This is a genomic window from Sphingomonas zeae (assembly GCF_014197135.1).
Classification (GTDB): Bacteria; Pseudomonadota; Alphaproteobacteria; order Sphingomonadales; family Sphingomonadaceae; genus Sphingomonas; species Sphingomonas zeae.
The window spans coordinates 1-47,971 of the sequence record NZ_JACIFA010000020.1 but is presented as its reverse complement, the minus strand read 5'-3'; the positions used below and the strand labels follow the sequence as shown (position 1 = coordinate 47,971).

The 47,971-nt window shown below is 66.9% G+C and carries 44 protein-coding genes and 1 tRNA gene; 15 read left to right on the top strand and 30 right to left on the bottom strand.

Going from position 1 to position 47,971, the window contains the following annotated elements; all coding sequences use genetic code 11:
* Positions 1-317: 317 nt before the first annotated feature.
* Entirely contained in the window at positions 318-1,310 is a 993-nt protein-coding gene (gene araD1, locus GGR45_RS18300; protein WP_175310400.1) for an AraD1 family protein, read from the bottom strand.
* Between the two features lie 71 nt (positions 1,311-1,381).
* Positions 1,382-2,905: an aldehyde dehydrogenase (NADP(+)) gene (locus tag GGR45_RS18295; protein WP_175310399.1), complete on the bottom strand. Its 1,524-nt coding sequence runs from the start codon at positions 2,903-2,905 to the stop codon at positions 1,382-1,384.
* Positions 2,906-3,015: 110 nt separating this feature from the next.
* On the opposite strand from GGR45_RS18295, the gene GGR45_RS18290 reads away from it, so the two are divergent.
* A complete protein-coding gene (locus GGR45_RS18290) occupies positions 3,016-3,786 on the top strand; it encodes a FadR/GntR family transcriptional regulator (protein ID WP_246358312.1) in 771 nt (256 codons plus the stop codon).
* 58 nt (positions 3,787-3,844) lie between these two features.
* Here GGR45_RS18290 and GGR45_RS18285 read toward each other — a convergent pair whose 3' ends face one another.
* The 5 genes from GGR45_RS18285 to GGR45_RS18265 form a co-directional block, all read right to left on the bottom strand.
* Complete coding sequence (locus GGR45_RS18285) at positions 3,845-4,708, bottom strand: SMP-30/gluconolactonase/LRE family protein (RefSeq protein WP_175310398.1); 864 nt, start codon at positions 4,706-4,708, stop codon at positions 3,845-3,847.
* A gap of 29 nt (positions 4,709-4,737) precedes the next feature.
* Positions 4,738-5,526 carry a D-xylose 1-dehydrogenase gene (gene xylB / locus GGR45_RS18280; protein WP_175310397.1) on the bottom strand — a complete coding sequence of 263 codons (789 nt, stop codon included), beginning with the start codon at positions 5,524-5,526 and terminating at the stop codon, positions 4,738-4,740.
* Positions 5,527-5,537: 11 nt separating this feature from the next.
* Complete coding sequence (locus GGR45_RS18275; RefSeq protein WP_175310396.1) at positions 5,538-6,683, bottom strand: fumarylacetoacetate hydrolase family protein; 1,146 nt, start codon at positions 6,681-6,683, stop codon at positions 5,538-5,540.
* 289 nt (positions 6,684-6,972) lie between these two features.
* Positions 6,973-8,766, bottom strand: coding sequence for an IlvD/Edd family dehydratase (locus GGR45_RS18270; protein WP_175310395.1), 1,794 nt, complete (start codon positions 8,764-8,766; stop codon positions 6,973-6,975).
* A gap of 13 nt (positions 8,767-8,779) precedes the next feature.
* Positions 8,780-9,874, bottom strand: a complete 1,095-nt coding sequence (locus GGR45_RS18265; protein WP_175310406.1) for an aldose epimerase family protein — start codon at positions 9,872-9,874, stop codon at positions 8,780-8,782.
* 183 nt (positions 9,875-10,057) lie between these two features.
* Here GGR45_RS18265 and GGR45_RS18260 point away from each other — a divergent pair, with 183 nt between their 5' ends.
* From GGR45_RS18260 to GGR45_RS18250, 3 genes are all read left to right on the top strand, one after another.
* Positions 10,058-11,368 carry a sugar MFS transporter gene (locus GGR45_RS18260; protein ID WP_175310394.1) on the top strand — a complete coding sequence of 437 codons (1,311 nt, stop codon included), beginning with the start codon at positions 10,058-10,060 and terminating at the stop codon, positions 11,366-11,368.
* A 132-nt stretch (positions 11,369-11,500) separates the two neighbouring features.
* The gene (locus GGR45_RS18255; protein WP_175310393.1) at positions 11,501-12,115 is read left to right on the top strand and encodes a DUF1826 domain-containing protein; all 615 of its coding nucleotides are present in this window, start codon (positions 11,501-11,503) and stop codon (positions 12,113-12,115) included.
* A complete protein-coding gene (locus GGR45_RS18250; protein ID WP_336621490.1) occupies positions 12,112-13,293 on the top strand; it encodes an acetyltransferase domain-containing protein in 1,182 nt (393 codons plus the stop codon). Before GGR45_RS18255 ends, GGR45_RS18250 begins: the two co-directional genes overlap by 4 nt.
* Here the strand turns inward: GGR45_RS18250 and GGR45_RS18245 are convergent.
* Genes GGR45_RS18245 through GGR45_RS18225 form a run of 5 tightly spaced genes read right to left on the bottom strand, consistent with a single transcriptional unit; the run spans position 13,290 to position 17,536 of the window.
* Positions 13,290-14,402, bottom strand: a complete 1,113-nt coding sequence (locus GGR45_RS18245; protein ID WP_175310392.1) for a copper resistance protein B — start codon at positions 14,400-14,402, stop codon at positions 13,290-13,292. The genes GGR45_RS18250 and GGR45_RS18245 overlap by 4 nt on opposite strands.
* A complete protein-coding gene (locus GGR45_RS18240; RefSeq protein ID WP_175310391.1) occupies positions 14,399-16,189 on the bottom strand; it encodes a copper resistance system multicopper oxidase in 1,791 nt (596 codons plus the stop codon). The genes GGR45_RS18245 and GGR45_RS18240 overlap by 4 nt, the downstream gene beginning before the upstream one ends.
* A gap of 32 nt (positions 16,190-16,221) precedes the next feature.
* The gene (locus GGR45_RS18235) at positions 16,222-16,785 is read right to left on the bottom strand and encodes an RNA polymerase sigma factor (RefSeq protein ID WP_175310390.1); all 564 of its coding nucleotides are present in this window, start codon (positions 16,783-16,785) and stop codon (positions 16,222-16,224) included.
* 8 nt (positions 16,786-16,793) lie between these two features.
* Positions 16,794-17,225, bottom strand: a complete 432-nt coding sequence (locus tag GGR45_RS18230) for a periplasmic heavy metal sensor (RefSeq protein WP_175310389.1) — start codon at positions 17,223-17,225, stop codon at positions 16,794-16,796.
* Between the two features lie 8 nt (positions 17,226-17,233).
* Positions 17,234-17,536 (bottom strand): hypothetical protein, encoded by a 303-nt coding sequence (locus tag GGR45_RS18225; protein WP_175310388.1) that lies wholly within the window; start codon positions 17,534-17,536, stop codon positions 17,234-17,236.
* A gap of 40 nt (positions 17,537-17,576) precedes the next feature.
* Between GGR45_RS18225 and GGR45_RS18220 the strand changes: the two genes are divergently transcribed.
* Positions 17,577-17,990 carry a DUF6508 domain-containing protein gene (locus GGR45_RS18220; RefSeq protein WP_175310387.1) on the top strand — a complete coding sequence of 138 codons (414 nt, stop codon included), beginning with the start codon at positions 17,577-17,579 and terminating at the stop codon, positions 17,988-17,990.
* A gap of 40 nt (positions 17,991-18,030) precedes the next feature.
* Here the strand turns inward: GGR45_RS18220 and GGR45_RS18215 are convergent.
* Together GGR45_RS18215 and cpdR are read right to left on the bottom strand one after the other, a co-directional pair.
* Positions 18,031-18,105, bottom strand: a tRNA-Val gene (locus tag GGR45_RS18215).
* 44 nt (positions 18,106-18,149) lie between these two features.
* Entirely contained in the window at positions 18,150-18,527 is a 378-nt protein-coding gene (gene cpdR, locus GGR45_RS18210) for a cell cycle two-component system response regulator CpdR (protein WP_175310404.1), read from the bottom strand.
* Positions 18,528-18,627: 100 nt separating this feature from the next.
* Between cpdR and GGR45_RS18205 the strand changes: the two genes are divergently transcribed.
* Together GGR45_RS18205 and GGR45_RS18200 are read left to right on the top strand one after the other, a co-directional pair.
* Positions 18,628-19,485 (top strand): N-formylglutamate amidohydrolase, encoded by an 858-nt coding sequence (locus GGR45_RS18205; protein WP_175310386.1) that lies wholly within the window; start codon positions 18,628-18,630, stop codon positions 19,483-19,485.
* A gap of 507 nt (positions 19,486-19,992) precedes the next feature.
* A complete protein-coding gene (locus GGR45_RS18200; RefSeq protein ID WP_175310385.1) occupies positions 19,993-20,193 on the top strand; it encodes a hypothetical protein in 201 nt (66 codons plus the stop codon).
* Positions 20,194-20,423: 230 nt separating this feature from the next.
* On the opposite strand, the gene GGR45_RS18195 is transcribed toward GGR45_RS18200, so the two are convergent.
* The 3 genes from GGR45_RS18195 to GGR45_RS18185 all read right to left on the bottom strand — a co-directional run bounded on the left by GGR45_RS18195 (position 20,424) and on the right by GGR45_RS18185 (position 23,244).
* The gene (locus GGR45_RS18195) at positions 20,424-20,966 is read right to left on the bottom strand and encodes a cytochrome b (protein ID WP_175310384.1); all 543 of its coding nucleotides are present in this window, start codon (positions 20,964-20,966) and stop codon (positions 20,424-20,426) included.
* A 4-nt stretch (positions 20,967-20,970) separates the two neighbouring features.
* Positions 20,971-21,744 (bottom strand): SapC family protein, encoded by a 774-nt coding sequence (locus GGR45_RS18190; RefSeq protein WP_175310383.1) that lies wholly within the window; start codon positions 21,742-21,744, stop codon positions 20,971-20,973.
* 75 nt (positions 21,745-21,819) lie between these two features.
* Positions 21,820-23,244 carry an FAD-binding oxidoreductase gene (locus tag GGR45_RS18185; protein ID WP_175310382.1) on the bottom strand — a complete coding sequence of 475 codons (1,425 nt, stop codon included), beginning with the start codon at positions 23,242-23,244 and terminating at the stop codon, positions 21,820-21,822.
* A 68-nt stretch (positions 23,245-23,312) separates the two neighbouring features.
* Here GGR45_RS18185 and GGR45_RS18180 point away from each other — a divergent pair, with 68 nt between their 5' ends.
* The 3 genes from GGR45_RS18180 to GGR45_RS18170 all read left to right on the top strand — a co-directional run bounded on the left by GGR45_RS18180 (position 23,313) and on the right by GGR45_RS18170 (position 25,553).
* On the top strand, positions 23,313-23,759 hold the full coding sequence (locus GGR45_RS18180; protein ID WP_175310381.1) for a hypothetical protein: 447 nt from the start codon (positions 23,313-23,315) through the stop codon (positions 23,757-23,759).
* 136 nt (positions 23,760-23,895) lie between these two features.
* Positions 23,896-25,323, top strand: a complete 1,428-nt coding sequence (locus GGR45_RS18175; protein ID WP_175310380.1) for a DEAD/DEAH box helicase — start codon at positions 23,896-23,898, stop codon at positions 25,321-25,323.
* An 8-nt stretch (positions 25,324-25,331) separates the two neighbouring features.
* Positions 25,332-25,553: a DUF1289 domain-containing protein gene (locus GGR45_RS18170; RefSeq protein WP_175310379.1), complete on the top strand. Its 222-nt coding sequence runs from the start codon at positions 25,332-25,334 to the stop codon at positions 25,551-25,553.
* Between the two features lie 77 nt (positions 25,554-25,630).
* Here the strand turns inward: GGR45_RS18170 and GGR45_RS18165 are convergent, their stop codons facing one another.
* Entirely contained in the window at positions 25,631-26,398 is a 768-nt protein-coding gene (locus tag GGR45_RS18165) for an enoyl-CoA hydratase/isomerase family protein (RefSeq protein ID WP_175310378.1), read from the bottom strand.
* Between the two features lie 372 nt (positions 26,399-26,770).
* Here GGR45_RS18165 and GGR45_RS18160 point away from each other — a divergent pair, with 372 nt between their 5' ends.
* A complete protein-coding gene (locus GGR45_RS18160; RefSeq protein WP_175310377.1) occupies positions 26,771-27,550 on the top strand; it encodes an SDR family NAD(P)-dependent oxidoreductase in 780 nt (259 codons plus the stop codon).
* Between the two features lie 138 nt (positions 27,551-27,688).
* Here GGR45_RS18160 and rarD read toward each other — a convergent pair whose 3' ends face one another.
* The 6 genes from rarD to GGR45_RS18130 all read right to left on the bottom strand — a co-directional run bounded on the left by rarD (position 27,689) and on the right by GGR45_RS18130 (position 35,888).
* The gene (rarD, locus tag GGR45_RS18155) at positions 27,689-28,582 is read right to left on the bottom strand and encodes an EamA family transporter RarD (protein ID WP_175310376.1); all 894 of its coding nucleotides are present in this window, start codon (positions 28,580-28,582) and stop codon (positions 27,689-27,691) included.
* A gap of 234 nt (positions 28,583-28,816) precedes the next feature.
* Positions 28,817-30,118, bottom strand: coding sequence for a dihydrolipoamide acetyltransferase family protein (locus GGR45_RS18150; RefSeq protein WP_175310375.1), 1,302 nt, complete (start codon positions 30,116-30,118; stop codon positions 28,817-28,819).
* A gap of 1 nt (position 30,119) precedes the next feature.
* Positions 30,120-31,127, bottom strand: a complete 1,008-nt coding sequence (locus tag GGR45_RS18145; RefSeq protein WP_175310403.1) for an alpha-ketoacid dehydrogenase subunit beta — start codon at positions 31,125-31,127, stop codon at positions 30,120-30,122.
* A 178-nt stretch (positions 31,128-31,305) separates the two neighbouring features.
* A complete protein-coding gene (locus tag GGR45_RS18140) occupies positions 31,306-32,601 on the bottom strand; it encodes a 3-methyl-2-oxobutanoate dehydrogenase (2-methylpropanoyl-transferring) subunit alpha (protein WP_175310374.1) in 1,296 nt (431 codons plus the stop codon).
* Positions 32,602-32,843: 242 nt separating this feature from the next.
* Positions 32,844-34,817, bottom strand: a complete 1,974-nt coding sequence (locus GGR45_RS18135) for a sialate O-acetylesterase (protein WP_175310373.1) — start codon at positions 34,815-34,817, stop codon at positions 32,844-32,846.
* A gap of 225 nt (positions 34,818-35,042) precedes the next feature.
* Positions 35,043-35,888 carry an endonuclease/exonuclease/phosphatase family protein gene (locus tag GGR45_RS18130; RefSeq protein ID WP_246358311.1) on the bottom strand — a complete coding sequence of 282 codons (846 nt, stop codon included), beginning with the start codon at positions 35,886-35,888 and terminating at the stop codon, positions 35,043-35,045.
* Between the two features lie 169 nt (positions 35,889-36,057).
* Between GGR45_RS18130 and GGR45_RS18125 the strand changes: the two genes are divergently transcribed.
* Entirely contained in the window at positions 36,058-38,157 is a 2,100-nt protein-coding gene (locus GGR45_RS18125; protein WP_175310372.1) for a TonB-dependent siderophore receptor, read from the top strand.
* A gap of 32 nt (positions 38,158-38,189) precedes the next feature.
* On the opposite strand, the gene GGR45_RS18120 is transcribed toward GGR45_RS18125, so the two are convergent.
* From GGR45_RS18120 to GGR45_RS18095, 6 genes are read right to left on the bottom strand one after another with little or no spacing between them, the layout of a single operon-like run.
* Complete coding sequence (locus GGR45_RS18120; protein ID WP_175310401.1) at positions 38,190-39,155, bottom strand: FAD:protein FMN transferase; 966 nt, start codon at positions 39,153-39,155, stop codon at positions 38,190-38,192.
* Positions 39,156-39,171: 16 nt separating this feature from the next.
* Positions 39,172-40,017 carry a DUF4198 domain-containing protein gene (locus GGR45_RS18115; RefSeq protein WP_175310371.1) on the bottom strand — a complete coding sequence of 282 codons (846 nt, stop codon included), beginning with the start codon at positions 40,015-40,017 and terminating at the stop codon, positions 39,172-39,174.
* A 15-nt stretch (positions 40,018-40,032) separates the two neighbouring features.
* Positions 40,033-40,515, bottom strand: coding sequence for a DUF2271 domain-containing protein (locus GGR45_RS18110; protein ID WP_175310370.1), 483 nt, complete (start codon positions 40,513-40,515; stop codon positions 40,033-40,035).
* Positions 40,516-40,529: 14 nt separating this feature from the next.
* Positions 40,530-41,168 carry a PepSY-associated TM helix domain-containing protein gene (locus tag GGR45_RS18105; RefSeq protein ID WP_175310369.1) on the bottom strand — a complete coding sequence of 213 codons (639 nt, stop codon included), beginning with the start codon at positions 41,166-41,168 and terminating at the stop codon, positions 40,530-40,532.
* Entirely contained in the window at positions 41,165-41,848 is a 684-nt protein-coding gene (locus GGR45_RS18100; protein ID WP_175310368.1) for a Fe2+-dependent dioxygenase, read from the bottom strand. The genes GGR45_RS18105 and GGR45_RS18100 overlap by 4 nt, the downstream gene beginning before the upstream one ends.
* An 18-nt stretch (positions 41,849-41,866) precedes the next feature.
* Positions 41,867-44,269 carry a TonB-dependent receptor gene (locus tag GGR45_RS18095; RefSeq protein WP_175310367.1) on the bottom strand — a complete coding sequence of 801 codons (2,403 nt, stop codon included), beginning with the start codon at positions 44,267-44,269 and terminating at the stop codon, positions 41,867-41,869.
* 220 nt (positions 44,270-44,489) lie between these two features.
* Between GGR45_RS18095 and GGR45_RS18090 the strand changes: the two genes are divergently transcribed.
* The 3 genes from GGR45_RS18090 (at position 44,490) to GGR45_RS18080 (ending at position 47,840) form a co-directional block, all read left to right on the top strand.
* On the top strand, positions 44,490-45,779 hold the full coding sequence (locus GGR45_RS18090) for a cyclic di-GMP phosphodiesterase (RefSeq protein WP_175310366.1): 1,290 nt from the start codon (positions 44,490-44,492) through the stop codon (positions 45,777-45,779).
* Between the two features lie 76 nt (positions 45,780-45,855).
* Positions 45,856-47,472 (top strand): NAD(P)/FAD-dependent oxidoreductase, encoded by a 1,617-nt coding sequence (locus GGR45_RS18085; RefSeq protein ID WP_175310365.1) that lies wholly within the window; start codon positions 45,856-45,858, stop codon positions 47,470-47,472.
* The gene (locus GGR45_RS18080; protein ID WP_175310364.1) at positions 47,469-47,840 is read left to right on the top strand and encodes a ribonuclease H family protein; all 372 of its coding nucleotides are present in this window, start codon (positions 47,469-47,471) and stop codon (positions 47,838-47,840) included. The genes GGR45_RS18085 and GGR45_RS18080 overlap by 4 nt, the downstream gene beginning before the upstream one ends.
* The last annotated feature ends 131 nt before the right edge of the window (positions 47,841-47,971 follow it).

Sequence of the window (47,971 nt, the reverse complement as noted above, 5' to 3'; positions counted from 1 at the left end):
TCTCAATGCCAGTACCGCAGACCCCGAAGCCGCCGTAGCGGCCCGCTCCGTCGCGGTGAAACCCCTCTAGGCGGGCTCACCCCAAACCGTCAACAGCCGATTTTCATTTTTTCGTAAAAAACCAGCAAAACCCAATTCTTTCAATAGTTTGACGAGACGCCATCTTGCCGACGACGCCGGAACCTTATCTCCATTGGAGCGTGCTTTCGCGAATCAACGCCACCAAAAGTCCAGGATCAGGGGCGCAAACGCATAAGGGGCGCCCTTCCCGGTTGGGAAGGACGCCCCTTTATGCCCTGCGGTAGAGGATCAGTCTGTCAGAGACGACCGACCGTCACCGACATGTCCTTGCTGCGCTTCAGCGGATTGGCGAGCGGCAGGGTGAAGGGGGCTGCCGCGATCTCGAACACGTCACCTTCCTCGGTGCGAATGCCGTCCGAGAATGAGAGCGTCGCCGTGCCGAAGAAGTGAACGTGCACGTCGCCCGGACGACGGAACAGCGCGTACTTGAAGTGGTGATGCTCGAGGTTAGCCAGGCTGTGCGACATGTTCGCCTCACCCGACAGGAAGGGCTTTTCCCACAGCGTTTCGCCGCCCCGGACGATCTTGCTGGTGCCCGCGATATGCTCAGGCACTTCGCCCAGCAGCAGCTCGGCACCGAGCGAGGCGGGACGCAGCTTGCTATGCGCTAGCCACAGATAGTTGTGGCGCTCGGTCACATGGTCCGAGAACTCGTTGGCAAGGCACAGGCCGAGGCGATGCGGGGTGCCGTCGGGACCGATCAGGTAGATGCCCGCCAGTTCGGGCTCTTCGCCGCCATCCTGCGCGAAGGCGGGCATTTCGAGCGCGTCGCCGGGGCCGACCAGCTGGCTACCATCGCCCTTATAGAACCATTCCGGCTGCTGGCCGACCTGGCCTTTACCGGGCTTGCCGCCCTCGACGCCTTCCAGGAACATGCGCATCGAGTCGGTCTGGTGCGCGGCCGCCGCCGCTTCGCGGTGCATCTTGTCGCGCCCCTCGGCCGAGCCGAGATGGGTCAGGCCGGTGCCGGTCATAACGCAATGCGCGGGGTCGGCATGATCGATCGGGGCGATCAGATGCCCCGCCGCCAGTTCGGCCGACAGATCGACCGCGGCGCCCTCGCCACAGGCCAGCGCGGTATCGAGCAGCGACTGGCCCTCGGCGATCGCGCGCTGGGCGAGCGCGATGACGCTCTCGACGCCCGGCACGAACGCCGCCCGGTCGCCGCGGGCCAGAATGACCGAGCGCTCACCCGAGGGCGCGCGGTGCTGCAACAGACGATCAGCCATCAAATCCTCCCCTAAAGTCTTTTTCAACAAAAACGGGGCGCGAACCGAACCAGCCCGCGCCCCGTCATTCCTTAGCCCGGCTGGCCGTCGACCAGGCGGGGCAGCGTGCCCGCGGCTTCGTCCTTCAAATCCTGCGGCAGCAGCGCGGCCGACAGGTTCTGGTACGACACCGGCCGCAGATAGCGGTCGATCGCCAGGCTGCCGACCGAGGTCGTGCGCGCGTCCGAGGTCGACGGGAACGGCCCGCCATGGACCATCGCATGGGCGACTTCCACGCCGGTCGGCCAGCCATTGGCAAGGATACGGCCCGCCTTGCGTTCGAGCACCGGCACCAGCCGCGCGGCCATGTCGGTATCGCCCTCGTCCATCTGGATCGTCGCGGTCAGCTGACCCTCGGCGGCCTTGAGGACCGCGATCAGCTCCGCCTCGTCGCGGCAGCGGACCAGGATCGAGGACGCGCCGAACACTTCATGGCCGAGCGTCTCGTCGGCGAGGAACGCCTCGGCTGTGGTCTGGAAGAAGGCGGCGCGACCCGCCGTAACGCCCTCGCCGACCTTGCCCTGCGCGACCGTCTCAACCTTGTCATGGCTCGCCAGCGATTCGGCGGCCTTGGTATAGGCGGCATGGATACCCGGGGTGAGCATGGTCTGTGCCGCCGCATCGGTCAGCGCGGTGCGCGCCGCCTCGACGAACGCGTCCAGCCCTTCGCCCTCGATCGCGAGCAGCAGGCCGGGATTGGTGCAGAACTGGCCCGCGCCCATGGTCAGCGAACCGACGAACGCGGTGCCCAGCGCGCTCCCACGCGCCTTCAGCGCCTCGGGCATCAGCACGACCGGGTTGATGCTCGACATTTCGGCATAGACGGGGATCGGGATGGCACGTTCCTGCGCGATCTTGACCAGCGCCAGACCACCGGCGCGCGAGCCGGTGAAGCCGACCGCAGCGATACGCGGATCACGGACCAGCGCCCCACCGAGTTCGTTGCTGGGGCCGGTCAGATGGCCGAACACGCCCTTGGGCAGGCCGCACGCCGCGACCGCGCGCTCGATCGCGGCGGCGACCAGCGCGCCGGTCTGCGGATGGGCGGGATGGCCCTTCACCACGACCGGGCAACCGGCGGCCAGCGCCGACGCCGTGTCGCCACCGGCGGTCGAGAAGGCGAGCGGGAAGTTCGACGCACCGAACACCGCGACCGGACCCAGCGGCACCATGCGCAGGCGCAGATCGGGGCGCGGCAGCGGCTGGCGGTCGGGCATGGCGGGGTCGATGCGGACCTGGAGATAGGCGCCGGCGCGCAGCACCTTGGCGAACAGGCCCAGCTGGCCGACGGTGCGGCCACGCTCGCCCTCCAGACGCGCGCGCGGCAGCCCGCTCTCGCGCATCGCGGCTTCGATCAGTTCGTCACCTACGCCCATGATCTCGGCACCGATCTTGTCGAGGAACGCGGCGCGCTCTTCGCGGCTGGTGGCGCGATAGACGTCGAACGCCTCCTCCGCAGCCGCACAGGCCGCGTCGACATCGGCCGGTCCGTGCACCGCAAAGGCGTCGCCCACCGGCTGGCCGGTGGCGGCGTCGATCGAACGGAAATCGGTCATAGGGGAAGCTCCTTTATATTACTCCGACATATTAGTTTGACGGAGCGATGGCAATGTTAAAGGTTGTGCGCAAAGATGGGGGCGGAGAGGTACACGCGATGAGTGACAGCATGACGAATGGGGATGCGCCGCCCGGCGCCGCAACGGATATAGGTTCGGAAGAGGCCGCCCCCAAGGTCAAGCGGGGCACCGGCCGCCGCCTGCATGGCGCGATCGCGCACAAGCTGGGCGCGGCGATCGTCTCGGGTGAGTATCGCCCCGGCGACACGCTGTCGGGCGAGGTCGCCTTTTCCGAAGCGCTCGACGTGTCGCGCAGCGCCTATCGGGAAGCGGTGCAGGTGCTGAGCGCCAAGGGGCTGGTCGAGAGCCGTCCCAAGACGGGCACGCGCGTCCTGCCGCGCCATCGCTGGAATCTGCTCGACCCCGACGTCCTCGCCTGGGCCTTTTCGGGTGAGCCGGACATCCAGTTCGTGCGCAGCCTGTTCGAGTTGCGCTCGATCGTCGAACCCGCCGCCGCGCGACTGGCGGCTGAGCGGCGCGACAAGGCCGATCTGAAGGAGATGCGCGATGCGCTGGGAGCGATGCGCCGTCATACGCTGGCGACCGATGCGGGGCGCGCGGCCGACCGCGATTTCCACAATGCGGTGCTGGCCGCGACGCGCAATGACGCGCTGGTCGTGCTGACCGCCAGCATCGGCGCGGCGGTCGCCTGGACCACCCAGTTCAAGCAGCGCTCGCGCGCGCTGCCCCGCAATCCGGTGCCCGACCATGTGAAGGTCTATGACGCGATCGCGGCGGGCGATGTCGAAGGCGCGGGAGAGGCCATGCGGCTGCTCGTCGATTTGGCGCTGGAAGATACCCGCAGCGCCATGAAGGGGTAGAAGGCCCGCCCCCGATAAGGGAGCGGGCCACCCGAGACGCCGGGTTCGGGAATGGGGTTCAGATCGCGGCGTGGTGGACCGGCTTGGCGGGGACCGCGACTCGGAAGGTGAAGATGTCGCCCGCCTGGAGCTGCTCGGCCAGTTGCTCGTCGGACAGGCCCTGCCGCGCGGTGGTGGCATAGGCGGTGCGGCCATCGGGACCGCCCAGCGCAATCTTGGTGATGTTGGAGACGGGAAAGCGCACCTCGTCGGTCATAACCCCGTCCGGGCCATAGCGCCGCGCGGCCGATCCGCCGAAGAAGCCGACCCACACGCCGCCCTCGGCATCGCAGATCGCGCCATCGGGATGACCGTCCGCACCGCCGAAGCGTGCGAACTCACTCGCCGCGCCCAGCGTCCCGTCCGCCAGGATCGGATGCGCCAGGATCACCTTGCCCAGCGTATCGACGTGATAGAGGATCGAATCGTCGGGCGAGATAGCAGGGCCGTTGGTGATGCACACCGGATCGGCCGCGGTCGGCGTGACCCGCCCGGCCGACCATTGGAACAACCGGCCCGACAGCGAGGTCTCGTCATTGTCCATCGTGCCGAACCAGATGCGCCCCTGCCCATCGACACAGGCATCGTTGAGGCGATTGGCGGGAAGATGCGCATCAATCTCGGCCAATTGCTCGAAGCTGCCGGTCGCGGGATCGAAATGATGCGGGCCGGACTTCAGCCCCGCGACGAAGCCGCCGCGCTGTGCCGGCACGACCCAGCCGACCATTTCGGGCGAGGCCCAGTGATCGAGCGTGCCCGCGACCGGATCGTGACGGTAGATGCGCTGCTGCTTGATATCGACGAACCACAGCGCGTCATCGACCCAGATCGGGCCTTCGCCCAGCGTCGCACCCACGGTCAGGCAATGTTCGGCCTGCTGCATCACTCTCTCCTATGCTCTCGCCCGGTCTGTTATCGCCAACCGGCGTCGATGAAATAGTCGTGGCCGGTGCACATCTTCGCATCGTCCGAGGCGAGGAAGAGGACCAGCGCCGCCACGTCCGAAGGCTGGATGCGCCCGTCGAGGCACTGCGCCGCGACGATCTCCGCCTCGCCCTCGGGCGTGTACCATTTTTCCTGGCGCGGCGTCTGCACGTTGCCGGGCACGATGGTGTTCACGCGGATATTCTCACGGCCCAGATCGCGCGCCAGGCTGCGCGTCAGTCCCTCGATCGCGGCCTTGCACGTCTGGTAGAGGACCAGGTCGTTCAGACCCAGATGCCAGCTGATCGATCCGAAGTTCAGGATCGCGCCGCCTCCTGCCCGCTTCATCGCGGGGATCACCGCTTGCGCGGCAAAGAACTGGTGGCGCAGATTGACGTTCAGCCGCTCGTCCCAATAGGCCGGGGTCACTTCCGCGATGCTGTGGCGATCGTCATTGCCCGCATTGTTGACGAGGATGTCGACCCCGCCCAGCGCCGCTTCCAGATCGGCGAAGATCGCCTTCAGGCTGTCCAGGTTGGTCAGGTCGCAGTGGCGCTGGATCGGCGCATGGCGCGCATCGGGGGTCAGCCGGTCGACGAGCGCTTGGGCCGCCTCCTCCGCGATGTCGACAAAGGCGACACGCGCGCCCTGCGCCACGAACGCCTCGACCAGCCCCTCGCCGATCCCCGAGCCGCCGCCGGTGACGATGACGCGCTTGTCGATCAGGCTGGGATAGCGCGCGACCGTGTCGGTCGCGGCGCTGGTCTTCTGCAACATGGAAGTCTCCGTCACAACAGGCCGCGCTTGGCCAGGTTGCGCATCAGGTCGCCCAGACCAAAGGTCCAGGCGGGGGCGTCGGCCGAGGTCATCACCGGGTTGACCAGCGTGCCGAGGCGCGGATTGGTGATGACGACCGTGTCGCCGACCTTGTGGGTGAAGCCGCGGCCCGGCTCGTCACGGTCCTGCGTCGGCGCGAACAGCGTGCCGAGGAACAGGACCAGGCCATCGGGGTAATGATGCTCGCTCAGCGCCTGGCCAAGCAGGTCTTCGGGATCGCGGCTGATCTGGTCCATCGAGCTGGCGCCCTCTAGCACATAGCCATCGGTGCCGGTGATGGTCAGCTTGACCTCGCTCGACCGCACATCGTCCATCGTGAAGCCGTCGTCGAACAGGCGGACGAGCGGGCCGAGCGAGCAGGACGCGTTATTGTCCTTGGCCTTGCCGAGCAGCAGCGCCGAGCGCCCCTCGAAATCGCGCAGGTTGACGTCATTGCCCAGCGTCGCGCCGACCGCCTGGCCATGCGCATCGGCGACCAGCACCACCTCGGGCTCCGGGTTGTTCCAGGTCGAGTCGGAGCGGACGCCGACCGGCATCCCCCAGCCGACCGTCGACAGGACCGGCGACTTGGTGAAGATTTCCGCATCCGGGCCGATCGCGACCTCCAGATATTGCGACCACAGCCCTTCGGCGATCAGCGCGTCCTTCAACTGCGCGGCCTCGGGCGAGCCGGGTACGACCGAGCGGATATTGCCGCCCAGCGCGGCTTCCAGCGTGCCGCGAAGCCCCGCCGCCTTGGCATGATCGCCGCGCGCGCGTTCCTCGATCACTCGTTCCAGCGCGGACACGGCAAAGGTCACCCCCGCCGCCTTCACGCATTGCAGATCGATCGGCGACAGCAGGCGGTTGGGCGCGCCCTGCTCGGGCGACAGGTTCAGGTCAGCCAGCTCACCGAGCGCTTCGCCCTGCGACGCCTCGACCGTACCACTCGCCAGCAGCGCCGAGACGGTGGGGGCCACGCGGCTCATGTCATAGACTTGGCCATTCTCGACCAGAATCGGGCAAGGCCCTTCGCCCCGGTCGATCCGACCGACGAAACGCCCATCGCGCCAATCGTCGGGCAAGGCGCCCATCAGGTCGGTAAGATTGCTGGCCATAATTCCTCTCCGCAGATTTGTTAGCGGTATCGATTGCTGTCCGGTTCAGGTCAAGAGGGCCTGAATTGGTCAGCTCGTCCGGAATCGCCTGGGAATGGCCGGGCATTCAAATCCGAGGAGCAAATCCGACGGGCTTCCGGCAACGCTGACGCATGGGAATGTCATGCGCGTCGTCCAGCACGCATGGGCGGCGGCCCCAGATCGTGGAGCGCCACGGGCTTTCGCGACGCCCTGTCGAGGCGCGGACCGACCGGCCGGACGGAATGATCCACCCGGCCGGTCGCCGTCATCAGTGGTTGTCGCGCGGCAATCCTTGCGTCTGGGCGATGCGCTGATATTTCTCAGCCCCTTCCAGGATCGCGCCGGTCGACATCTGGCCGACCACCGAGCGCTGGATTTCCTGCCACGGGGTCTGCGACGCAGGGTACTTATACCCGCCCGCCGCCGCCAGGGTCTTGCGACGCTCGGCCAGCTCTTCCTCGGAGATCAGGATATTGGCGCTGCCGGTGTTCAGGTCGATGCGGACCCGGTCGCCGGTCTGGATCAGCGCCAGGCCACCCATCGCCGCCGCTTCCGGGCTGGCGTTCAGGATCGAGGGCGAACCGCTCGTACCCGACTGGCGCCCGTCACCGATGCAGGGCAGCGAGTGCACGCCTTCGGTGATGAGATAGGCGGGCGGACGCATGTTGACGACTTCCGCCGCACCCGGATAGCCGATCGGGCCAGCGCCGCGCATGAACAGCAACGTCTCGGGCGTGATGCCGGTCGCGGGATCGTCGATCCGGTGGTGATAATCCTCCGGCCCGTCGAACACGACCGCCGGGCCTTCAAAGGCGTTCAGGTCGTCGGGGTTGGACAGGTAACGCTCGCGGAATTCCGGCGAGATCACGCTGGTCTTCATGATCGCGGCGTCGAACAGATTGCCCGACAGCACGATGAAGCCCGCTTCCTCGACCAGCGGCTGGGCGAAGGGACGGATGACCTTTTCGTCCTCGATCGCGACGCCACGGCAATTCTCGCCCATGGTCTTGCCATTGACGGTCAGCGCGTCCTCGTGGATCAGCCCCTGCTCGATCAGCTGGTTGACCACGGCGGGCACGCCGCCCGCACGATAATAATCCTCGCCCAGATATTCACCCGCGGGCTGGAGGTTCACGAGCAGCGGGATCTTGTGCCCTTCGCTCTCCCAATCCTGCACGGGCAGGTCGACGCCGATGTGGCGCGCGATGGCGGCAAGGTGGATCGGCGCGTTGGTCGAGCCGCCGATCGCCGAGTTGACCTTGATCGCGTTGTGGAACGCGTCCTTGGTCAGGATGTCGGAGGGCTTCAGGTCCTCGTTCACCATCTCGACGATGCGCTTGCCGGTGAGGTACGCGACTTCCTGACGATCGCGATAGGGCGCGGGGATCGCGGCCGAACCCGGCAGCGACATGCCCAGCGCCTCGGCCAGCGAGTTCATCGTGGTCGCGGTGCCCATGGTGTTGCAATAGCCGGTCGAGGGGGCCGACGAGGCGACCAGGCGGATGAACTCCGCATCGTCGATCTCACCCGCCGCCAGCATCTGGCGCGCCTTCCACACGATGGTGCCCGAGCCGGTGCGCTCGCCCTTGTGCCAGCCGTTCAGCATCGGCCCGACCGACAGCGCGATCGCCGGGATGTTGACCGTAGCGGCCGCCATCAGCATCGCCGGGGTCGTCTTGTCACAACCGATCGTCAGCACGACGCCATCGAGCGGATAGCCGTACAGCACCTCGACCAGGCCCAGATAGGACAGGTTGCGGTCGAGACCCGCGGTCGGGCGCTTGCCGGTTTCCTGGATCGGGTGAACCGGGAATTCCAGGACGATGCCGCCCATCTCGCGCACGCCCTCGCGCACCCGCTCGGCCAACACCAGATGGTGGCGGTTGCAGGGCGACAGGTCGGAGCCGCTCTGCGCGATGCCGATGATCGGCTTGCCCGACTGAAGCTCCTCCAGCGAAAGGCCGAAGTTCAGGTAGCGCTCCAGATAGAGCGCGGTCATGTCGATATTGTCGGGATTGTCGAACCAGGCGCGGCTGCGCAGCTTCGTGGGCGTGTCGGTCATGTCAGGCTTTCGGTCAGCGAACGGTGGAGAAACGATAGATCATGGTATGCCGATAGGGCTTACCCGGATCGACGCGGGGCGAGACGAAGTCGGGTTTGTTGGGCGAGTCGGGGAATTTCTGCGGCTCCAGCGCGATGCCGTCTCCCATGCGGTACAGGTGCCCCTTCTTGCCGACATAGGTACCGTCGAGGAAATTGCCCGTATAGAATTGCACGCCCGGCTCGGTCGACAGCACTTCGAGCACCCGGCCCGAGGCGGGGTCCTCCAGCCGCGCGGCCAGCTGCGGCGTCGTGGTCAGCCCCTTGTCGAGCGCGAAATTATGGTCATAGCCCTGGCCATAGCGGATCTGCTGGTCGTTGCCGTTGCGAATACCGTCGGCCACGACGCGGGGGGCGCGGAAGTCGAACACGGTGCCTGCGACGGGCTTGCGCTCGCCGGTCGGGATCAGCTTGGCATCCACCGGCGTGAAGGTCGCGGCCGGGATGGTCAGCTTGTGGAAGGTCGCACCCAGCGGCGACCCTTCGCCGTTCAGGTTGAAGATCGCGTGGTTCGTCATGTTGACGATGGTCGGCTTGTCGGTCTTCGCCTCGAACGCGATGGTCAGCGACCCCGCCTCGTCCAGCGAATAGGTGACGGTCGCGTCGACCTTGCCGGGATAGCCCTGGTCGCCATCGGGGCTGGTCAGCGCCATGACCACGCTGGCGGTCGGACCGTCCTTCATCGACACGATCCGCCACAGATGTTTGTCGAAGCCCTTGGTCCCGCCGTGGAGCGAGTTGACCTTGTCGTTGAGCGTCAGCTGATAGCTCTGGCCGTCCAGCGAGAAGCGGCCGCCGCCGATGCGGTTGGCGAAGCGGCCCACCGTGACCCCGAAGAAATTCGGATGGTTCACATAATCCTCGGCCTTGTCATAGCCGAGCAGTACGTCGGCCGACTTACCGTCGCGGTCGGGTGCCATCACCGATTGCAGCGTCGCGCCATAGGTCAGGACGCGGGCCGACAGTCCGGCCTTGTTGGTCAGCGTCACCGATTCGATCGCGGCCCCCTCGACCGAATAGCCGGCGGGCGCGCGCTTCGCCTCGCTCGCCAGAGCGGCGGTAGACGTCATGGCGGAGGTTACCGCTACCAAAGTAAGAAAGCTCTTGATTGACGCCATCGACATGCCTCACCCTTTCGTCGCCAGACGCCATTGACGCGCCTTTTGCGTCACTATAGTCAGACAAAATATCAGGAGCAAGCCGGTCAACGAACATCTTTTGATGATGTTCACCGGCGCGAAGGAGAGGATTTCATGGCCGCACCACCCGTCACGTCCCGTGCCAATGGCGCAACGCCTGTCGGGGGGAAGGCGGCGAATTACGGGTCCGCGTTGACTCTCCTCGCCAGCCTGTTCTTCATGTGGGGCTTCATCACCGTCATCAACAACGTGTTGTTGCCGCATCTGCGGTCGGTGTTCGAGCTTGATTACGCCCAGACGACCTTGATCGAGTCGGTCTGGTTCATCGCCTATTTCTTCGCCTCCATCCCCTCGGCCAAATTGATCGAACGGGTCGGCTATCAGAAGTCGATCGTCATCGGCCTGCTCATCATGGCGGCCGGTGCGCTGGGCATGACCCTTGCCGCCAGCCTGCCGTCCTACGGCGTGACGCTGGTCATGCTGTTCGTCATCGCCAGTGGCATCACGCTGCTCCAAGTGGCGGCGAACCCCTATGTGACCGTCATCGGCCCGCCGGAAACCGGCTCGTCGCGCCTCAACCTGGTGCAGGCCTTCAACTCGCTGGGCACCACGCTGGCACCGCTGTTCGCCGGTTACCTGATCCTCGGCCGCAGCCGCAGCGGCACCGCCGAGGCGGGTGCCGCGCTGACCCAGGCGCAGCGTTATGCCGACGCCCAGTCGGTCATCCTGCCTTATGTCCTGGTCGCGATCGTATTGGTCGTGCTGGCAGTGGTCATTGCGCGCTTCCCGCTGCCCGCGCTGGGCTCCTCGACGCAGCGCGCCGCCAAGACCGAGCGCAAGCAGCATTCGCTGTGGAAGCATCGCAACCTGACGCTCGGCATCCCGACGATGATCGCCTATCTGCTGGCGGAAATCGGCGTCGCCAACCTGTTCGTCAACTTCGTATCGCAACCCAATATCGCGGCCGTCACCCATGAGCAGGCGTCGCGCTATCTGTCGCTGCTGTGGGGCGGGATGATGGTCGGCCGCTTCTTCGGCAGCTTCGTGATGCAGAAGATCGCGCCGGAACGCGTGCTGACCGTCTTCGCCTTCGGCGCGCTGGTCGTCGTCGCGATCGCGACCTTCACGACCGGGCCGATGGCGATGTGGGCGCTGATCGCGGTGGGCCTGTTCCACTCGATCATGTTCCCGACCATCTTCACCCTCGCCATCCGTGGCCTGGGTCCGCTGACCGAAGAAGGTTCGGGGCTGATGATCATGGCGATCGCGGGCGGCGCGCTCGTCGTCGTGCAGGGCTGGCTGGCCGATCATTATGGCCTCCAGAACTCCTTCTTCCTGACCATGGCCTGCGAGGTCGTCGTGCTCGCTTACGCGCTGTGGGGGTCGAAGCCCGCCAATATCTTCCCGGACGAAGAGGCCGCGTAATCGCGGACTCGGGATAAACGCAAAGGGGGGCGGTGCCGCGAGGTGCCGCCCCTTTTGCTTTGCCTCGGCTTTCGTTCTCAAATCCGATCTGGTAATGTTACACCGTAACACGAACGATCGAAGACGAGATTCATGATCCCGACGGCCGACACCAGCACGCTCCCGCCACCCCTCGCCCTTCCCGATCATGTCCGTATCAACAGCGATTCGACCGTGCTGGCAACGATCGACCAGCCCCAGGTGACGCTGGCGATATGGCAGCGCCCATCGCCATTACCCGCACCCGACTTGACCGATTTCCCGACGATCCGCTTCGCGGCGGCGACGCATTCGGTGGCGGCGGCTGTCCGCGATGCGCTCGGCACCCCGCCGCTCCAGCCATGGCATGAAACACTTGCCTCCGACGTCGCGCGGTTGGCGATGCTCTATGCCACCTGGACCGGCGAGGACCGCGTCGAGGTGCGGATCGAGCGCGTCACCGGCAATGGCTGCTGGAAATTCCACGCCGATTATGTCGGGCTGCGGCTCATCACCACCTATTGCGGGCGGGCGACCCAGTGGCTGCCGCAGGGCGCGACCGACGATACCGCGCCGGGCGCGCTGTCGGCGGGGGATGTCGGCCTGTTCAAGGGGCGCGAGCGCGCGGGCGACCGCGCGATCATCCACCGCTCGCCGCCGATCGCCGGGACCGGCGAAGACCGGCTGCTGCTCGTCATCGACGCGCCCTGGCCGGAGGACGATGCGTGACCAGCCTGACCCTGCCCCGCGACGCCGTGCGGACGACCACGCCGCCGATCGCCGCCGCCGCACGGCTGGCCAGCATCGACGCGGTGCGCGGGCTAGTCATGGTCATCATGCTGCTCGACCATGTCCGCGATACGCTGGGCACCCATTGGCTGGTCGGCGATCCGATGGACGCGCGCCTCGTCGCGCCCGCCCTGTTCTTCAGCCGGACGCTGGCCTCGCTCTGCGCGCCGACCTTCATCGCGCTGACCGGCCTGTCGGCCTGGCTCTATGGCCAGACGCATAGCCCGGCGCAGACGAGCCGCTTCCTGCTGACGCGCGGGTTGTTCCTGATGCTGCTGGAGGTGACGCTGGTCGGCTTTGCCTGGTCGGCGCAGTTCCCGCCCCAGACCCTGTGGTTGCAGGTCATCTGGGCGATCGGCGTGTGCATGATCGCGCTCGCCGGGCTGATCCATCTGCCGCGCTGGGGCGTGGCAGCGATCGGCGTGACAATCGTCGCGGGGCACAACCTGCTCGACCCCATCGCCTTCGCCCCCGACAGTCCGTGGTTCAAGCCCTGGGCGCTGATCCACAAGCGCACCGCGTTCGAATGGATGGGGATCACCATCAAGACGACCTATCCGGTGCTGGCCTGGATCGGCGTCATCGCGCTGGGCTATGCGATGGGGCCGTGGTTCACGCGTCCGACGGAGGAGCGGCGGCGCAGTCTGGTGGCGCTGGGCATCGGCATGATCCTGGCCTTCATCCTGTTGCGGACGATCAACGGCTATGGCGACGCGCCCTGGGCGCCGGTTGCAGGCGATCCCCTGCGCAGCGTCATGAGCTTTGTGGCGCTGACCAAATATCCGCCGTCCTTGCTGTTCCTGCTGCCGACGCTGGGCGTCGCGGCGCTGCTGCTCGCGCTGTTCGAGGGGCGGAGCGGGTCAGTCACGCGCAAGCTGGCGGTGATGGGCGGCGCGCCGATGGCCTTCTACCTGCTCCACCTCTATGTGCTACGCGGCCTGTATTTGGGCGCGGTGGCGATCTGGGGCACCAATCAGGGGCAGGTGTTCGGCCTCCCCTCAATCGGGGCGATGTGGCTGGTCTATCTGATGCTGCTCGTACCGCTTTATTACCCGACCAAATGGTTCGCCGAACTGAAGCGCCGCCGCCGTGACCTGCGCTGGCTGCGCTATTTCTAGAACCAGGTTCGGATACCCAGCGCCAACGCCGCGCCACCACCACTGGCGGGGCCATAGCGGCGTTCCCAGTTGACCCCGACATAGGGGGCGAACTCACGCGCGATCTCGTAGCGCAGGCGCAGGCCCAGTTCGAGGCTGGAGACGCCCGCCGCGATCCGCTGGTCGGGCACGTCTTGCGCGGCGAGATTCACCTCGATCCGCGGTTGCAGGATGGCGCGCTGGGTGAGGCGCTGGTCGACCCAGGCCTCGGTGCGGGCCAACAACTCGCCCCTGTCGGAGAGGAACAGCGCGCCCTCGACATCGAACCAATAGGGGGCCAAGCCCTCGATCCCGACCACCGCATAGGTCCGGCGCGCGCCTCTGCCGACATCCTGCCGCACGCCCGCCTGAAGATTCCAATAGGGGTCGATCGCGCGCGAATAGAGCGCCTGCACCTCGGCCGCACCGATCCGATCGCGAAACGTGCCCTCGCCCTCGGTCTTCACGACCAGCCGGTGAATGTCGCCGCCGAACCACCCTTCGCCATCCCAGCGATAGCCGTCGCGCCCGTCGCGGACCTGGACCTCGGCCAGGTTGAACAGGATCTGCGAGAAGCCCATGCCCCCATGCTCCCTGCGCATCTGCCGGTCGGCGGCGGCCATGACGGCGGGGTCATAGAAGCGATCCGCGGCGCGATCGGCCGGAGCCGGGGGCGGCGGCGCGTTGCCGACGGACTGTTGCGGCATGGCTCCATGATCCATCGAACCGTGGTTCATCGTCATGCCCTCCGGCATCGGCTCCGTCTCCACTGTGGCCTGGCAATGCCCCATCGCGGCATGGTCCGCCGAACAGGCGGGGGCAGCGCCCTCCCCTGCCATCGGGGGCATCGGGGGCATCGTGTCGGGCTTGGGATCGGTCGGGCGGCATTGCCCCATGGCCGCATGTTCGGCGGAACAGGCCGCCGCTGTAGGTCGCGCCTTTCGCAGGGCAGGCTTGGCCACACGGCGCTTGGCCGCCTTTCGGGGCGCGGCGGCGGGTTTGGCCGGAGCCATGGTCATGCCCGGCATCGCCATGTCGTGGTGATGCTGCCCCATCGGCTCGGCAAGCAACAGCAGCGCAAAGGGGATCATGCCGCCGCTCCCGTGTCGGCATCACGCCGGACAGTGACGACCTGCATCATCCCTGCATGCATGTGATAGAGCATGTGGCAGTGAAACGCCCAGTCGCCCTCGGCATCCGCCGTCAGGTCGAAGGTCACGGTGCCGCCCGGTGCGACATTGACGGTGTGCTTGCGCGGAGCATGATCGCCATGCCCCGTCACCAGCTCGAAGAAATGGCCGTGCAGATGGATGGGATGCGCCATCATCGTGTCGTTGACCAGCGTCACGCGCACCCGCTCGCCCAGCCGGAACGGGATCGGCGCGGTCACGGCGTTCAGCTTCACCCCGTCGAACGCCCACATATAGCGCTCCATATTGCCGGTCAGATGGATGGTCAGCGCCCGCGACGGCGTGCGGGTGTCGGGACTGACCTGCGCGCTCATCAGGTCGCGATAGGTCAGGATACGGTGACCGACATCGGCCAGCCCCTGCGGCGGCTCGCCCGTGCGATCAACGGGCATCGGCGCGACCGTCTGGACGACCGGTGTGCGCGGCAGGCTGGGCGCATTGGCGAAGTCGCGCATGTCATGGCTCATCGTGCCATGGTCCATTTTGGCTGCGGCGCCGGGCTGGCGATGCCCCATCGCGGCATGCTCGGGCGAACAGCCGCCCGCCATGGCGCCGTGGTCCATGCCCCCCATGCCCATATCCTTCATCGTCGCCAGCGGACGGGGGCGCAACGCGGGGACGGGCGCGGCCATCCCCATCCGGGGCGCCAGTGTCCCCCGCGCCATGCCCGAACGATCCCAGGTCTCGGCGACCAGCGTATAGGCGCGGTCCTCGGTCGGCGAGACGATCAGGTCATAGGTCTCGGCGACCGCGATCTGGAGTTCGTCGACCGTCACCGGCCGCACATCCTGCCCATCGGCCTGCACGACGGTCAGCGTCAAACCGGGGATGCGAATGTTGAAATTGGTCATCGCCGAAGCATTGACGAGACGCAGCCGCACCCGCTCGCCGGGTGTGAACAGCCCGGTCCAATTGTCCGCAGGACCATGGCCGTTGACCAGATAACGATAGGTCGAGCCGGTCACGTCGGACACATCGCTGGGGTCCATCCGCATCCGCCCCCAGTCCAGCCGTTCGCGCAAGGGCTGGTCCCTGCCCGCCAGCAGTCCGGCCAACGTCTGCTTCTGATAGTTGAAATAGCCGCCCTGCAACTTCAACCGGCGAAAGATGGCATGGGGGTGGAGCGGGCTGTGATCGGACAGCAGGACCACATGCTCGCGATCCGACGCGATAGGGTCCGCTCCGGCCGGATCGATCACGATCGGACCGTACAACCCCTCCTGCTCCTGAAGCCCCGAATGGCTGTGATACCAATAGGTCCCGGCCTGCACGACGGGGAATTCATAGGTAAAGCGCCCGCCCGCCGGAATGCCCGGAAAGCTGATCCCCGGCACTCCATCCATCTGGAACGGCAGCAACAGCCCGTGCCAATGGATAGAGGTTTCCTCGTCCAGCGCATTAACCACCGTAATCCGCACCCGCTGCCCCTCGCGCAGGCGGATCAACGGGGCGGGCGCGGAGCCATTGATGCCGATCGCGTGAAAAGGCTTGCCGTCGATCATCATATGCTGCCGCGCGATGGTCAGGGTGATGTCGGGGCCGGTCAGCGCGGCATGTTGCCCGGTATGGGGCGACAGGCCGTGTCCCTGTGCCCAGGCGGGCAGCGCAGGCAAAGCGGCAAACGTGCTCAGGCCGACGCCCCCGGCCAGAAGGTCACGGCGGCGTATCGCGGTCGTCGGATCGATCATGCCCCCTTATACGCGGGCGAAAGCCCCACCCCTCACCCGGTTTGTTCGCGCAAAGCGGCGCGCGCCCGGCGGATGCGCAGTTCGACCGCCTTGGCGCTCAAGCCCAGCGCCTCCGCCGCCTCGGCCTGACTCAGCCCCTCGACCGCGCAGAGGATCAGCGGCTCGCGCAACGACGCAGGCAAGGCATCGAGCGCCGCCAGGGTGCGCACCAGCGAATCCCGCTCGATCGCCACCGCTTCTGCCCCGATACGGTCGTCGGCCACCGCCTCGGCCGCATCGATGGGCAGCACCCGCGCCAGCATCGCACGCACCCGCCGCCGCCGCGCCCAATCGCGGCATTTGTTGAGCGCGATCCGGCTGAGCCAGGCGCGCAAGCTGCGGGTTTCGTCGAACCGGTCGAGTGCGCCATGCCCCGCGACGAAGCTCTCCTGCACCAGATCCAGCGCCTCGTCGGCGTCGCGGACATGCGCCAGGATCAGGCGATAGAGCGCCGCCTTGTGCCGCGTGACGATCGCGGCATAGGCGCCAGGCCGTCCGCCCTTGGCGAGCGCGACAAGATCGCCGTCCGCCAGACCCGCCAGATCGCGGCCGCCCACGCGCTGGATTACCGCGTCGTATCGGTCAGCTTGGCCGCGACCAGCCGGTCAAAGGTCGCCGCCTGATCGGGTCGAAGGACGCCGCGCATCGCAAAGACATGCGCCAGCGTCGCCTTTTGCAGGTCGCCCATGCTGCGATGCACCGCGTCGATCGCCTGCGAAACCTGCGGTCCGTCGCGATGCTCGGCCTCGATCGCGGCGGCCAGTCGCGCATTGTCGCCGCGCAGCCGCGCTTCCAGACTTGCGCGCCGCACCGCGAACTGCGCCTCCAGCCGGTCGAGCGCGATCCGCTGCCGCGGATCAAGCGCGATGTCGCGGTGGACCAGCATATGGATATCGCTCGCCTGCGGCTCGGCGGGCATCAGCAACCGGCACCCGATCGCCACCCCCGCCAGTGCCGCGACGAACGCGATCACCAGCGTCAGCAGATGCCGCCGCATCGCCCCACTCATCGGCCGAGCAACAGGGTGGAGGGTGCCAATCCCGCATCGAGCGCAGCGACCGCCACCGGCCGCTCCCGCGCCTCGATCCGCCCGGCGACCGCCCCGCCACCGACGATCCCCAGCATCAGCGCCACGCCCCCCGCCAGCGCCAGCCCATGAACCGACAGGCCGCCCGTGTCCGACACCCCCGCATCGATCGCGGTCGCGACCCGTCGCTCCAGCCCGTCCAGGGTCGGTGGCGGGGTGCTGTGCGCCAATCGGGCGAGATCGCGGTCGAACGGGTCGGTCATCATCAAACCAATACGCAAAAACGGTGGCCACCCCTCATCGGGCGGCTAGGATCAGCATATGGACCTGGCCACGCTTCGCAACATCGCCGCTTTCGCGCCCATCCTGGCCGACCCGGATTTCGAGACGGGTGCATGGACCGAACCCCGGCGATCCGCCGATGGCGTCATCACCATGCCCTGGTTCCGCCTTTCCGAACCCGCCTCCGCCTTCGTCACCACGATCGCCAAGGAAGATGTCGCTGCCCATTACCTCGCGCCGGTGGATGACGAAGCACGCATCGCGCTGATGCACATGGTCGAGCACCCCTCCGCCATCGCCGATGCCAGCGTCGAACAGATCGGCTGGATCCTGACCTATGTGCTCCGGGCCGACCGGTTCACCGAACGATCGCTGGCCCGGGCGTTCGACACCGGCCTGATGCGCGCCATCGCCGAACGTGCAGCCGTTCTGGGGAATGGGGAGCCGACATAACAAAAACCCCGCTAAGCCATTGGCCTAGCGGGGTTTTCGATGGTGGGCGTGGCAAGGATTGAACTTGCGACCCCTGCGATGTCAACACAGTGCTCTACCACTGAGCTACACGCCCGCCGGAGGCCGGGCAATTAGCAGGTTGTTCCGGGCTGACAAGCCCTAAATTGCGCCATCGGCCGATTCCGTCGTAAAAAGTCGGTCCACCTCCATCACGAGGTCGCGCAGGTGGAAGGGTTTGGACAGGACGCGGGCGTTGGGCACCGCCTGCCCCGCCTTCAGCGTGACCGCCGCGAAGCCGGTGATGAACATCACCCGCAGGTCGGGGACCAGCGAGGCGGCGCGCTGCGCCAGTTCGATGCCATCCATCTCGGGCATGACGATATCGGTCAGCAGCAGGTCGAACCGCTGGCTTTCCAACAACGGCAGTGCTGCGGTGCCGCGGTCCACCGCCGTCACCCGGTAGCCGGATCGCGTCAGCGCCCGTGTCAGATATTCGCGCATGACCTCGTCGTCTTCGGCCAGCAGGATATGGAACATCGCGTCATCCCGATTCATTTCGAAGTCCAGCTTAGCGGCGGGGCGGTTAAGATTTCCAGACCATTGCCCGCATCCGATTGCCGCCATAGGATCGCGGACAATGGCCAGCCCGAGCTTCGGCGCATCCTTTCAGAGCTTTGGCGATCCGGTCCCCCCCGGCCCGGTGGTGATCTCGGTGCCGCATGGGGGGCGCGCCTACACGCCGGAGATGGTCGCGGCGTTGCGGGTGCCGGTCGCGGCCGTGATGGGGCTGGAGGACCGGCTGATCGATCTGGTCGGCATGGCCGCGCGCGGGGACGAGCCGACGCTGATCCAGAACACCCCGCGCGCCTGGATCGACCTGAACCGCGACGAGCGCGAGCGGGATCCGTTGATCGACGAGGGAGCACGGACGGCGCCTCGCGCTTCGGCCAAGCTGCGCAGCGGGCTGGGCCTGGTCCCGCGCCGGGTGGCGGGACATGGCGATATATGGACGCGGCGCTTCGCCGATGGGGAGATCGTGACGCGGATCGAAGGCGATCACCGCCCCTATCACCGGGCGCTGGCGGAGCGGCTGGCCGATGCGCGCGCGCTCTTCGGGGTGGCGGTCCTTCTCGACCTGCATTCGATGCCGCCCCTGGGGGCGCCGGGACTGGTCCCACGCATCGTCATTGGCGACCGGCACGGTACGACCGCCGCCACCCGCTTCGTCCGCCGGATCGAGGCGGAAGCGCGCGGGGCCGGTTTCGCGGTCACGCGCAACGCCCCCTATGCCGGGGGCCATATCGTCGAGCGGCATGGCGATCCCCGGCGCGGCATCCATGCCGTTCAACTGGAACTCGATCGGTCACTATATCTCGATGCCGCGCTGGAGGCGCCAGGGCCAGGCTTCGACACCACGGTCGCGCTGGTACGCCGCATCCTGTCCGCCCTGGCCGCCGAAGCGCTGGGCCAGTCAGCCGCGATGGCTGCCGAATAAAAAACCGCCTCGCGCAAGGGGGAAGAGCGCGAGGCGGCCAAGGTTCAGGGAGGAGACACGCTGAAAGCGTGTCATACGACATCGCGAAAGGGGGGACACGACGTCGTACAGGATATAAATAGGAAAGGGCCTATTTGGTTCAACCCTCTCGCCCGCAATTCGTCATTTTTTCGTAACGGGTGGTGGCGGACCCAGCGCGTGCCCTCTTGGCAGGCGCGATGCCGTAGCGGGCTCGGGGCGCAAACCGACTATCTGCAATCGCCCAGATTCAGATGCTCGATCAGAAGAGCCCGGCGGTCGAAAGCGGCCCATTGTTCAAAATAAGTCGTTCCGCCCCTCATCCAAGATTTGATCGCTTGGCGTCACGTAATGAGATCGCTTTTGCTCCAGTCGGGAGTACTGCGTCCACATCCCCATATTGTGATAGGAAGTAGTTTTCCGCCTATTTCGGTCGGGAATGGATAAGCTATCAACGCCTTTGCAATGACGGAGCATCCGCGATTAGGCATGCAATGGATCGAGGTCCGGGCGAATAGCCCCGCGTCGTTTTCCAAGGAATACAGCTTTGCTTCGCCACGCCCCCGCAACCTGTCGAAATTCCATCTCGAGCGGCAGCGGCCGACAAAGCTGGCGATGATCCGTTCTTTTGCGAGATCAGGCGACGTCGTCGAAGCGGCCGCCCTTATCAGCGTGTCGCTGGGCACGTAGCGCGGGACCATCAACCCTACGAAGAAGAGTATCGCAAGCAGAGGCAACCCGAATAACTGGGCGAAGAACAACTTCCTACTCATGGGCCGTTCGGTAGGCCTATATCATGTGCAACCGCTTAACCCGAAGCACATCGTTGTCGACGCTACACCCGCGTCATGACCGATGCCAAACCGACAGTCGATAACCAGGACAATCAGGAGTTTGTTATGGAAGTCCCATAAACGGGCTCAGCCCCGGCGCAAACGCATCCGCGCCAGCAAGCCGTCGCGCAGCAGGAAATGGTGGCGCAGCGCCGCCGCGACATGGATCGCGACCAGAACCAGCATCGCCCAGCCAAGGATCTCATGCGCCTCGTGCCCGAACCCGGCAGCGGCCTTGCCGATGGGCAGTGGCGGCACGTCGAACAGGCCGAACCAGCTGACCGGGCGGGATACGGCGCGGCCGGAGCCCATCGCCCAGCCGGTCATCGGCATGGCGATCATCAGGAAATAGAGCGTGACGTGGAGCGCATGGGCGCTTCCGCGCGCCCAGACCGGGATTTCGGCGGGCAGCGGCGGCGGGCGGTGGCCCAGGCGCCAGACGATCCTTGCCGCCGTCAGCGCCAGCACGGTCAGGCCGATCGCCTTGTGCAGCGGGATGGTCCCGGGCAACAGGCTCTCGTGGAGCAACCCGATGGCAAGGTTCGCCACGACCAGGCCTGCGATCGTCCAGTGAAAGACGATCGCGACCTGGCTGTAGCGCGGACTGGCGGAAACGGCCGGCCCGCGCATCGGATCAGCCGACCGGCTGAAGCTGCGGCTGCGGCATCTTGCCCTGCTGCGCCTGACGAGCGAAGATGTCGCGCATCAGCGAGAGCGAGAAGAGATGCGCATAGAGCAGCGGGAGCATGCCCGACTGGCTCATCTTGCGCAGCTGGTCACCGCGCAGGTCGACCAGCTTTTCCTCGTTGATCATCTGGAAACCGCGATAGACGAAGGGCTGATCCGCGCCGTCCGGCTGGATCGAGACTTCGCCGTCCATCAGCAGACCCATTTCGCCCAGTTCCTTCATGAAGTTCTGGGTACGGGCGCCCGCCTGTTCGAACGATTCGTTGAACTGGAGGATGTTCTTGGTCAGCTCGCTCGGCTGGCTGCCGTCGAACAGCGCATCGCCATCGTCGAACGCGCCGATCGTCGGCGAGGTCGGATCGAAGCACAGCGACAGCTCTTCCGACTCGGGGCGCAGGCGCGCCAGCATGTACGGATAGCGACGGATGTACGCAGGCACGTAGAAGTTCGTCTCGGTCAGGCGGCCTTCGTCATCGACGAAGACGTTCACGCCCTCGTTCAAACCCATCAGCGCCAGCGGGATCGGCTGGTCGCCGACCGAGAAGACGATCGGCATGAAACGCTGCACCAGCGGGAACTCGTCCACGGTCACGGGGATGGCGTGCTGGCCGACCAGGAAGGGCGCGGTCTCCTGCGGGCGAACCTTGTAGTTCGCATGAGCCTCGCTCGAAAGCGGCTCCAGGCCGTTGTAGAAAAGCGGAAGGGACGGCGCGCTCGCCATGATATTCTCCAAAAAACGCGATCCATGCGAGCCCCCCGGCCGCATGTCCTGGCCCGTGTCTATGGACCTAGCGCCTCATGCGCAAGCGACGAGCTTGCCCGGATTGAACAGACCGTGCGGATCGAGCGCCGCCTTGATGGCGCGGATCGCCGCGACCCGCTCGGGCGAGAGGCGGGCGAGTTCGTCGCGCTTCATCTGGCCGATGCCATGTTCGGCCGAGATGGTGCCGCCCGCCGCCGTCACCAGATCATGAACGAAGCGGGTGATGACGGCCGCATCCTCGGCATAGAAACGGTCGCGATCGGTGCCGGGGGCGGCGCGGACATGGAAATGGATATTGCCGTCACCCAGATGCCCGAAGCCCGAGGCATGGGTGCCGGGGAAGCGCGCGTCGCACGCCGCCGCCGCCTCGACCATGAAGCGCGGCATGGCGTCGACCGGCACCGCGATGTCGTGCTGCACCGCCGGCCCCAGCGCTCGCTCGGCATCGGACAGCGAATGGCGCAGCAGCCAGAATGCCTCGGCCTGCGCTTCCGAAGCCGCGATGACGGCATCACCGGCCAACCCGTCCTCCAGCGCACGAGCCAGCTGCGCCTCCAGCATCGCGGCCGGATCGGCTTGCGCATCGCCCGTCACCGCCTCGATCAGGACATGCCAGGGATGCGCGCCCGCCAGCGGCGACCGCGCACCGGGCAGATGCGCGACCGCGGCGGCCAGGCTTTCGGCAGGCATGATCTCGAAACTCTCGATCATGTCGCTCGCCGCCTGCAACCGGCGCAGCAGGGTCAGCCCCGCCGCCGGATCGGCCAGCCCGACCCAGGCGGTCGCGCCCCGCGCGATCCCCGGTGCCAGCCTCAGCGCGGCGGCGGTGACGATGCCCAGCGTCCCCTCCGCGCCGATCAGCAACTGGCCGAGATCGTAACCGCGATTGTCCTTCTTCAGCGCCGACAGTCCGTCATAGAGCGTCCCGTCGGGCAGCACCGCCTCGACGCCCAGCGTTAGCCCGCGCATCGTCCCGAAGCGCAGTACCTGCGTGCCGCCCGCATTGGTGGAGACAAGGCCACCGACCGTCGCATTGCCTTTGGCCCCCAGGGTGAGGGGAAAGCGCGCGCCGTCCGCCTCGGCGGCGGCGTGCAGGTCGGCCAGGATCACGCCCGCCTCGGCCACCACCATGCCCGCGCCCGCATCGACGCGGCGGATGCGGTTCATGCGCCGGGTGGACAGGATCAGCGCCGATCCGTCTGCGGGCGGCGTCGCGCCCCCGACCATTGAGCTGTTCCCCCCCTGCGGCACCAGCGGAACGCGGTGCTCGGCCGCCGCGCGCAGCACCGCCTGCACCTGCGCCGTGTCGGCGGGGGCGAGGATGGCGGGGGCACGGCCCGAAAAGCGACGGCGCCAGTCGATCTCCCAAGGGGCGATCAGCGCGGGGTCGGTGACGATGCCCTTGTCGCCCAAAACGGGGCTCAGGGCCTGGAGCAATGCGGTCTGGGCGGGAGTCATGGCATGGGTCAGTTAGGTCAGGTTCATAAAGCGTTCAATCATGCGCCCTATGATCGGAACCCGCTGACATGCTGCGCCGCCATCGAAACCTGATCGCCATCGCCCTGATGACGCTGACGACGCCCGCCCTGCTGGGCGCGACGGATTCTCCTGCGCGGCTGCACTATGCCCAGCTTGTCATCCGCGAGCGTGTCGTGATCCGCGTCCCCCGCGCCGCGCCGCCCCCCGCCACGCCGATCCGGTGGAAGGAGCGCAAAGGCCCGCGCTGCATCCCGGCCCAGCAACTGGCGGGCGCGCTGCCCGCCGATGAAGGCGCGGTCGACATCGTCCTGACCGGCGGCAAGCGGGTGCGCGCCCGCCTGGTCCGCGCCTGTCGCCAGCTCGATTATTATTCCAGCTTCTATATCCGCCCCGGCATCGATGGCGAGATTTGCGCGGGGCGCGACCCGATCCGCACGCGGGCGGGCCGCACCTGCGAGATAGAGCGTTTCCGCACCCTGGTTCCGGCGCGCTGAAAAACCACGACAAACTCGGTTTTGCCGAGCCCCAAGCTGTGGAAAACTTGACTTTCACCGCCAAATCCGCAAGCGGCTTAAGCTGCTGGGCGCGTGCGGGGCGATTCCCTTTCCGCACCAAATTCCGGAAAATTGCATGAGCTTTGCCGATCTCGGCCTCTCCGACGAACTTCTCAAGACGGTCACCGACGCCGGCTATACCGAGCCGACGCCGATTCAGGCCTCCGCCATCCCCTCGGTGCTGATGATGCGCGACATCATCGGCATCGCGCAGACGGGCACGGGCAAGACCGCCGCCTTCGTCCTGCCGATGATCGACATCCTGGCGCATGGCCGCAGTCGCGCGCGGATGCCGCGCAGCCTGATCCTGGAACCGACGCGCGAACTCGCCGCGCAGGTCGCCGAGAATTTCGAGAAATACGGCGCTGGTCAAAAGCTCTCGATGGCGCTGCTGATCGGCGGCGTCTCGATGGGCGACCAGATCAAGGCGCTGGAAAAGGGCGTCGACGTGCTGATCGCGACGCCGGGCCGGTTGATGGACCTGTTCCAGCGCGGCAACATCCTGCTGACCGGCTGTTCGATGCTGGTCATCGATGAGGCGGACCGGATGCTCGACATGGGGTTCATCCCCGATATCGAGGAAATCTGCACCAAGCTGCCCAAGCAGCGCCAGACGCTGCTGTTCTCCGCGACCATGCCGCCGCCGATCAAGAAGCTGGCCGACAAGTTCCTGGAAAACCCCAAGACGATCGAGGTCGCGCGTCCCGCCTCGACCAACATCAACATCGCGCAGTTTGTCGTGCCGGTCGCCCCCCAGTCGTTCGAGAAGCGCAAGCGCCTGCGCCAGTTGCTGGGCCAGGAAGAGGTTCGCAACGCGATCATCTTCTGCAACCGCAAGACGACGGTGCGCGAGCTCAACAAGTCGCTGAAGCAGCACGGCTTCCGCTCGGGCGAAATCCATGGCGACATGGAACAGCCGCAGCGTCTGGCCGAACTCGAGCTGTTCAAGCGCGGCGACATCAACATCCTGGTCGCCTCCGACGTTGCGGCGCGTGGCCTGGATATCAAGGGCGTCAGCCACGTCTTCAACTTCGACGCGCCCTGGCACCCGGACGATTATGTCCACCGCATCGGCCGCACGGGTCGCGGCGGCGCGACCGGCACCGCCTATACCTTCGTCGCGCCCGATGATGCCGAGAATCTTCAAAATATCGAGAAGCTGACCGGTCAGAAGATCGATCGGCTCGAACTGCTCGCCCCGGCGGAGGAGGAACGCCCCGCCCGCCGCACGCGCCGCGACCGCGCGCCCCGCATCGCGGAGGTCGAGGTCGAGGTTAACACCGCTCCGGTCGCCGAGACGGTCGAGGAAGCGCCCCGCGCCCGGCCCGCCCGTGCCCGCCGGGAAGAACCGCGCCGTGAGCAGCCCCGTCACGATGAAGCGCGCGAGCAACGCAGTGACGACCGTCGCCGCGATCGCCGCCGCTCCCATCAGGACGAGACGCCCGATGACGGCGGCTGGAACGGTCCGATCCCGGACTTCCTGAAAGTCTCGTTCGGAATCTGAAGCCTACCATGTCACTCGACATCATCAGCTTTGTCGAACCCCAGCCGGCGAGTGTCGCCAGCCCATGCGTCAATGTCTGCACGATGGACAAGGCGACCGGCTGGTGCCTCGGCTGCGCGCGGACCATCCGCGAGATTTCCAATTGGAGCGCCAAGCCCGCTGACGAGCGCCGCGCGATCCTGGCGGCGCTGCCCGGGCGGCAGGCGGAGCTGGCGGTGCGCAAAGGCTGACGCGTTGCGTCCGTCCAACCTCCCCCACCCCCGTTCAGCCTGAGCGCAGGGCGGGAGTGGGCGCAAGGTGTTCCGCTTTACCGCCCCACAAACCGCCCCGGCCGCCGCTCACTGACGGCGCTCACTCCTTCGGCGAAATCCTCGGTCCGCATCAGCTTGGCCTGTTCGGCCAGTTCGTGATCGGTCGCCGCTTCAACCAGCGCCCGCAAATTCCCGCGTAGGGTATGCCGGGTTGACGCCACCGCCAGCGGCGCGGCCGCCGCGATCTCTTGCGCCAGGCCCAGCGCGGCCGCCTCCAGCGCGTCGGCGGATACCAGCTGGTCGACCAGCCCCCAGCGCTCCGCCTCCTCGCCCCGGATGCGCCGCCCGGTCAGCAGCATCATCGCCGCCCGCTGGCGACCGATCACCCGCTCCAGCACCGCCGAAATGCCGAACCCGGGATGCAGCCCGAGCTGGACGAAATTGGCCACGAACCGCGCCTCGGGCGTCGCAATGCGAAAGTCGGCAACCAGCGCCAGCCCCAGTCCCGCGCCGACCGCCGCCCCCTGCACCGCTGCCACCACCGGCGTCGCCACCCCGTACAGCCGCGCCGCCGCCATGTAGAAGGGACTGCGCTCGCCGGGTGGCAGGGGGTCGGCGACGGGGTTCGCGTTGACCAGGTCCGCCCCCGCACAAAATACCCGACCCTCTGATCGAAGCAGGATGGCGCGAATCGCGGGGTCCGAATCCGCAGCGTCGAACGCCTCCGCCAATTGCAAAATAGTTCCCAGGCCGAGATGATTATTTGGGCGATTCCGTAGCGTCAGGATTGCAACAGGGCCGTCATGGCGGATTTCGATAGTCATGACGCCCTATTAACCCGCCTTCGACGCTGGAGGCTAGCGCCATACCCGTTGCTCGAAAGACACAGCTGCACGGCTTCTTGCGGGTAGGTGCAAACTGGTGCTTGAGCGAGTCGACCCGACCGGACTAGAGGATGGCCATGTCATGGTGACTGTCCGATCACGGGACGGCGCCTAGGCATCGGGAGCCTTCGGGCTCCGTGCCGGGAGGGGATGCCGGGCGGCCTGGAAAACGGGCCGCCCCTTCCCTCATCACTACCCCGCCAACGCCCCACGGACGATCTGACGGAACCCGCCTTCGCGATGCGGATTGCTATGGGTCTGGACTCAGCGGCGGCTGGCCGAAGGGATGGCCGCTCCTTTGGAGACTTGGCGATGCCCGACACCATCCTGATTACCGGCGCCTCGGCCGGGCTGGGCGCGGATTTCGCGCGGGCGCTGGCGAAAAAGCCTGTGACTTTGGTGCTGACCGCCCGGCGGACCGACCGGCTGGCGGCGCTGGCACGGGAACTGGGCGCGCGGCCGGATGTCGAGGTGCATGTCGTCTCCGCCGATCTGGGGCAGCCGGAAGGGGTCAGGATGCTGCTCGACGGGATCGCCGACCGGGGCCTGCGGATCGATACACTCATCAACAATGCCGGTTTCGGCGCGCTGGGCGACTTTGCCGACAGCGATCTGGCGACGCAGACGGGGATGATCGACCTCAACATCCGTGCGCTGGTGACGCTCACCCATGCGCTGTTGCCGCCGATGCTGGCACGCGGGCGGGGGCGCGTGTTGAACGTCGCATCGACCGCCGCCTTTCAGCCGGGGCCGTTTATGGCGGTCTATTATGCCAGCAAGGCGTTCGTGCTGCATTTCTCCGAGGCGCTGCATGAAGAGGTGAAGGGTCGTGGCGTGACGGTGACGGCGCTGTGTCCGGGGCCGACCAGGACCGAGTTCGCCGATGTCGCGGGCATGGCCGAAACGCCGCTGTTCGAGCGCTTCGCCTCCGGCTCGGAGCAGGTGGTGCGCGACGGGCTTGCCGCATTGGAGCGGGGCCAGGCGGTGATGGTGTCGGGGCTGCTCAACCGGCTGACCGCCGCCAGCACACGGGTCGCGCCACGCGGCGTCTTGCGGCGGGCGGTCGCGAAGTTGCAGGGCGGACGGAAGTAGATTTTGTTCGCGCGGAGGCGCGGAGGTGTCTGGATATGCCGGACTGGCGTCCCCCTCTCGATCGGACGACAAAGCCACGCTGCTTGGGATGGAAGCAGCCTGCGGCTGGGCAGACCAACTCCGCGTCTCCGCGCGAACCTATTCCGCCGTTACCGGCGTCCGGCTCCCCCGCACGCTGTCGAACGCGTAGAGCGCACACCCCGCCCAGATCAGTGCGAAGGTGACGATGTGGACCGGCCTGAGCGGCTCGCCGAACAGCAGCACGGCTTGCGCGAATTGCAGGGTGGGGGCCAGATATTGGAGCAGCCCCAGCGTCGCGTAGCGCATCCGCCGCGCTGCCGCCGCGAACATCAGCAGCGGCGCGGCCGTCACCGCGCCTGCCAGGACCAACAGCATGTCGAGATGCCGATCCGCGCCGAACGCCGCCGTGCCATTGGCGCTCGCCAGGATCAGCACCGCGAGCGCCGGGGCTGCCAGAAGCAAGGTCTCGACCGTCAGGCCACCCAACGCATCGATCGCGGCGACCTTGCGCACCAAGCCGTAGAATCCGAACGACAAGGCCAGCGCCAGCGAAATCCAGATCGCCCCGCCCCCGCTGATCGCCAGCACCGCCACGCCGAGCGCGGCGATGCCGACCGCGATCGCCTGTCCCCGGCGGATCCGCTCGCCGAGCAACGCGACCCCCAGCGCGACGTTGATCAACGGGTTGATGAAATAGCCAAGGCTGGCCTCCAGCACATGGTTGTTCTGGACCGACCAGATATAGACCATCCAGTTGATCGCGATCAGCGCGGCACTGGCGCAGAGCAGCAACAGCGTCCGCCCTCGTGCCGCCGCCAGGATCGCCCTGCCCCGCCGCGCGATCACAACGACGGCGACCAGCAGCAACAACGACCAAAGCACACGATGCGCCAGCACCTGAAGCGCGGGCACGCCCTTCAACAGCTTGAGATAAAGCGGCAATATGCCCCAGCTGATATAGGCGCCGATGCCCAGCAACAGGCCGGTACGCGCAGGTCGATCGGTCGTCATGCCGCCCCTGTTGACGCTTGGGGCGCGGATGGCAAGCCGGGTCTTGATCGTCGCATGGATGCCGGAAGCGACGATGAGGTCATCGCCGACCGTCCCATCTCACGCCGTTTCCAGCGGTTCCCCCATCATTCCACGCATGGCGTCCTCCTGTTTCAAGGGCAGGACGCCGGGCTCAGCCATGAGAGTCGAGGGTAAGCTGCAGGGCGCGGCCTTCGACCCCGCCCCGCACCGGCCTCAATCCGCGAACAGCATCACCGGCGTTTCCAGCAGGTTCTTCAATGCCTGAACATAGCTCGCCGCGTCATAGCCATCGACGACCCGGTGGTCGCAGCTGATTGATAGGTTCATCAGCTTGGCCCGCGCGATCGTCTCGCCCCCGCGTCCATCGGAGCGGAAGACGGGACGCTCGACGATGCGGTTCGGACCGATGATCGCCACTTCGGGCCGGTTGATCACCGGCGTCGTCGCGATCCCGCCGAGCGGCCCGAGCGAGGTCAGGGTGATCGTGCCGCCGCCCATATCGGCGCTGGCGATGCTGCCCGCGCGCGCGGCTTCGGCCAGACGGCCGATTTCGGTCGCGAGCTGCCAGACATTGCGGCTTTCGGCGTTGCGGATGACCGGGACCATCAGCCCCGCCGGGGTCTGCGTCGCCATGCCCATATGCACCGCGCCCGACCGGTTCACCACGCCCGCCTCGTCATCATAACGCGCGTTGAGCATCGGGAAGTCGGGCAGCGTCTTGCAGATCGCGACGATGAGGAGCGGCAGCATCGTCAGCTTGGGCCGATTGCCCCGGCCCGCGTTCAGCTGCGCCCGCGTTTCCTCCAGCGCGGTGACGTCGATTTCCTCGACATAGGTGAAATGGGGGATGGCGCGCTTGGAGGCGGCCATATTCTCGGCGATACGGCGGCGCATCCCGATGACGCGCACCTGTTGGTCCGCGCGGGGGGCACGGGCGGGGGTGTAGCCCTGGCCGGAACCGTAACGCAGGAAGGCGTCGAGGTCCGAATGCCGAACGCGGTCACCCTCGGCAGGCTTCACGGCGGAAAGGTCGACGCCCAGATCCTGCGCGCGCGCCCGGACGGCGGGCGAAGCCAGCACCTTCTTCTCCTGCTCCCTCTCCCCTTGTGGGAGAGGGTCCGGGTGAGGGGTGACCACGGGGGACGTCGCTTGTGGCGCCCCCTCACCCCCGCCCTCTCCCATAGGGGGAGAGGGAGTTTGCGCTTCTTCGACGCCGGGGTTTTCGGCTTCGAGCACCGCTTCTTGCGTGGCGGGCGACACGGCCTCTTCGACCGCATCGGTTTCGATCACCATCAGTGCCGATCCGATCGGCACCTGATCGCCGACCTCACCCGCCAGTTCGACCACGGTGCCCGAAACCGGCGATTCCATCTCGACCGTCGCCTTGTCGGTCATCATGTCGGCGACCGACTGATCCTCCTCGACGCGGTCGCCGAGCTTGACGTGCCAGGCGACGATTTCGGCCTCGGAGATGCCTTCGCCGATGTCGGGCAGGCGGAAGGTGAAACGAGCCATGTCAGGCGTCCTTCAGCAAGTTCTTGAGCGCCTGGCCGATGCGGACCGGGCCGGGGAAATAGGCCCATTCCAGGCTGTGCGGATAGGGCGTGTCGAAGCCGGTCACGCGCGCGATCGGCGCTTCGAGATGGTAGAAACAGCGTTCCTGCACTAGCGCGGACAATTCCGCGCCGAAGCCGGCGGTGCGCGTCGCCTCGTGCACGATCATGCAGCGGCCGGTCTTCTTCACCGACGCCTCGATCGCCTCGATGTCGAGCGGGATCAGGGTGCGCAGGTCGATGATCTCGGCATCGACGCCCATATCGGCGACCACGGCGGCGCAGACATGGACCATCGTACCATAGCACAGGATCGTCACCGCCTCGCCCGCGCGCACCGTCGCCGCCTTGCCCAGCGGAATCTTGTAATAGCCGGTGGGCACTTCGCCGCCGGGATGCTTGGACCAGTTCTCTGCCGGGCGATCCCAATGGCCGTTGAACGGGCCGTTATAGATTCGCTTGGGCTCGAAGAAGAGGACCGGGTCATTGTCCTCGATCGCGGCGATCAGCAGCCCCTTGGCGTCATAGGGCGTCGCCGGGATCACCGTCTTGATGCCCGAGACATGGGTGAAGATGCCCTCCGGCGACTGGCTGTGCGTCTGGCCGCCGAAGATACCGCCGCCGAAGGGCGAGCGGACCGTGATCGGTGCGGTGAACTCGCCCGCCGAGCGATAGCGCAGCCGCGCCGCCTCGCTGACCAGCTGGTCGAGCGCGGGGTAGATATAGTCGGCGAACTGGATTTCGGGCACCGGGCGCAGGCCGTAGGCGCCCATGCCGACCGCCACGCCGATGATGCCGCATTCGGTGATCGGCGTGTCGAACACGCGGGTCTTGCCGTATTTCTTCTGCAAGCCCGCGGTCGCGCGGAAGACGCCGCCGAAATAGCCGACATCCTCACCCATCACGACCACATCGGGGTCGCGCGCCATGACCACGTCCATGGCGGAGTTGATCGCCTGGATCATGTTCATGCGGGTGGTTTCGCCCGTTTCGGGGGCGGTTTGGTTGATCAGGTCGCTCATCAATTATCTTCCACCCCGGCGAAGGCCGGGGTCCAGCTGCGAGACGATAGGAGGCACGCGATACCCTGCGATGGCGGGGACACGGCGACTGGACCCCGGCCTTCGCCGGGGTGGTGCCGAACAGGGATCACTTGCGCGCCCATGGCCGTCCGCTCGCCTGTTCTTCGTCGAGCATCTGCTGACGCTGCTCGCGCAGGTGCCAGGGCATTTCCTCGAACACGCCGTCGAACAGGCTGTCGAGCGGCTGGTGCAGGCCGTGACCCAATATGCCGTTCGCCTCGGCCGCCTTCTGCGCGGCGCGGACTTCTTCGGCGACCTCGCGGTCCTGGTCCGCGTGACGTTTCTCGTCCCATTCGCCAAGCGCGATCAGGTGATCCTTCAACCGCCGGATCGGATCGCCCAGCGGCCATGCGGTCGGCTCGCCCGCCGAGCGATATTGGGTGGGATCGTCCGAGGTGGAATGGCCCTCGGTGCGATAGGTGAAATGCTCGATCAGCGTCGCGCCCTGATTGGTCCGGGCGCGCTCTGCCGCCCATTGCGTGGCGGCATAGACCGCCAGCGCATCATTGCCGTCGACCCGCAGGCCCGCAATGCCATAACCGATCGCCCGCGCGGCAAAGGTCGTCGCCTCCGCGCCCGCGAAACCCGAGAAGCTCGAAATCGCCCACTGGTTGTTGACGACGTTCATGACGACCGGCGCGCGGTAGACGGCGGCGAAGGTGCAGGCCGAGTGGAAGTCGCCCTCCGCCGTCGAGCCCTCGCCGCACCACACCGCCGCGATCCGGGTATCGCCCTTGGCGGCCGAAGCCATCGCCCAGCCCACCGCCTGCGGGTACTGCGTCGTCAGATTGCCCGAGATCGAGAAGAAACCCGCTTCCTTGGCCGAATACATGATGGGCAGTTGCTTGCCGCCCAGCCGATCCGCGCTGTTGGAATAGATCTGGTTCATCATGTCGACCAGCGGCCAGTCGCGCGCGATCAACAGCCCCTGCTGACGGTACGAGGGGAAGCACATATCCTCATAGTCCAGCGCATGGGCGGCGGCGACCGCAACCGCCTCCTCGCCCAGCGCCTTCATGTAGAAGCTGGTCTTGCCCTGCCGCTGCGCTCGGAACATGCGCTCGTCGAACGCGCGGAGCAATACCATGTGGCGCAGCATCCGGCGAAGCCGATCGGGCGAGAGCTTGGGATCCCAGGGACCGACCGCGCGGCCTTCCTCATCCAGCACGCGGACCAGCGTATAGGCGAGTTCATGGAAGCTGTCGGCGGGGGCGGCGGTGTCCGGGCGGCGCTGGGCGCCGGCGGGCGGAACCTCGACACTGGCGAAGTCGACCGCATCGCCGGGCCGGAATTTCGGCTCGGGCACATGCAGTTGCAACGGGGCCAGGTTGGCGCGCGAATGGCCTTCGGGCGGCACGGCCATGCTCTCTCCTCAACACTCTGCCCGATTCACCTCGGGTCGTTGCTATCTTTCAACCGGATGACATTTTATTTCAAGCGCCTTTTGGGGGCGTTGACCGGTCAAACGCGTCCGGTGGTGGCGTTTCTCCCTTTTCGCTGGACCACCCTCACCCTTCCGGCGCTTCGCGCCTCCCTCCCTCTCCCGGTGGGAGAGGGAAGGGGCCAACCCGCCTTAGCGGGTGGGAAGGGTGAGGGTAGCTCGGATCAATTCCCCGTGATTACCATCTCGAACGGCACCACCGGATGCGGGGCGTCGTCATAGAAATTGACCACCGGCGCATCCGCCCAGGCGTAGCGCACGCGCACATCGCTCGGCCGGGCATCGGCCAGGCGCACCTCAGAGCCGTTCACACTGGCTTGCGCATAGCGACAGGCGCTGGCATCGCACAGCTCGAACCCGATCGGGGCCGCCGCACTCCACGCATGAAGCGCGCCCTGTACCCCGTTGAAACGCAGCACTACCTCACCCCCCGCGCGGGTAGCCGAGGCGATCATCGGCCCGGAGGCATTGGCGCGGTCCCCCGCCATCAGATGCTGTTCGGCGAAGACCAGACGCTTCGCGAGTTCGTTCTTGTCCGCCGGATGGATGTCGTTACGCACGCCGATATCGATCGCCGTCACCAGCGCGGCATGGGGATCGCGCAGCACCGCCAGACGCTGGGTCTCGCGCAGCGCCGCCCAGCCGCTGTCGCCGATCTTGACCGGCGGCGATCCGAAATTGGCGAGCTGCACGATCAGGAAGGGCAGGTCCGGGGCCTGGAACTGCTGCCGCCAGCCGGTCATCAACAAGGCCAGCCGGTCGCCATAATCCGCGCGACCGACATCGGATTCGCCCTGATACCACGCCACGCCCTTCAGCCCCATCGGCCCGAGCGGCGCAATCATGCCGTTATAAAGCGTGCCCAGTCCCGCATGGCTTTCCCAGGGGCTGCGCGGATAACTCTGGTCGTCGCGCTTATAGACCGAATAGCGCCAGCCGCTGCCGAGCGGGATCGGCTGGCCCCCTGCGGGGGTGAACTGGATATGGTCGGCGGGGCCGAACATGCCGCCCGGACCATAGGTGTCGCCCAGGCCGACAACGATCTCGTTACGCCCCTTCTTCAGCGCCGAACGCGGCACGGTGTAGCGCCGCCAGTCGCCCCAGCCGAAGGTCGCGCCGACGACCACGCCATTGACCCAGACGGTATCGAGTTCGTCGATCCCCGCCAGTTCGATCACCCCGTCGCCGCTGGGCGCGGTGGGAAGCTCGAAGCCCTGCCGGAACCAGACCAGGCCGTTATAGTCGGCCAGCGCGGGCACGCCCCATTCCTCCCAAGGGCTGAATTTGGGCACCGGCGTCCAGCTCAGCCGGTCCGGAGCGTTCCAGGGCTCCTGCCCGCGCTTCGTCCCGCTCGCCTTGCGCCACCAGTCGCCCCAGCGGTCGCTGAAACTGCGCAAGCCCGCTGCATGATCGCGTGCATAGAGTGCCAGCAAGTCGGCATCGGCGGACAGGCCGGGCAGCTTGCGCGCTTCGGTCGCCGGAATCCAGGGCAGGATCTTGGTCCCGCCCCAGCTCGAATCGATCGCCCCCATCGGGACGTTCGCCTTGGCGGCAAGGTCCTTGACCATCAGATAGCAGACCGCGGAGAAATCGGCGACGCTGGCTGGCGAGGCGGCGGCCCAGACCGGGCGCTTTTCCAACGGCTCGTCGGCGGACAGGCCGACATGATGCGCCACGTCGAGCAGGCGGATACGGTCATCGGCCGCGCCTTTGACCAGCCCCTCGCCGTTGAGCGCCTGCTTGGTCGGATATTCCATGTTCGACTGGCCCGAACACAGCCAGACATCGCCGATCAGCAGATCGTCCATCGTGTCGGCCGCGCCGTCCTTGCCGGTGGCGGTCAGGGTCAGCGGAGTCGCGGTCGCCGCCATGGCGGGCAGGGTCGCGCGCCAGCGGCCCTTGGCATCGGCGGTCGCGGTGGTGCTGGCCCCGCCCATCGTGACGCTGACCCGCTCCCCCGCATCGGCCGCGCCTTCGACGATGATCGGGCGGTCGCGTTGAAGGACGGCATGAGCGCTGATCGGGGTCAGGATACGTGGGCGCGCCTGCGCCATGGCGGGCCAAGCCGCCGCCGCGGCCAGCAACAGCGCCAAACCCATGCGCCGCCCGGCGCCGGACCGTGAGTGCCCCATCCGCATGTCATCCCTCTCCTATGCCCGCGGCCGCGCGATTCCGCGCCGCGATCGGCTGTCGACCGATCATAGGAGCGGCCAAATGATAACGCTATCGGGAAACGATCCTCCCCGGAACGGGGAGGGGGACCAGCGAAGCTGGTGGAGGGGGCGTGCCGCACGGGAGACCCTATGTCGAAGCCCCCCTCCGTCAGGGCTTCGCCCTGCCACCTCCCCGTGCCGGGGAGGATCTCAGCGATCAAACGTCAGCGTCGCCTCGATCGGGAAATGATCCGACGGGTACGTCTTGCCCCGGTGATAGGTATCGGTCGCGATCGACTCCGCGCGAAAGCCGCGCAGGAAGATATAGTCGATCCGCCGGTCGGCCGTGCCGGTGAAGTCGTGGAAGGTCATCTCCGGCCCCTCACGCCGTTTTGCGCTGCCCCAGGCATCGGTCAGCACGGCCGCGAAACGCCGATAGGCCGCCGTATCGGGCCGCGCGTTCATGTCGCCCGCCACCACCACCGGCAGGTTCTTCGCCAGTGCGGGCAACCGCGACAGGATCAGCCCCGCCGCCTTGTCCCGCGCCTCGGCATCCTCGTCGCGGTGCGCCAGATGCGTGTCGAGGAACAGGAAACGGTGCGGTTTGGCCTCCTTCGTCTCGAACACCGCCCAGTTCGCCATGCGCGGCAGGTCGGTGTCCCAGCTCTGGCTGCCGACCACATCGGGCGTATCGGACAGCCAGAAGTCGCCATGCTCGATTAGGGTCAACCGGTCGGGGCGGTAGAAGATGCCCATATGCTCATTGGCATGCCCGCCCATCCGGTCGCGTCCGAACCAGCGATAGCCGGGCAGCGCGCGGATCAGGTCGTCGCCTTGCCGCTGAAGCAGTTCCTGCGTCCCGATCACGTCGGGCGCGGCGCGGCGGATCAGTTCCACCATCACCGGCCGGCGCACCGCCCAGCGCTGCGCCCCCTCGTCCGAGGCATAGCGAACGTTGAACGTCATGACCTTCAGCGGTTCGGCCATCGCCCCGGTCGCGGTCAGCAGGCCAGCCGCCAGCAAAATCATGGTCCGTGCCCGTCGCCGCATCGTCATTGCCATCACCTTTACGCACCCATGTCGCGGCGCAGGGCCGCCCGACGCTCATGGCGGCTCTGCATGGCAGATGCATGACATGGCTCCAACCCATTTCCTGTCAAATTCTGATTGAGAGTTATTATCATTATCGATATTGGCCCGCCAAAATCGATTGGGGGGTTCTGACATGTCGAAAACAATCTGGCGTACGGTGCTGTTCGCCGGGATGGCCATGGGGCAAGCGGCGGGGGCACAAACCCTGACCGCGCCGGTGGAGCCGGCTGGCAGCGAGGCGCAGGCGGATGTCGTCGTCACCGGCCTGCGCGATGCCAATGCCAGCATCACCGGCACCGACACGCCCCCCAACCGCTATCCGCAAAGTCTGCGCGTCATCGACCACCGCCTGCTCGATCGCATCGGCGCGACCCGGCTGGACGATGCGATCGACCTGGCGGGCGGCGTATCGCGGCAGAACGACTTTGGCGGGCTGTGGGACAAATATGCGATCCGCGGGTTCGCGGGCAACGAGAATAGCGGCCCCGACATCCTCATCAACCGCTTCAGCAGCAATCTGGGTTTCAACGCGCCGGTCGATGTCGCCACGGTCGAGCGGTTCGAGTTTCTGAAGGGCGCCGCCGCCGCGCTGTCCGGCCTGGGCGAGCCGGGCGGATCGCTCAACATCGTCACCAAGGCGCCGACCCCGACGCCCAAGGGCGAGGCGACGCTCAGCTATGGCAGCTGGAACCGGCTGCGCGCGACCGGCGATATCAGCGGCCCGGTAACGAGCACGCTGGCGGCGCGGCTGATCGGCGTCGCGGAGGAAGGCGACAGCTTTCGCGACTATGTCCACACCGACCGGCTGCTGATCGCGCCCTCGGTTTCCTTCACCCCGACCCAGAATCTGCGCTTCCTCTATCAGGCCGAGTTCATGCGCAACCGCGCGCCGATCGATCGCGGTGTGGCGGCGATCAAGGGCGAGCCCCGCGCGATGGACCGCGACACCTTTCTGGGCGAACCCGCTGATGGCCGCATGACTCAGCGGATGTTGTGGCAGCAGGGCAGCGTCTTTGCCGCGCTGTCCGACCGCATCTCGCTGGAGGCCGGGCTGTCGAGCCGCGACGGGTTTCTGCGCGGCTATGCCACCCAGGTCGATTTCGGCGCGCGCGGGGTGCAGGCCGATGGCCGGACGATCGGCCGCTCGCGGCGTTTCCACGATTTCCGCTGGCAGGATTTGACCGCCCGCGTCGAGCTGACCGCCAAGGCCGACTGGCTGGGTCTATCGCATGACCTGCGCATCGGCGTCGACCGGGTGCGGCACGGCCTGGACTTCCGCATGGACCAGGCACGCGGACGGCCGGGCGCGCCGATCCTGATCATCGACGCCTTTAATCCCGTCTATGGCCAGCCGCTGCCGGTGCCCACGCCCTTTCAGGATCGCCACCATTCCTTCCGCAGCGAGAGCGTCTATGCGCAGGACCTGATTCGCTTCGGCGACTTCACCGCGCTCGTGGGTGCGCGCTGGAACAATTTCCGCGAGACGATGACCAATTATCTGCGCGGCAATCTGGTGCTGAACACGATCGATCGCGGCATCACCCCGCGCGCGGCACTGACCTGGGCCGCGAGCCCGCACTTCTCGCTCTTTACCAGCTGGGGCCAGTCGCTGCGGCTCAACCCCTCGGACGGGATCAGCAGTTTCGATGCCGAGCGCAGCAGTTCGACCGAGATCGGCGCGAAATACAGCCTGTTCGGCGGCGCCCTGACCGGCCAGACCGCGCTGTTCACCATGACGAAGCGCAACGTGCTCAACCCCAATGCCACCGATCCGTTCGTGAAGACGCAGATCGGTCGCCAGCGGTCACGCGGGGTGGAGACGGTCGCCGACTGGCACCTGACCAGCGGCCTGACCGGCACCGCGACCTATACCTATACCGACGCGACGGTGCGCAACGACAAGAACACCGCGCTGATCGGCACCATGCTGTCCAACGTGCCCGAGCATCTGGCGGCGCTCGACCTGCATCAGCGGCTGGGGGCGGTGACGGTCGGGGGCGGCGTGACCCATGTCGGCGCCCGCAACGGCGACCCCTATGCCACCGGCTATCGCCTGCCCGCCTATACCGTCGCGCGGCTGGACGCCACCTGGGCGGTCAATCCGCGCTTCGACGTTCGGCTCGACCTCGATAACCTGTTCGACACCTATTACATCGCCAGCAGCTATGCCGATGTGTGGACGATGCCCGGCGCGCCGCGCAATGTCCGGGTGACGCTCAGGGGGCGGTTCTGATTTCAAATTCCTCCCCTTGCAGGGGAGGAAAGTTAGCCGAGCATCGACTTGAGCGGCTCGGTCAGGATTTCCTCCACCACATCGCCCCGGCGGACCAGGATGCGCGCGGCGACCCGGATCGGCGCCAATGACGACAGATCCGGAAACAGGATCGCCACCGCCGTGGCCAGAGCGTCCGCCAGCATCCCGGTCTGCGCGATGACATGGACGGCGATCACGCCATTGGTCGGGGGAAAGCCCGAGCGTGGGTCGAGGCCGTGCTCCCCCTTGCGATAGGTCCCGCTGCCCGCCACCGCCATGCCATGCAGCGCCACGCGCATCGGCGGCAGGTCGACGCCCGGCGGCGTTTCGAGGTCGACCCACCAGGGATCGCCATCGGGCCGCATGCCCCGCCCGACCAGCTCGCCGCCCACCTCGACCAGACAATGGCGAAAGCCCAGCCCTGCCAGCATGTCAGCGACCGCATCGGCGGCATAGCCCTTGGCGATGCCGGACAGGTCGAGCGCGACACCGCCCGCCTGCCACAGCCGCGCCGCGCCCGCATCCCAGCGCAGGCGGCGCCAGCCCCCTGCCGCGCGGCCCCGATCGACCGCCGCCGCGTCAGGAACGGGCTGCGCCCCTTGGGGACCATGCCCCCAGAGATTGACGAGATGCCCGATCGCTGGATCGAAGGCGCCATCGCTCAGCGCCGCGACGCGTAGCCCGGTTGCGATCACCGCCGCGAAATCGGCCGGCAATGCGGTCCAGTCCCCCGGTGCCGAACGGTTGAAGCGCGAGAGCAGGGAGGCGGGCAACCAATGACTCATCTGCACGACCAGATCGTCCAGCCGCGCCTGGAGGGCGGCACCGATCGCCTCGCCATCACCGGGATCGCGGGTGGCGTAAACCACCCGCCACATCGTCCCCATCGTCTCGCCGCCCAGGGTCACGATCGCCGCCGCCGGATCATGACCCGCCAAGACGTCGGGATCGATCCGGGGCGGCAGGACGACGCGCATGGTCACGCCTGGCCGATCACGGCGTCATGACTTCCAGCGTCGTGGTATAGCTCATCCGCCGCTGCGTCGCGCGCGGGGCAGTCGGCTTGTCGTCGGTCAGCGTCGCGTTCAGCCAGTACATGCCCGCTGCCGGCCAGGCATAACTCAGCACCCCTTGCGCATCGGTCGTCACCTCCTTGGCGCCCTCGGCATCGCGGTAGCGTTTGCCGCCGGGCACGATCGTGACCTTCAGATTGGGCGCAGGCTTGCCGTCGACCAGGAAGCGGAACTTGGCCGCCTCGCCCGCGACCAGTTCGTCCGGGTGGGTGACGGCGTCGAGTTCCAGCCCCTTGCCCGTCGGCTTCAGCACGGTGCGCGTCGGTTCGCCCGCCGTCACGAAGATCTCGTTGCGCGCGCTCGTCTCGGTCAGTGTCACGTCGGTCGCGTTGGCGGGAATGTCGGCGACGGTCAGCGGCGGCTGGCGCATGCCGTTCGCCCCCGGCGGCCCGCCCCGACCGCCGACCCGCTTCTCGACGCCGTCGACCTTGAAGCTGCCCATGATGCCCGACATCTCGCTGCCGATCTTCCAGGTCCCCGGCTTGTCGAGCTGCACGTCGAAGACCGAGCGATAGCGCCCGGTCGAGCCGTTCTGGATTCGCCCCGGCGTGCCGTCGGGCTGCCAGACCTTCACCATCTCGATCCGGCCGGGCTGGTGGTCGGCATAAAACAGGTCGTTCGACACGGCGCTATCGACCGTCACCCAGCTATCAGTGCCCGAGAAGATGGTCCCCGAGGGGAGCAGCCACATGCGGTGCGCAGAGGCGAGACCCGGTATCGCCAGCAAGGCGGCGGCGGCGAGCAGTTTCAGACGATGGCTTTTCATGATGATCCTCCCCTATCAACGCGCCGAGACGGTCACGGCGCCGAGTTCATGGCCGCCCGCCCCGCGCGCCTGCGGATTGGGAATGGTCAGCGGCACCTGCACCAGTTCGCGCCCACCGGTCTCGCGCGCGGCCTCGACGTTCAGCACATATTGGCCGGGCTTCACGTCGGCAGGCAGGGGCACGGCATGGATGCCGGGCGCACGGGTCGCGCCGCTGATGCCGTTGGCGGGCATCGCCATGCTCCGTCCGCCCTTGCGCCACCAGGCGCGCAGATCGGCCAGCCATTTGGTGCCGGGCTCGCCGCCGGTCTTCTTGACGTCGTACCAGATGGCCAGCGTGCGCGCCGCGCCACCGGTCGCGGGCTCCAACCAGACCGCGACATAGGGCCGATGATATTCGGCGACGTTCAGCCGGGGGATGGTGACGTTGACCGTCGCGGCGCTCGCCGCCCCCGGCAGTGCCACCGCGCCCAGCGCGAAAACAGCGGTCGATCGCATCGCGAGATTCTCCATCAGTGCAGGAAGAAGACGGCGATCGCCGCCGGAAGCAGGAACCCCACCGCCACCAGCGGCCAGGTCGAGGGACGGTGCCGCGCATGAAGCTGGAGCAGCAGCAGCCCGGTCAGGGTGAAGACGATACAGGCGACCGCAAAGGCGTCGATGAACCAGAACCAGGCGGAACCGGCATTGCGCCCCTTGTGCAGGTCGTTGAGATAGGAGACCCAGCCGCGATCGGTCCGCTCCGAGGTGATCGCGCCGCTCGCCCGGTCGATGCTGACCCAGGCGTCGCCGCCGGGACGCGGCATCGCGACATACACCTCGCCGTCCGACCATTCGCCCGGCCGCCCGGCGGCGTCGAGATCGACGGCGCGCTCCACCGCCTCCGCCACACGGGGCGGCAGCGGCGCGTCATTCGCCTCGGGATGCGCCAGGAGCGGACGCAGGCCGGGCGCCAACAGTCCGCTTTTCTGGATCGTAGCCGGGCTTGCCGAGATACTGGCGGCATGGTTGAGCGTCAGCCCGGTGATCGCGAACAGCATCATGCCGACCAGCGACACCGCCGCGCTGATCCAATGCCAGGTGTGAAGCTGTTTCAGCCACCAGCCCCGCCATTTGCGCTTCTTCGGCTTTTGCAGAACGGCCGCGCTCATGCGTCGGCCCAGCGGCGCAGCAGATTGTGGTACACGCCCGTCAACTCGATGACCGAGCGATCGCCCTGTCCCTTGTCCGCGCCCACCCGCTGCACCGCGCGGTCGAGGTCGAACAGGATGCGCCGCTCGCCATCGTCGCGGACCATGGACTGGATCCACAGGAAGGAGGCGACGCGCGCACCCCGCGTCACGGGCTCGACACGGTGGAGGCTGGAGGCGGGGTAAAGGACCGCGCTTCCGGCGGACAGTTTCACCCGCTGTTCGCCGTACAGATCCTCGACCACCAGTTCGCCGCCGTCATAGGCGTCCGGATCCTCCAGAAAGAGGGTCAGCGACAGGTCGGAGCGCATCCGGAAATCGCTGCCGCGCTTCAACCGCACGGCGTTGTCGACATGCACGTCGAAGGCCTGGCCGCCCGCATAGCGGTTGAACAGCGGCGGGTAGACTTTGAGCGGCAGGGCCGCCGCCACGAACAGCGGCGAACGGCCCAGCGCATCAAGGACCATCCGCCCCGCCTCGACCGCCGCACCCGAATCCTCGGGCAGCTGCTCGTTGCGCTTGGCGAGCGCCGCCTGCGGGCCGGAGGTGGCATTGCCGTCCGCCCACGGCCCCGCATCAATGACACGGCGGACCTGGGCGACCCCGGCGGGATCGAGGATATCGGGAAGGACGATCAGCATCGACGAAGGCTAGCCCGATCAGAAATTGTAGAACAGGCTCAGCGTCGCCTGACGCCGATCGCCGGGGACGGCCCAGCCGCCGGTGACGATGCCGGTCGTCGCGTTGATGTTGTTGCGCACGCCCGTCACATATTTCTCGTCGGTGAAGTTCTGAACGTTGAGCTGCATCGTCCAGCGCTGGGCGATGGTATAGGCCAGGAAGGCGCGGTGGATCAGATAATCGTCCACATGGAACTGCACCGGATTGCCCGCGACGGGGGAATTGGTGGCGAACGCCCCCTGATAGGTCAGGCCATAACCGACTTCCAGGCCGAAGGGCAGCTTATAGGTGGTGAACAGGCTGCCCGAATGCTCGGGCGTCTGGATCAGCTGGCTGCCCGCCTGCGGATCAAGGACGCCCGCCGCCTTGTCGCGGTTGGAGATACTCTGCAGCACCTTGCCGTCGAGATAGGTATAGTTGGCGAAGATCGTCCAGGCCGGGGTGACCGTCCCCGACGCGCCCAGCGCGATGCCGTCGACGCGGCTGCGCCCGTCCAGCACCTGCAAGCCGACGGGCTGCGCCGGATCGTTGGAGGGGACGCGGTAATTGGTCCGCTCGTTGCGGAAGACCGCGGCGGTCAGCTCCAGGCGACGACCGAACAGCCCGGCCTTGACCCCCGCTTCATAATTCTTGGCGGTTTCGGGTGCGACGGCACAGGGATTCGCGGCGGTCGCGGTGGACGGCACGCCACAGCCCAGCCGGACGGTCGTCGAGGACGGCGTCTTGGCATTGCCATAGCTGGCATAGACGCTGACATTCTCGACCGGGTGGAACACCGCCCCCGCGCGCCAGGAGAACAGCTTCTCACGGCTGATCTGAGGCGCCGCCTGGAGCGCGGTCAGCTGGGTTGAACCGGGGGGCACGATGGTGAGCGGCAGGGCGCGGAAATTCGCCTCCTGATATTCCCAGCGCACGCCGCCGTTCAGCTCGAAGAAGCGGTTCAGCGCCAGCGTGTCGAAGGCATAGACAGCCAGGTTGCGCGTCTCGCTGCGCGACTGGGCGGTCGTCGTGAAGTTGATCGGCCCGGTATAATTGGTGTTCGGGCTGGCGATATTGATGAGCGGCAGCGGCGACACCGCGCTGCCATCGGCATTGCGCAGTAGCGAGCCCTGGGTGATGCGGTAATTCTCGATCATGCCCGACATGCCGATGTTCAGGACATTGTGGAAACCGCCCTTCGCGCCCGCCTCGTGGCGCAGATCGATCTGGTTGGTCAGCATCTGGTTCTGCTGATCGCGTACCAGTCCGCGCGGGCCGGAGGGCAGATAGAATCCCGCCGGGACGTTGGCCGGGCACGCCGCGCCCACGGTCCCGCCCGGCGTCGCCGTCACCGGCTGGCGATTGGTGGCGGCGAGGCAGAAGGTGCCCTGCGGCGCGGATGTGACGCTATTCTGCGTGACCTGTTGCCAGCGGGTCAGGTTGCGCACGCTCCAATGCTCGTCGATCTGGTGACGGAAGGTCGCGGTGAAGCGGTCGACAATGCTGTCCTGCCGATCGAGATTGGCGATGCCGAAATAGGCGTCCCGCTTCGCACCGGGCACGAAGCCGTCGACCAGGCCATTGTCGAACCAGGGAATGCCATAGACCGGCGTGTTGCGATCCTCCTGATGGACATAGGCGAGCGTCAGGCTGGTCGGGCCGCCGATGCCGATCGTAACCGAGGGCGCGATGCCCCAGCGCTGCATCTTCTCGACATCGCGGCCCGGCACGTCGTTATGATGATAGGCGCCGTTCAGCCGCACCGCGACCAGGTCCGACACGCGGACATTGCTGTCGATCGCGCCGCGATAATAATTGTCGGTGCCGACCGAACCCTGCATGATGGTCAGCGTCTCGGGCGTCGGCACCTTGGAGACGAGGTTAATCGTGCCGCCGACCGAACCCGATCCGTTGAAGACGCTGTTCGCGCCGTTATAGACCTCGACCTGTTGCAGGTTGAACGGGTCGGTGCGGCTGTATTGCGCGCTGTCGCGGACACCGTCGATGGTGATGTCGTTGCTGGCCGAATAGCCGCGCAGGTTGATCGAATCGCCATAACCGCCACCGCCCTCGCCCGCGCCGAAGGTGATGCCCGGCAGCGTCTGGAGCACGTCGCGCAGCGTCTGGAGATTCTGCTTACGGATGGTCTGCTCGCTGACCACGGTGATCGTCTGCGGCGTATCGAGCAGCCCGGCGGTCGCTTTCGGGCTTTCCAGAATCGCGGCACCGGTGGCGCGCTGGCCGGTGACAATCACGTCGCGCTCGCTGGTCGAATCCTGGGGCCGTGGCGCGGCGACGGGCGGCGTCGCGTTGTCGGCACGCGGGCCAGTCTCGGCGACGGCGACATGCGGCGCGGTCGCCAGGAAACCGACACAGGACAGGGCGATGAAGGATTGTGACATGACTATTTTCCCCTTTGAATCGCCCGCTATTGCGAAACATTCGCACTGTCAACGCGATTGATAGTAATTATCACGTTGGAATGACGCGGGTCGCACCGCGGCGAATTCATCTGTCAGGAAGGGTTGATCCTGTTGTCCGCGGCTGGAACACGTCTTGGACGTTCGCGAGGGACGGGCTCCCGAAACCAAAACTTTACGACACATGGGTTAGGTTGGGGGCATGGAAGAGCAGTCGTCCGCGAATCGTTTCATTCAGATCGGGAGCGATCAGGTCGCGCTCGGCATGTACATCCATGCACTGCACTGCTCCTGGATCCACAGCCCCTTTTGGCGAACGTCCTTCCTGCTGACCGAGCCGGAGGACCTGGCAAAGATCCGCCAGTCGATTCCCGCCGTCACGATCGACCTGACCAAGGGGCGCGGTCCGACCAAGACCGCCGCGGCCGAGACGCCCGAATCCCCCCCGGCGCAGAGCGTCGAGGCCCCGATGACACCGATCGTCACCTCGCTCCGCCCGCGTCGCACCAAGCCACCGACCGAGCTGGAACGGGCCAGCACCGTGTCCGCGCGCGCCGCCGCCGCCATCGCCCGGCTGTTCGAGGACGCCCTGCACGGCCATACCATACGCACCAGCGATCTGGTTCCGATCGTCGAGGACATTGCCGACACGACCGCCAAGAGCGCCGCTGCGATGATCGCGGCCACCCGGCTGAAGGACGATGGGCAGTATATCTACATCCACTCGGTCGCGGTCGGCACGCTGATGATGAGCCTCGCCCGGCATCTGGGCCTCAGCGAGCAGGACGTGCGTGTCGCGGGCATGGCGGGACTGCTTCACGACATCGGCAAGCTGCACGTCCCGGCCACCATCCTCGACAAACCCGGCCGCCTGAATGCCGACGAAATCATGGAAATTCGCCGCCATCCAGGCTTGGGCCACCGCATCCTGACCGACTTGAGCGATCTGGACCCGAGAGTTCTGGAAGTGTGCCGCCATCACCACGAGCGGATGGACGGCACAGGCTATCCCGATGGACTGAAGGGCGACGAGATCAGCCAGATCGTCCGCATCTCCGCCATATGCGACGTCTATGACGCGGTCACCTCGATCCGGCCGTACAAGCGCGCGTGGTCGCCGCACGAGGCGCTGGCACAGATGCTCGAATGGGACGGGCATTTCGATCCCGAGACGCTGCGCGCCTTTATCGCCTCGCTGGGGATTCAGCCCTTCGCCGCGCTCGTCCGGCTTCATTCCAATCGGCTGGGCATCGTCGTGCGCGAAGGGGAAAGCCCGACCACGCCGATCGTCCGTACCTTTTTCGACATTCCCAGCCATGCACTGACCGCGATCGAGGATGTCGCGACCGTGCACGACCCCATCTTGCGCGCCGAGTGCGGCCAATACTGGTTCGGCGAACGCTGGGCCACGCTCCAAGCCGAGATCGAGGCGGACCCCGCCGTCCCCGAAGCCCCGCTTCTACGCGCGGTAGGATGTGAAGCCCGCGGGTAATTCCGCGGCGTGACGACGGACGCGTCCGCGCACGCCGCCATGGCGGGGCGGGCCGCAAATCTGTATGGCGCGGAGCATGATCCGCCTGAGTGAATTGAAACTGCCTCTCCATCATGCGGACGAGGCGCTGCCCGCTGCCATCTGCCGCAGGCTTCGCGTGACGCCGCGCGAGCTGGTCCGTTTCGTCATCGCCCGGCGCGGGCATGACGCGCGCGACAAGAACAATATCCAGCTCGTCTATTCGGTCGACGTGAACCTGAAGAACGAGGCCGCCGTACTGGAGCGGTTCCGCCGCGACCGCGACGTCCAGCGCACGCCCGACACCCGCTATCACCTGCCCAGCGCGCCGCCGCCGGGCACGAAGCGCCCGGTGGTGATCGGCGCGGGGCCGTGCGGCCTGTTCGCCGCGCTCGTGCTGGCGCAGGCCGGATACCGCCCGATCATCCTGGAGCGCGGCAAGGTGGTGCGCGAGCGGACCCAGGACACCTGGGGCCTGTGGCGGCGCAGCGTGCTCAACCCCGAATCCAACGTGCAATATGGCGAAGGGGGTGCTGGCACCTTCTCCGACGGCAAGCTCTACAGCCGGATCAAGGACCCGCGCCACCTGAACCGCAAGGTACTGACCGAGTTCGTCAAGGCGGGCGCGCCGCCCGAGATCCTGACCGAGGCGCATCCGCATATCGGCACCTTCCGCCTGGTCACGATGGTCGAGAGCATGCGCGCGACGATCGAGGAGCTGGGCGGCGAATATCGCTTCTCCACCCGCGTCGACGGGCTGGATGTGGAAACCGACGGGTCGGGCCAGCGCCGGGTGCGCGGGCTGCACCTGAACTGCGGCGGCTATCTGGAGGCCGACCATGTCGTCCTCGCCATCGGCCACAGCGCGCGTGACAGCTTCGCGATGCTGCAGGCGGCGGGCGTGTATGTCGAGGCCAAGCCCTTTTCGATCGGCGTGCGCATCGAGCATCCGCAAGGGTGGATCGACCGTGCGCGCTTCGGGCATCAGGCGGGCAATCCGATCCTGGGCGCGGCCGAATATCACATCTCGCACCACTGCCAGAACGGGCGGACGGTCTACAGCTTCTGCATGTGTCCCGGCGGCACGGTGGTCGCCGCGACCAGCGAAGAGGGGCGCGTCGCGACCAACGGCATGAGCCAATATTCGCGCAACGAGCGCAACGCCAACTCGGGCTTCGTCGTCGCCATCGATCCCGAACGCGACTTTCCCGGCGATCCGCTGGCGGGCCTGGCGCTACAACGCCATTGGGAAGAGCGCGCCTATGTCGCGGGCGGGTCCAACTACAAGGCGCCCGCGCAGCGGGTCGGCGACTTCCTGGCCAAGCGCCCCTCGACCAGCCTGGGTTCGGTCACGCCCTCCTATCGCCCCGGCGTGACGCCGACCGACCTGTCCGAATGCCTGCCCGACTTCGTGGTCGAGGCGATGCGCGAGGCGATCCCCGTCTTTGGGAAGCAGATCGCCGGATATGACCACCCGGACGTGGTGATGACCGGCGTCGAGACCCGCACCTCCTCGCCGGTCCGCTTCACGCGCGGCGAGGATGGGCACAGCCTCAATACTTACGGCCTGTACCCGGCGGGCGAGGGCGCGGGCTATGCGGGCGGCATCCTGTCGGCGGCGGTCGACGGCATCAAGACGGCCGAGGCGGTCGCGCGCAGCATCGCGGCGTCGTGAAAATCTTCTTCGACGGCGGCTATCGACCCTGCGGCATGGAATATGCCGTGGTGCTGGGCGGGCAAGCGCTGATCGAACGCGACCTGGGGCCGGGATCGGCGATGGAGGCCGAATGGCTGGCCCTGATCGCCGCGACCCGCTTGGCGCAGGAGCGCGGCGTGTGCGATGCGATCCTGCTGGGCGATGCCTTGGCCGTCATTGCCCAGGCGAACGGCAAGGTGCGCGTGCCGCCGCTCTGCCGCCCCTATTTCGAACGCTGGTGCGCCCTGCCCCGCCCCGCGCGGTTGCGGCTGCGTTATGTCAAACGAACTCAGAACCTGGCGGGGATCGCCTTGGAACGACTGCGACGGACAATGGGGAACGGATAGGCCGCGCCCTGATCGTGGTATGTCCGATCATGGTGGTTAGGGTCAGGACTCGTTGATCAAAGCCAGAAGATGATGGTGGCAGCGAGGGCGACGGCGGAGAAGAAGGCGGTTGGGCACCGATCGTAGCGGGT

What these genes read in the sequence shown, in the direction of transcription:
- araD1 (WP_175310400.1), bottom strand. Translation starts at nt 1,310, where the DNA reads ATGGCTGATCGTCTGTTGCAGCACCGCGCGCCCTCGGGTGAGCGCTCG.
- GGR45_RS18295 (WP_175310399.1), bottom strand. Translation starts at nt 2,905, where the DNA reads ATGACCGATTTCCGTTCGATCGACGCCGCCACCGGCCAGCCGGTGGGC.
- GGR45_RS18290 (WP_246358312.1), top strand. Translation starts at nt 3,016, where the DNA reads ATGACGAATGGGGATGCGCCGCCCGGCGCCGCAACGGATATAGGTTCG.
- GGR45_RS18285 (WP_175310398.1), bottom strand. Translation starts at nt 4,708, where the DNA reads ATGCAGCAGGCCGAACATTGCCTGACCGTGGGTGCGACGCTGGGCGAA.
- xylB (WP_175310397.1), bottom strand. Translation starts at nt 5,526, where the DNA reads ATGTTGCAGAAGACCAGCGCCGCGACCGACACGGTCGCGCGCTATCCC.
- GGR45_RS18275 (WP_175310396.1), bottom strand. Translation starts at nt 6,683, where the DNA reads ATGGCCAGCAATCTTACCGACCTGATGGGCGCCTTGCCCGACGATTGG.
- GGR45_RS18270 (WP_175310395.1), bottom strand. Translation starts at nt 8,766, where the DNA reads ATGACCGACACGCCCACGAAGCTGCGCAGCCGCGCCTGGTTCGACAAT.
- GGR45_RS18265 (WP_175310406.1), bottom strand. Translation starts at nt 9,874, where the DNA reads ATGACGTCTACCGCCGCTCTGGCGAGCGAGGCGAAGCGCGCGCCCGCC.
- GGR45_RS18260 (WP_175310394.1), top strand. Translation starts at nt 10,058, where the DNA reads ATGGCCGCACCACCCGTCACGTCCCGTGCCAATGGCGCAACGCCTGTC.
- GGR45_RS18255 (WP_175310393.1), top strand. Translation starts at nt 11,501, where the DNA reads ATGATCCCGACGGCCGACACCAGCACGCTCCCGCCACCCCTCGCCCTT.
- GGR45_RS18245 (WP_175310392.1), bottom strand. Translation starts at nt 14,402, where the DNA reads ATGATCCCCTTTGCGCTGCTGTTGCTTGCCGAGCCGATGGGGCAGCAT.
- GGR45_RS18240 (WP_175310391.1), bottom strand. Translation starts at nt 16,189, where the DNA reads ATGATCGATCCGACGACCGCGATACGCCGCCGTGACCTTCTGGCCGGG.
- GGR45_RS18230 (WP_175310389.1), bottom strand. Translation starts at nt 17,225, where the DNA reads ATGCGGCGGCATCTGCTGACGCTGGTGATCGCGTTCGTCGCGGCACTG.
- GGR45_RS18220 (WP_175310387.1), top strand. Translation starts at nt 17,577, where the DNA reads ATGGACCTGGCCACGCTTCGCAACATCGCCGCTTTCGCGCCCATCCTG.
- cpdR (WP_175310404.1), bottom strand. Translation starts at nt 18,527, where the DNA reads ATGTTCCATATCCTGCTGGCCGAAGACGACGAGGTCATGCGCGAATAT.
- GGR45_RS18205 (WP_175310386.1), top strand. Translation starts at nt 18,628, where the DNA reads ATGGCCAGCCCGAGCTTCGGCGCATCCTTTCAGAGCTTTGGCGATCCG.
- GGR45_RS18200 (WP_175310385.1), top strand. Translation starts at nt 19,993, where the DNA reads ATGCAATGGATCGAGGTCCGGGCGAATAGCCCCGCGTCGTTTTCCAAG.
- GGR45_RS18195 (WP_175310384.1), bottom strand. Translation starts at nt 20,966, where the DNA reads ATGCGCGGGCCGGCCGTTTCCGCCAGTCCGCGCTACAGCCAGGTCGCG.
- GGR45_RS18190 (WP_175310383.1), bottom strand. Translation starts at nt 21,744, where the DNA reads ATGGCGAGCGCGCCGTCCCTTCCGCTTTTCTACAACGGCCTGGAGCCG.
- GGR45_RS18185 (WP_175310382.1), bottom strand. Translation starts at nt 23,244, where the DNA reads ATGACTCCCGCCCAGACCGCATTGCTCCAGGCCCTGAGCCCCGTTTTG.
- GGR45_RS18180 (WP_175310381.1), top strand. Translation starts at nt 23,313, where the DNA reads ATGCTGCGCCGCCATCGAAACCTGATCGCCATCGCCCTGATGACGCTG.
- GGR45_RS18175 (WP_175310380.1), top strand. Translation starts at nt 23,896, where the DNA reads ATGAGCTTTGCCGATCTCGGCCTCTCCGACGAACTTCTCAAGACGGTC.
- GGR45_RS18170 (WP_175310379.1), top strand. Translation starts at nt 25,332, where the DNA reads ATGTCACTCGACATCATCAGCTTTGTCGAACCCCAGCCGGCGAGTGTC.
- GGR45_RS18165 (WP_175310378.1), bottom strand. Translation starts at nt 26,398, where the DNA reads ATGACTATCGAAATCCGCCATGACGGCCCTGTTGCAATCCTGACGCTA.
- GGR45_RS18160 (WP_175310377.1), top strand. Translation starts at nt 26,771, where the DNA reads ATGCCCGACACCATCCTGATTACCGGCGCCTCGGCCGGGCTGGGCGCG.
- rarD (WP_175310376.1), bottom strand. Translation starts at nt 28,582, where the DNA reads ATGACGACCGATCGACCTGCGCGTACCGGCCTGTTGCTGGGCATCGGC.
- GGR45_RS18150 (WP_175310375.1), bottom strand. Translation starts at nt 30,118, where the DNA reads ATGGCTCGTTTCACCTTCCGCCTGCCCGACATCGGCGAAGGCATCTCC.
- GGR45_RS18145 (WP_175310403.1), bottom strand. Translation starts at nt 31,127, where the DNA reads ATGAACATGATCCAGGCGATCAACTCCGCCATGGACGTGGTCATGGCG.
- GGR45_RS18140 (WP_175310374.1), bottom strand. Translation starts at nt 32,601, where the DNA reads ATGGCCGTGCCGCCCGAAGGCCATTCGCGCGCCAACCTGGCCCCGTTG.
- GGR45_RS18135 (WP_175310373.1), bottom strand. Translation starts at nt 34,817, where the DNA reads ATGCGGATGGGGCACTCACGGTCCGGCGCCGGGCGGCGCATGGGTTTG.
- GGR45_RS18130 (WP_246358311.1), bottom strand. Translation starts at nt 35,888, where the DNA reads ATGACGATGCGGCGACGGGCACGGACCATGATTTTGCTGGCGGCTGGC.
- GGR45_RS18125 (WP_175310372.1), top strand. Translation starts at nt 36,058, where the DNA reads ATGTCGAAAACAATCTGGCGTACGGTGCTGTTCGCCGGGATGGCCATG.
- GGR45_RS18120 (WP_175310401.1), bottom strand. Translation starts at nt 39,155, where the DNA reads ATGCGCGTCGTCCTGCCGCCCCGGATCGATCCCGACGTCTTGGCGGGT.
- GGR45_RS18115 (WP_175310371.1), bottom strand. Translation starts at nt 40,017, where the DNA reads ATGAAAAGCCATCGTCTGAAACTGCTCGCCGCCGCCGCCTTGCTGGCG.
- GGR45_RS18110 (WP_175310370.1), bottom strand. Translation starts at nt 40,515, where the DNA reads ATGCGATCGACCGCTGTTTTCGCGCTGGGCGCGGTGGCACTGCCGGGG.
- GGR45_RS18105 (WP_175310369.1), bottom strand. Translation starts at nt 41,168, where the DNA reads ATGAGCGCGGCCGTTCTGCAAAAGCCGAAGAAGCGCAAATGGCGGGGC.
- GGR45_RS18100 (WP_175310368.1), bottom strand. Translation starts at nt 41,848, where the DNA reads ATGCTGATCGTCCTTCCCGATATCCTCGATCCCGCCGGGGTCGCCCAG.
- GGR45_RS18095 (WP_175310367.1), bottom strand. Translation starts at nt 44,269, where the DNA reads ATGTCACAATCCTTCATCGCCCTGTCCTGTGTCGGTTTCCTGGCGACC.
- GGR45_RS18090 (WP_175310366.1), top strand. Translation starts at nt 44,490, where the DNA reads ATGGAAGAGCAGTCGTCCGCGAATCGTTTCATTCAGATCGGGAGCGAT.
- GGR45_RS18085 (WP_175310365.1), top strand. Translation starts at nt 45,856, where the DNA reads ATGATCCGCCTGAGTGAATTGAAACTGCCTCTCCATCATGCGGACGAG.